Consider the following 55845-nt stretch of genomic DNA (forward strand, 5'->3'; position numbering starts at 1 on the left):
GGAAGGCGCAGGGGAATAGTAATATTCCTGACCAACCTACAAACACGAAGCGATCGCGCTTTAACCAGTCGTCTAGTACGTCAAACCACCCTCTTCTACTTGGGGCGCGTCCAACTGCGATGGTCATGAGAGTGAAACTCCAAATATCTTATAAGTACTGTTCTGCCTTTAGTCTGACTGTTAACAGCCGACCTCATGCAGAAAATTAACTGGGTTGTCAATCCAATTTACAATTTTTTACTGACTCTAATAATTCTAGGTAAAAATTGTTAATTTTTCCAGGGTATTCTCAGTAAAATTTAATCTTTTGGGGAAGAGTGAGTGGTGATTAGGGAGTCAGGAGTGGGGTTTGAGGAGATTTTTGACTTTCTAAACAACTCTCATTTAATACCGACGATAGGCAGTGCGCTGCCTACTATAGATGAAAAAAACATTTTTCCCCACTTACTACTCCCTACTACTCCCCAATCCCTCATTCTTGGACGCTAAAATGAGTCCACAGATATGTTTGATTAATCCTAAATGTTTACCATTGACATAAGCGTAAGAAACACTGCTTTCCCCATATCAGTTCAACGTAAGTCAACAGAAGATGCTGAGGCTGTCTATCAACTCATTTTGGCAGCAATGCGTTCTGGCAATCCTGATATTGTGGAACTCAAGTGTGAAGGTAAGACAGAGAAAAAAATCGCTGTTCGTGCTAGTGAAATTTCTGGGGTACAGATTATTCAGAAAGATGGTGTTAGCACTAGCAGTGGCAGACCACCTGGCTTTTTTGCCTTAGCAGGCGAGTAAGGTGTAGCAATGGCGGAAGTGGGCATTCAAGTCAAAGACTTAAATTTCAATTGGCCTAGTGGTGAGGCGGCTATCAAGTCTTGTTCTCTAGCGGTTCCCAAAGGTGAATTTTGGATGCTTTTGGGTACGAATGGCAGTGGCAAATCAACTCTACTCCGACTCTTGGCGGGGCTGTTACAGCCTCAATCTGGTGAAATTGGTGTTTTACCTCCTGTCGGTTTTGTGTTCCAAAATCCTGATCATCAATTAGTTATGCCAACGGTGGGTGCAGATGTGGCTTTTGGACTAGTGGAAGAAAAATTGCCGCCTGCTATGGTGAGAGCAAGGGTTGAAGAAGCTTTAGGGGCGGTGAATTTGCTGCAACTGCAATTACGCCCGATATATGCTTTGAGTGGGGGACAAAAACAGCGTGTGGCGATTGCTGGTGCGATCGCTCGTTGTTGTGAAGTCTTATTATTAGATGAACCCACAGCTTTACTTGACCCTGATAGCCAATTAGATTTAGTGGCTGGTGTCCACCGTCTCGTCAAAAGTCGCGGTATTACAGCCTTGTGGGTAACTCACCGTCTTGATGAGTTGAATTACTGTGACGGGGCTTTTTTACTCGATAAAGGTTCTTTAGTTGATTGGGGTGAACCTCAACGCCTCAAACAACGATTGATGAAAGTGAATGATGAATCACCTTAAATGCTCAACCTAATTCATCAATAATTTTTAACATCTCCAACGCGCCTCATTAAAGGCGCGTTTACATTTGCAGGCAATTAGTATAGCAAGCAAAAGGTAGACAAAATGCTTGCAAATAAAGGGTTTCTTACCTCTAAATTGATTTAAGTAATTCTCTTTTTTGGTAACTGACTTCTGAAATTGACAACTTTTTGGAGATAAATTTTGCAATCTCTTTGCATTATTTGGTCTTTTGTAACATAGTGTTACAGCGAATGCTTCAATTACTATAAAAGTTATGAATGGATTGTGTTAACTCTAGAAAATTGTGATTAAAAACCATGCCCCGTTCCTCAGTCCCAGCCGTTCTGTTGGTGGACGGTTACAACATAATTGGCGCTTGGCCTTGTCTGAAAAAAACCCGTGATAGTGCTGGTTTAGAAGCATCACGTTGGGAACTGGTCGAAGCCATGATCGGTTACAGTGCTTTTCATGGTTACGAAACTCAAATAGTTTTCGATGCTCAATATCATAACGCCTCTAGCAATAAAGAAGTGATTACAGAGTTAGTTTCTGTTCACTACACTGATTTTGGGCAAACAGCAGATACTTACATCGAAAAAATTTGTGCTTCCTTGCGATCGCAGATAACTGCATCTCGAATTTCGCGGATGATTGTGGCTACCTCAGACAGAGCGCAACAATTAGTAGTACAAGGATACGGGGCGGAATGGTTATCAGCACAACAACTGTGTAGTGCTGTTGAAACCACAGTTTGCCGAGTCCGTCAAAAATATCAAACTCGCAAAAAATCTAACAGTAGGTTTTTGGCTAGTGCCATTGATGATAAAGCGCGGCAGAAATTGGCTGCATTGCGTATGGGATTACAGTAACGCACCATCCATAAGTCTCTAATCTTCCTGAAGGAAGGGTTGTTGACGACAATATTGGACAAAATGAGACTTTAGAAAAATTTAGGAAAAGTACTTGCCATTTCTGAGTGATTACGCTACTATTAGAAATTGTGAGCGACAGCGTTCCTCAGTAGCTCAGCGGTAGAGCGATCGACTGTTAATCGATTGGTCACTGGTTCGAATCCAGTCTGGGGAGTTTTAAAAAATTATGAAGGGTAAAGTATGAAGTGTGAAGAGTTAGGTTTCAAACTTCAATCTTCATCTTACCAAGAGCTTTGGACACTTGACCCTAGTGTAGTTTTTCTTAATCATGGTTCTTATGGTGCTTGTCCAAAAGCGGTGTTGGCAGTGCAGCAGAGTTTGCGATCGCAGTTGGAACAAGACCCAGTAAATTTTTTTGGCAGAAAGTGGGAACCTTTATTAGACAATGCTCGCAGCCAGTTAGCAGCTTTTATTCATGCTGATATCCAAGATTTAGTATTTGTCCCGAATGCGACAACTGGCGTAAATTCAGTGTTGCGTTCTTTGCATTTTGCCCCCGATGACGAAATTCTGACAACCAACCACGAATACAACGCTTGTCGTAATGCTTTAAACTTTATTGCTAGTCGGACGGGAGCGCGGGTAGTTGTAGCGCAAATTCCTTTTCCTGTAGAGTCGCCACAACAAATAATTGCCGCCGTATTAGAGCAAGTTTCGCCTAAAACTCGTTTAGCATTACTAGACCATATAACTAGCCAGACAGGGTTAATCTTCCCTATAGCGCAGCTAGTCAAGGAATTACAGGCACGGGGTGTTGAGACATTAATTGATGGCGCTCATGCACCAGGAATGATTTCTTTAAACATGCAAGAAATTGGGGCAACTTACTATAGTGGGAACTGTCATAAATGGCTTTCTGCACCCAAAGGAGCCGCATTTTTGTATGTGCGGCGGGATAAACAAGCAGAAATTCATCCCCTGACAATTAGCCACGGTGCTAATTCTCCACGCACAGATAAAAGCCGCTTTCAGTTGGAATTTGACTGGATGGGTACAGATGATCCCACAGCTTATATGTGCGTACCCGAAGCGATCGCATTTATGGGTTCGTTGTTACCTGGTGGTTGGAGAGAATTAATGCAGCGCAACAATCAGCTAGTTATCCAAGCCAGACAGTTACTTTGCACAACCCTACAAGTACAACCACCTTGTCCGGTAGAGATGATTGGTGCAATGGCTGTTGTACCAATGCCTGTGTGTTTGGCAAATCAAAGTCATATTTGGCTACATGATGAATTGTTGGATCAATTTGGTATTCAAGTACAAGTGGTTCCTTGGAGTGAATCACCAGGAATACTCATCAGGATTTCTGCACAGATTTACAATACTTTAGAGCAGTATGAGTATTTGGCAACAGCTCTAAAGTATTGTCTGAAACAAAGTTAGTTTTGGATCTTGGCAAGCAAAATCAAATTAGTAAATTAAATTTACTAATTAACTTGATTATCTACCGAGGTACTGACTAGCCAAGCGAATCGCGTCAGCAATGTCAACATCGCCATCTTTATCTGCATCTAAAAAAGCATTTAACACAGAATTACTACCACTCGATTGGAGAAAATTCAGCACTACTGGCACTATTGAAGGTAGTAATTGTTGAATAGTCCCAGCATCTAAACCAGTACGTTGAGCAACCGCCTCAGCCACTTGCTGCTGCATCACCCCAGAAAACAACGAATCTACAGCTTGGGGATTAGGAGAAGTACCAGCATATTGGTTTACCAAAGCTTGGACTTCACCTTCGCCGTCGGTAGCTTGCTTTTCTTGTAAAGAAGAGCGGACATAATTGCCCACAATTCCCAAAACAGATTGGATTGTCGAGGCATCGGCACCAGTGCGATCGCTCAGTTGTTGTACAGTGTTGATAATTCCTCCGAGTTGACCCAAGCTGCCTTGTTGATTGGGATTAGTCACAGCACCGAGAATTTGGTCAAACAGTCCCATAAATTTTTTCTCCCAAATTAATATTTGTGCAGGTTAACTGAACTGTATCCGATTAACAACCTGTCTGAAGAATTACAGCCGTATGTGGCTGGTTTAACCGCAGGTAGAAGAACTTAACAAATGAAATCAGTAATATCAGGACAGTATAGCTAAAGGGTAGGTATAGATTTTATCTTACCTGCTGCAAATTTTGCTTTGTTGGTGATTGGGGCAAGCAGCAATTATGCGTTGGCAATTAGGTCGTCGGAGTACAAATGTTGAAGATAGACGGGGAATGCGCGTTTCAGCACCCGTCGTTGGCGGTGGAATTGGCGCACTGCTGCTATCGTTATTGGTGGCGCTATTGGGTGGTGATCCCAGAGTAATTTTAGAACAGAATAACCCACCTAGCGATCGCCAAGCCCCAGAATCACCCCAGACACCAGCCAAAGACCAAATGGCTGATTTTGTCTCCGTAGTGCTGGCTGATACAGAAGATACTTGGAGTGAAATATTTCAACAAAGTGGTGAAAGATATGTTGAGCCGAAGTTAGTTTTATATTCCGATGCAGTAGAATCTGCCTGTGGGTTTGCGCGTTCGGCAGTGGGGCCATTTTACTGCCCACAAGACCAAAAAGTATATATTGACTTGAGCTTTTACCGCGATTTAAAAAACCGCTACAATGCACCAGGAGACTTTGCCCAAGCTTATGTAATTGCCCATGAAGTTGGACATCATATCCAGAATTTGCTGGGAATTTCCGCGCAAGTGCGATCGCTACAACAACGAGCCGATGAGGTAGAAGCAAATCAATTATCTGTGCGTCAGGAACTCCAAGCAGATTGTTTTGCAGGAGTTTGGGCAAATCACGCCCAGCGATCGCGCCAAATTCTTGAAACTGGTGATGTAGAAGAAGCCTTAAATGCTGCTAGTAGTATTGGAGATGATCGCTTGCAGAAGCAAGCTAGGGGTTATGTAGTCCCAGAAACTTTTACTCATGGCAGTTCTACCCAACGGGTACGCTGGTTTCAGCAAGGTATTCAAACAGGCGATCCACAAGAATGTAATACTTTTAAAGCAGCTAATCCTTAGAAATTACAAAACTTGGCATCGATCACATTAATAGAAAACTACTAAAGTCAAGTGTTGAAATCTAGGTCAAAAACCGTACTTCAACCGAAATTTCTTTTCTCTATAAATCCCCTAGACTAGAATGAAAGTATAAGCATCACTATAAGCTGCTGAGTGTCAGTACTCAGTTAAAGATAAGCAACATGGGATTCTTTGATTCTGAGATAGTGCAGCAAGAAGCAAAAGAGCTTTTTGAAGATTACCAAGCCTTAATCAAACTTGGTAACAATTATGGCAAGTTTGACCGTGAAGGCAAAAAAATGTTTATTGAACAAATGGAAGCCATGATGGATCGCTATCGCATCTTTATGAAGCGATTCGAGCTATCAGAGGATTTCATGGCACAAATGACAGTAGAACAATTAAAAACTCAGCTTGGTCAGTTTGGCATCACTCCTCAACAGATGTTTGATCAAATGCACTTCACTTTAGAACGGATGAAAGCCGAACTGGAAAAACAACCCTAAAGATTTTGGATTTTGGATTAATTAAAAATCCAAAATCTCAAATCTCAAGCTAGTACAGTCGGCGTAAATAAACAGACCATCTGGAATTGCTAACAGGCTGGTGGTATGATGATTCTTTCTTTTTCCTTTTAACTTTTTACCTTTGCCTTGTTGTACTAGTTTCCCTTTGGACGAGGGAATTGGGAAGGCGGCTTAAAGTTTTCTACTGGTACACCTTTCAGTGCTTTAGTCATAAAATCTCTCCAGATGGGAGCTACCATAACACCACCGGTAGCACCATGAGCTAATTGTTTGTTATCGTCTCTACCTACCCAAACAGCAGTAGTTAACTGGGGTACAGTACCGACAAACCAGATATCTTTTTCGGAAGATGTGGTTCCTGTTTTGCCAGCCGCAGGGCGATCGATGGCTGCATTTTTTCCAGTACCTTCGGTAATTACTGAGCGCATAGTATCGATAATCGCCGCCGATGCCCAAGGGTCAAGTACTAACTGAGGCTTAGGTGTATTATCTAGCAATACATTACCACTACTATCAGTAATCCGGGCAATAATTGTTGGCGGAGATTGCCAACCGTAGTTAGCAAAAGTAGCATAAGCACTAGTCATTTCCAAAGGTGTCACACCAATAGCACCTAAAGGCAATGAAGTTACAGGTTCCATTGGACTCATAATTCCCAAAGTCCGACAAGTTTCGATCACTTTGGACATACCCACAGCTTTACCAATCTTGATTACAGGAATATTCCGCGATACAGATAAAGCCTTGCGAATAGACATCGCCCCACCAAAGCTACCATCATAGTTTCTGGGATAATACCAACCATTGCCATCACGGTAACTAACTGGTGAGTCATCTACTGTTGAGTCTGGTGAATATTTTCCAGTGGCAAAGGCCGTATAGTAAACAAATGGTTTAAAAGAAGAACCTGGTTGACGTTGTGCTTGAGTGGCGCGGTTAAACTCACTCACTTTGGGATCTACACCACCCACCAACGCTTTAATAAAATGGGTACGCGGATCAATGGCTACCAAAGCAATTTGGTTTTTATACAACCCTTGGCTTAAAAGAGTTTGATGCCATTTTTTAACAGTATCTTCTGCCATCATTTGGAATTTAGCATCAACTGTCGTTTGGACGCGCATCCCGCCTTTGAGTAATGCGTCACGCCCAAACTTTTTCGCTAATTCCTGGGATACAGTATTAGAAACATAGGGTAAGGCGCTACCTTGGAAAGACCTGATTCTACCAAGTTTAATTTCTTGCTTTAACGCATCATCATATTCTTGCTGGGTGATCCATTTCAAATCCAGCATCCGCCCTAGCACTTCTTTTTGCTTTTGTTTTGCCAGTTTCATACTAGCAAAGGGGCTAAATTCCTCTGGGGCTTGAATTAAACCCGCCATCATAGCCGACTCTCCCAAGGTGAGGGTTTCGGCGGACTTATCAAAGTAACTGCGGGCGGCTGTTTGAACACCGTAATTATTGTGACCCCAATACACTTGATTGAGGTACATTTCTAAAATTTGGTCTTTGGTAAGAATTTGTTCTAAACGAATTGCTAAGACAGCTTCAGCTAATTTCCGAGTAATGGCGCGTTTTTGCGACAAAAACAAGTTTTTCACCAACTGCATGGTGATGGTAGAACCACCTTCTTTAACACCACCTGCAACGGCGTTAACTACAATGGCACGCCCAATACCTGTAGGATTAATCCCGTGGTGATAGTAGAAATGTCCATCTTCACTGGCGAGTACAGCGCGTTTTAAATTAGGTGAAATTCTATCTAATGGTACAACTTCTCGGTTAGCTTCTCCGTGGACGCTGGCCAGGAGTTTCCCTTTAATGTCATAAATATAAGTTGTTTCTGAGGGCAAAAAGTTACGCAGTTGTCTGACATCGGGCAAATTGCGGAAACTAATCGCTAAACCTACCAGCCCTCCAGCTACAATAGAGCTTGTCAGCATGGTGATAGATAACAAAGTACCGCCAGTTATCTGACCAACGCCCTTTAAGAACTCAAAACCAGGTGAAGGCCGACGTTGTGGCTGCTTATTTTCAAGAGTCCTAGACGACACGGTGATATCACTTCCTCACTTGTATATTTAACTGTAATTCATCGAAATGCAGCAAGGTGGTTAATTTTTTGCAATTATATTAGTTTGGCAGATGAAAAAACGGACAAATTGCCAGTGAATGTAACCAACCTAACTTCTCAAATAAAAAGTGTAGTTAATAGCGAATCTCCTATTATGGCGCAAGATTTTTCTTGGCTGCATCGTGGAATAGTAGAAGTATTCCCCCAACCGACTGATATTAATAGCGAAATTGAAAGTTTAGAACAGCGTCTAGCAAATAGTAACAGACCTTTGAGGGTGAAATTGGGAATCGACCCTACGGGTGCTGATATTCACTTTGGTCATAGCATACCAGTTAGAAAACTGCGAGCGTTTCAAGATGCTGGTCATACGGCAGTCCTGATTATTGGTGATTTTACGGCTCGCATTGGTGATCCGACTGGGAAATCTGAGGTGCGTCGCCAGCTAACAGAGGCTGATGTGGCGCAAAATGCCCAGACTTACTTAGACCAAGTGCGTCCTATTTTGGATTTTGACACACCAGGACGGTTAGAGGTGCGTTATAACTCCGAATGGCTTTCCCAGCTTAATTTAGGAAAGATTTTGGAGTTGCTGTCTACGATGACGGTGGGACAGATGTTAGCCAAGGAAGGGTTTGCTGAACGTTATAAAAAAGAGAATCCAATTTTCTTGCATGAGTTCCTTTATCCGTTGATGCAAGGCTATGATTCTGTTGCTGTTGAGGCTGATGTAGAACTTGGGGGAACTGACCAAAAGTTTAACATTGCTGTGGGAAGAGATTTACAACGTCATTTTGGACAGAAGCCACAATTTGGTGTGCTGTTACCAATTTTAATTGGGACAGATGGTGTACAGAAAATGTCGAAGTCTCTGGGCAATTATGTTGGGTTGTCGGAACACCCAGGACAAAAATATCAGAAGTTACAAGGGGTTCCTGATAATTTGCTGGCACAGTATTTTGAACTACTGACAGATTTACCTTTAGATAAATTGCCCGAAAACCCGCGCGATCGCCAGATGCTTTTAGCTTGGGAAGTAGTTAAACAATACCACGGCGAACAAGCTGCAAATGAAGCGAAAGAAGCAGCAAAAAGTGGTGGTAAGGAAGGTGCTGTTCCGGAATTTTCCCTTGCTAATGTACCGCAGTTTCCGGCAAAGTTAGCTTTTATACTGGGTGCTTGTGGCTTGTGTAAAAGTACAGGCGAAGGACGGCGGAAAATTCAAGAAGGTGGTGTACGCTTGGATGGCGATCGCATTACCGATGTTGATACCACTTTTGCCGAACCTAGTGAATTACACGGACGAGTGTTGCAAGTGGGTAAGAACAAGTTTGTGCGTTTAGTTCCGTAGATTGAGGGGACAAGGGAGACAAGGTAGACAAGGGGGATGTGGGAGTGATGGGTAATGACAAAATCATAGTGGCTTTGGATGTGCCGGATTTGGAGGGTGCGATCGCTTTAATTGACAAGCTAGAATCAGTTAGTTTCTGGAAGGTTGGGTTAGAGTTGTTTACCAGCACTGGGCCGAAAATTTTAGAAATCTTAAAGTCTCGGCAAAAGCGCATCTTCCTAGATTTAAAGTTTCACGATATTCCGAATACTGTGGCTGGGGCTTGTCGCAGTGCGGCGCGTTATGGGGTAGATTTGTTGACAATTCATGCAACAGCAGGTAAGGATGCCCTGAAAGCCGCTACTGAAGCAGCCGAAACAGGTGCAGCCCAAGCAGGTGTGAAACCGCCCAAATTAATTGCTATTACCCTGTTGACGAGTATTTCGGCGCGACAATTGGCATTTGATTTAAAAATTCCCCTAGAGTTGCCCGAATTTGCCCTAGAAATGGCATTAATGGCGCAAGAATCAGGCTTAGATGGTGCAGTATGTTCACCCCAAGAAGTGGCACAATTGCGCCAAACCTGTGGGGATGAGTTTTTACTGGTTTGTCCGGGGGTGCGTCCAACTTGGGCTGATAAAGGAGATCAAAAGCGATCGCTCACACCTTCCCAAGCCATTCAAGCTGGTGCAAACTATTTAGTAATTGGTCGTCCTATCACTGCTGCGGCTGATCCTGAGTTAGCTTGGAAGCGAATTTCTGAGGAATTGAATTACTAGGGGCTAGTAAAAGTATTGGCTTGTCTAAACTAAAGTACTGTATCAACATAACTCTTGTGGGACGGGCTAGAAGCCCATCCCACAAGAGATTTTAATGCAACATTTGAGTCTGGTCGCGCTACTACAATTTAAGATTTACTTACACACAAATATGAAGAAGTCTTTTCCCTACACCCCTACACTCCTAATCCCCCTCATCGCTTCTACGTTTTGCCTAATTATTGCCAATACCGTTGATAACTCTGCATTCTCTCAAGCCACAGAGATGAACGCAAACTCTGTTTGCAGAGAAAAAAATATCGAAACATTAACTACTCAGCTTTTGCGTGATTTACCTAGTTATACTAATCGTGCTAGTCAACGCGCTCGTCGGCGAACTAGAAGTAATGATTTGTTCAGCTATATGCTGTTAGCAGGAAGACCAGAATTTCAACCTCTACCACTAAATCCTGTTAACGATGATCTCAATGAGCAGAAAAGTGCTAACTCAAAAGTTGAACAAGTGTTTTTTACGACCTTAGAACGGCAGTATATAGAAAATAAAGCTATTGAATTCCAAGAATTTCATTGGTTATTTTTGACTAAAAATCAAAGTGGCTGGTATTTGGTAACGATGTTGACACAAACTGGTGCTTCTAGGAATCAACAACCACCAACACCACCGCGTGATAGTAGTAATGGTACAGTTGCCCAAGGGATAAAAGCTTGGTTGCGAGATTGTCGGGCGGGAAGTCTGCGAGAGACAGGAAGAAACTAAGAGCCTATCAAAGATAGAATTAACGCAGTGATATGAAAATCTGGGTTTTGTCTGTGTAGTAGCGATTTCAGTCGCTTGGTGCAAGAGATGAATATACTCTTTGACTCTCACACCCAATCTCTACAAACAATGTCTGTGCGTAATCTGTTCCATTTTTCTATCGTAGGATAGATGCAAAAATTTTTTATTTAAAATTGTATTTTTATAAACAGCTTTGAGTATAACAATTACTTAAAGACTGGCAACGCATTTTTGAGCCAAAGCTTTGAGTTTTAAAGGTAAGTTGCCACAATAATTATTAGGTACGCGCTTAATATCAGGCTAGTTTTGCTACTTGAGTTAAGGTTCAGTGTTCTACCGACAATGAAAATCAGGGTACAGATACAAGTAGAGTGTGAGCAGTGAAGATGAATTATATATCTCCCCTATTAATTGCTCAGGTGACAGATATACATCTGTTTGCCGCAGAAAATCATCAACTGCTAGGAATGCCTACCATTGAGTCTTTTAAGGTAGTTTTGGCACGTTTAAAAGAGTTAAAATCGGAAATTGATTTACTATTGTTGACAGGAGATTTATCTGGGGATGGAAGTTCTGAGTCTTATGAACATCTGCAAAGTTTAGTTAATCAATTACAGATACCTACTTACTGGGTACCAGGAAATCATGACTGTGCGATCGCAATGAATGAAATTCTTAACTTGGGAATGATTTCGCGGCGCAAATCTTTTCAGCGTGGTAATTGGAATTTTATCTTATTAAACTCGGCTGTACCGGGCTGTGTACATGGTCATCTTTCTGCGAATACTCTGAGTTGGCTAGAGTCAGAATTAATCAAATTAGGTGATAAACCGACATTAATAGCGTTACATCATCCACCTTTTTTGATAAATTCTCTATGGTTAGATAGCAGTAGCCTCCAAAATCCCGAAGAATTTTTTGCAGTGATTGACCGTCACCCACAAGTTAAGTTAGTTTTATTCGGTCATATTCATCAACAATTCCAACACCAACGCCGCAACGTCGGGTATTTGGGAACTCCCTCAACTTGCATTCAATTTCGTTCTCATAGTCCCACTTTTGCTATTGACGAAAAATCACCAGGATTTCGGCTGCTAAAACTATACCCCAGTGGTGTCTGGGAAACTTCAATAGAAAGAGTTCCCTATTTTCACCCACTGGAGTTAGCCGCAACGGGATACTAAACAAGTTAAAAGTCAAAAGTTAAAAGTCAATATCTTGTCCCCCTAACTTCCCACTCAGCACTTAACTTCATCAGCAAAACTCGCCCACCGCACGAAGTAAAATGGCCCGGCGACGGAACCCCAGATATGTTCGTCTGTTTCTGGGTCGCGTCCTCTGTCTAGGCTGATGAATTTCTCGTCGTCAATTTCAAATTCGCTGTCTAGGTAAGTTCTTTGACCTTTGCGGAACACAATACAGCCTTTTCCTGGTTCTACATAACCTTTGAAGCTGTTACCTGTCCATTCGACTATCATGTTACAGCCTGGTAGTTTTTCTAAGTCATCGACTGTGAGGCTTTTGAGGCGTTCTAAGTCACGGGATGCACCGTAAAATTTTTCTTCTTGTTTAACAGTGTAGTTTTCTATTTGAATGCGATCGCCTACGTTCACTAACTTTAACACCCGCAAGCGATAAGGATCATTCAACAGATAGTCATAAGCTTGTTCTACAAAAAAACTGACCCCTGATAACAAGTCCAATGGTAAGGGACGCATACACACGCGAATATGTGCATAAAATGGTGGATTTTCAAAAGCTTGGGCTTGGTTGCTAAAATCAGCCGCCATCCACTTCGCTAAGGTTGCAATATCTGTAGAGCTTGTCATTTATAGATTATCTTTGGTTGCTTAAAAATCTCTTTGAGTATTTTAATGAAGTATGAAGTGTGAAGTCTAAAGTATGAATTTTTGTGAAGAGAAATTCATATCTTGCACCTGGAGAATTTTTAGAAAAATGTCGTCATTATTGAGCTAGTAACTAATTATCATCTAACTTTTAGTCAGGTAAAGTATTTATGCTCAGGCGCTTATGCACGATCGCAATTTTCACTATCTTATTAAATAACTCTGTCACCCTAGCAGCAACCAAAGATCCTAGTCAAGCAGATAAATTTCCTCCTAGTCCTTTAGAAGTTACCACCCCTGATCCTTTGGTGCGTCCTTCTGCTGATAAACAACCGTTAACGGCGGAGGAACAGCAAACTTTAGCCACTGCGTTAGATGAATTAAATCAACAAGCAGCAGCAACATTACAAGCGGGAGATAAGGTAACGGCGTTTGAAATTTGGAACCGGGAAATCCGCTTGCGACGCTATTTGGGTACGATACCAGAAATTGATGCTTTATCTAGAGTTGGTGCGATCGCTTGGAATCAAAATGACCGTCAAGAAATATTTTATATAACTCAACGCTTGCAAGCAATTCAAAAACAAGCTTTATCACCCAAAACCATTGCTCAACAAGGGGTAAATTTAGAATTATTGCAGGCTTTGGGTGTAGCTTATCAAAATGTGCGATCGCCAAAAAATGCTTTAGAAGTTTACAATCAAATTTTGACGGCTGTACGCCAGCAACAAGATAAAACCGCAGAGTTATCTACACTCCAAACCATCGCTGAATTACACCTAGCTTGGTTCGATTATCCCCAAGCCGCCACCACCTATCAAGAATTATTAAATTTAGCCATTGTTGGAGGCGATCGCATCAGCGAGGTAACATATCTCAAACAGTTAGCTTATGTTTACCAGCAAGGCAAACAACCACAACAGGCTATAGATACTTTAAATAAATTAGCGTTACTGTATACTGACCCGGAAAATATTCTCAAATTACCACAATTAAAATTAGCGATCGCTAGTAATTATGAATCTTTAGCCAAAGAAAATCCTAGCCTAATTCAAGAAGCTTTTAATAACTATCAACAAGCTTATACAACTGCCTGGGAATCACAACAATTTATTTTAGCTGCGGAAGCTTTACAAAAATTAATTGCCTTATATCGTTCCCAAGGACAAATTGACGCAGCATTACAAACCAGTCAAATTCTCATCGAAACCCAAGGCAAAGCCTATAACTCTTACGGCTTAATGCAAGCTTACGACCAAATTGGTCAAATTTATTTACAACAAAAAGATTATCCTCAAGCACTTTCAGCCTTTCAACAAGGCTTACAACTAGCACAGCAACTCAAGCACGAAGAATCTTACTTTACCCAACAAATAGAAAAAGTCTCCAAAGAATCTGGGCAATAGTCATTTTAAAACGATGGCGTTGGACAAGTTTCAATCCTCATCCAACGCCTACACTTTTCAATATTCTCTGTTACCTGTCACCTGTAACCTGTCACCTGTCACCTATTACCTGCTTAAACATCCTCTAATTCAAATTGAGCCACCGTTACAGCGTTAAAGGCAAAGGCCAATACCAAAGGCATAGGACATCTGAGTATAAAGGTGCCAACGACAGCTACAAGCGTACCAATTACAGCTGAAAATGACCAAATTCTTTCTTCAACGGTGAGTCCTTTTTCGGCTTTAATTCCTCTCAATACATGAGATGGAATGGGTTCTGGCATCACTCCACCAGGAGGAAATGCCCAATAATTGTTGCGTCGCTCTACAAATAACTCTGTCCAGCCATTTTCTTGGCACCAAGCTTCAATCCATTCCAGAGAATAATGTTTCATCATTTGTGTAACACTTTAAGAATTTTGGGTAGTTGCTGAATATAAACTGATGCGTTTCTAACTAACAAGTGGCAATAGAAATAAACCAACCGTTAGAGACGGTTAAAAACTATTTTGGAACCTCTTGAACTTTCCTTTCCTCCTGCCTTCTTGTAGTAGCCAAGCAACTATTTATGAAACTAAAGTTAATTCTCCTCTGGTGTAGCTGGTCAAGCATCCAAGACAGATAATTAATATGCTCAAGCAACGCTGACTCACTCACCTTAATAAGAAGACTAACAGGGGAGAATTGAAGTTAACAGCGAAAGTTAATAAACTTTACTTAGAAAATCCATAATAAAGAAATGTAACTAATTCTATTCTTAGATGAATAAGGTTGAAGAAGAATACAGTATTCTGAACAAAAAAGTGTGGTTTGCCGATCCACTACTAAATTTATCTACCATCTCATACTGATATTCTGACTCCTCTAAAAATCTGAATTTTATTTAATAACAATATTTATATCGCAAAATGTCATTGATAAAATCAAGAATTGTAAATTTAATAGTGAGTAACTACTGTGATGTATATTGAGCGTTAAAAAATCAGTCTTTGGTTATAAAGCGAGAATACTTGATATTTAATAAATGGTGTTGTGCAAATCCCCAAGTTGGGGATCTTGTTTCAGAGAAATATTTCAGCGATCGCCTAAGATTACAAAATGTTAAGCTAAAGTCATCGACTATACCTAAAAAAAATATGTTGTGCCAGTCAGGATTAGCTTTACTTTTAGGAATTTTATTATTTTGTCTAATTTACATAAAAAGTAATCAGTGGTTAATAGTAGGCATTCTTACTCTCTGCCTTCTACCTGCTCCCGCCTTAGCAGTAGACTGGACTCATCCCTTGTCATTTAGCAATGCACAGTTAGCGAGAAGAGACTTTTCGGGAGAAACATTGCAAGCGGCGGAATTTTCTAACGCGAATATGGAAATGGCTAACTTTACTGGTGCTGACTTGCGCGGAGCCGTCTTAAGTGCTTCAGTGATGACAAAAGCCAATCTTCACCAAGCCGATTTAACTAATGCGATGGTGGATCAGGTAAACTTAACAGGGGCAGATTTAAGCGATGCCGTTTTTAAAGAAGCATTGTTACTTCGCGCCCTGTTTACAGATGTGAATATTCAAGGTGCAGACTTCACCGATGCAGTTTTGGATAGAGCGCAAATCAAAGAACTGTGCAGTAAAGCCAGTGGGGTAAATTCCAAGACTGGTGTAGATACTCGTGAATCTTTAGGATGTCGATGAAGCGTGTTGGTGTAATTGGTGGTGGGCAATTAGCCTGGATGATGGGGGATGCAGCCCAAAAACTAGGAGTAGAATTAATTGTGCAGACTCCTAGTAAATTTGATCCGGCTGTAATTATTGCTCAAGATACAGTTTTTGCAGCAATTGATAATGCAAAAGCCACAGAAATTTTAGCCCAAAAAAGTGATGTCATCACCTTTGAAAATGAATTTGTTGACCTTGATGCTTTAGGTTTATTAGCAAATCAAGGTGTTTGCTTTCGTCCCAGGTTACAAGCTTTATCGCCGTTATTAGATAAATATCATCAGCGTTGTTATTTGCGAGATTTAGGTTTACCTGTACCGCAATTTTTTGCTGTGGATGATGTCGATAATTTAGCATCCAAGCTAGAGGATTTAAGTTTTCCAGTTGTCTTAAAATCTCGTCGTCATGGTTACGACGGACAAGGCACATTTATTATCCAAGATTTAGCAACTTTACAGCAAAAGTTAGCACAAGCAACGACACAATCACAGTTTTTAATTGAAGAATTTGTGCCATTTGAACGGGAACTAGCGGTAATTGCAGCCCGTTCGGTAAATGGTGACGTGGTTATCTATCCAGTGGTAGAAACGCAACAAGAACAACAAGTATGTCGGCGCGTGATAGCACCTGCGGATATTACACCTAATCAAGTAGAGCAGAGTCAAGCGATCGCTCATACCTTATTAAATAGCCTAGAAGTCGTTGGCGTTTTTGGCATAGAGTTATTTCTCACCCAAGAAGGTAAAGTCTTAGTCAACGAAATCGCCCCCCGCACCCACAATTCCGGACATTTCTCAATTGATGCTTGCAAAACTTCCCAATTTGAACAACACCTCAGAGCCGTGTGTGGTTTACCTTTGGGCAATCCTGATTTACACTGTCAAATGGCTATCATGGTGAATTTGCTGGGATATGAAAATTCTGAGAGTGACTACCAAAGCCAGCGCCAACAATTAGCCGCCATTCCCCAAGCTACTGTTCACTGGTACGGCAAAACAGAATCTCGTCCTGGGCGAAAATTGGGACATATTACAGTTTTGCTGGATGAATATAATCCAGCAGCCGCAAATCATCTAGCCCACACCCTAGAATCTATTTGGTATCCCAACGGTTGTTGATGAAGGGCTTAGAGATTGCTATTTTCTACTCCATTCTGACTATTCATCCACACCGCAGATAAAGCACTGGCATTTAAATTCTGAATCTCACCCTCAGCAGTGTTTTGAAACAACACAGCAAATGCACCAGCACCCAATCTACTTTGGGGAAATATGCGGTAACAAGGAAGATTAGTTAGGTGCGATTGATACGCTTGTAAATGGTTAATCTTAATTGGTTTAAACTGAGGAAAGCGGGATAAAAACCATTCACAAACCTGCTCATTTTCTTCTGGTGAATAAGTACATGTCATATAAGCAAGATATCCTTGCGGCGCGACTATTTGAGCAGAGTTCGCAATAATTCTTTTTTGGCGATTGGCACTTTTATTAATAGCTGTGGGGTGAAAACATCCGGGGGCTTTTTCACCTTTAGCTAGTAATGATTGTCCCGTACAAGGAGCATCAACAACTACTAAGTTACTAGATGCGGGGATACTTTCAGCAAAAATACTTGAATCTCGATTCACTACAATTGCAGGGTGAATCTGGCAACGTTTTAAGTTAGAAATTAACATACCTAAACGTTTACCAATGACTTCGTTACTAATCAATAATTCTGGTTGCAAAGCTTTCCACGCAAACACACTTTTACCGCCTGGTGCGGCACACATATCAAAAACTGTAGGGATTGACTGCGTAATTGCTAACAAAATTGAAGCTGAAAATACAGAAGAAAAATCTAAGCAATAGAAATATCCTTGATTATGTAGGGGATGTTGACCTGGTTTTTCTCCTAAAGCTAACCTGTCTATAAATTGGGGTTGCCAAGTTAAAGGTGTTTCTACTGCAAAGGGCGATGTTTCTGGTTTTGGCTGACACCAAAGAATAGACGGTGCAAAAGCTTGGGGATTAACTAAGGCTGCGATAAATTTTTCCTGTTCTTCTAAACTTTCAAATAAACGCCGTGCGAGTTTGAGTAATAAGTTGGAAGGCTTTTCCATTATTTATGTGAATGATTATACGTATTTTTAATCCTAGTAAAACTGTTACACAAGAACAACGCTATTTCATACCTTGGCTGCATACTGAAAATACAATAACGGCTATGCTGACCCATAAATCTTTGTTGGTCGAGAGTTAGGCAAAAATCGCTCTTTAGCTTAATTTATCGTAGACGCAAAGTGTCTGGCTTTCCGAAGAAGACTGTGCTTCGGGTAAGAATGCTAATACATCACAGAATCTGCGTAAATCCTGATACTATCTGCCCTCTGCTGTCTTTTTGGGGTCAATAGAACATCCAAAATCTAGAGTTTGACCGTGAAACTACCTCGTTGCTTTGGAGATGGTCATGATATTGGATAATTTTCAGAGGAAGTTACGCCGAGAATCGCAATTATGGCGAGATGAAGGATTAATTAGTGCTTCGCAATACCAACAACTAGCAGACCGTTATCAATTTAATAATCTAGAAGCTGCGGCACGCGATCGCTCGATGATGACTGCGGTCATGACTGGTAGTATTCTACTAACATTGGGGATTATTACTTTTGTGGCGGCTAACTGGCTGGGATGGTCGCGGGATGTCAAATTCATCATTATGATGAGTTTGTTTATGGCTACTACCATCACAGGTTTTTACACTTGGCGACAAGCTGCTATTGGTATCCCAGAAGGCAAAAAACCAAAACGTAGCCAGCGCCTCTTGGGTGAAGGGTTGCTGATTTTAGCAGCGATGGTTTTTGGTGCAACTATCGCCTTGATGGCAGATGTTTTCAATATTAACGGTTCAACGCCGGAACTATTTTTTGCCTGGGGTTTTGGCGTTTTGGTGATGGCTTACAGTCTGTCGCTGAATTCCCTGGGAATTTTGGGAATTGTCCTTATCCAAATTGGGTATTGGACTGGTATTGGAGACTTGCGTTATTCAGCAAATGATTGGAATTGGGCGACTCTGGTTATCAGACACATGCCTTTGCTGTCGTGGGTGTTGTTTGTCCCCTTAGCTTATTTTTGCCGTTCGCGGTGGATTTTTGCGATCGCTGCTTTTATTTTTGCCAGTTCTTTACAATTGAACCTCGACCCCTTACCACTGTCAAATCTTTCGGATGCTGCGCCTTGGGTCGCCTCTTTTGCGTTTACACTACCACCGGCATTATTCTGGAGCTATGATGACCTGCTATTCCCGACAATTAATTACAGGCTATTTCAATCTTTAGCCCGTGATTTAGCGTTAATCGCTTTTGGTCTAGCTTTTTATATCCTGTCGTTTCGTTGGCTGTGGCAAACTTCCGGCTACAATTTCTCTTCGTCAACGACTAACATGAATATATTCATGAATCGCCCAATCATTGACTTGGGAATTCTCAGTGGCTTGGCGGTACTGCAATGGTTGTTTTTAGTCCGCCAGCGCAACAACCCCATTCGTCGGGAAGCAGTCTTCAATTTACCTTTGATTGTGACTTTTCTAGGCTTCACAGCTATTGTACCTTTCTGGCATCAAGCGATTAACCCTGTCGATGATTTGGGGGTTTTTGCTTTTAATGTGTTGTTCACAGTTTTGGCTTGGGGACTAATTCGGGAAGGCTTGAAGTTTAACGACAGGCGATCGTTTTGGGGCGGTATGCTGTTGTTAACTCTGCAAGTGATTAGTCGTGTGTTGGAGTATGACACGGAACTGCTACTCAAGTCACTGGTGTTTGTCATGTGTGGTTCAGCGTTGATTAGTGCAGGAATGTGGTTTGAACGCCGTGTAGGTTCTAACTCTAAGTCTTCCGGTAATGCCAAATCTTCCTAACTTTCTTTCTGCGTGAACAAAAATTAACCGCAGATGAACGCAGATAGAACCCCTAACCCCTAGCATCTATATAGCGTAACCCACCAAAGTCTTGAAAATGTTGGGTTCCGTTCCTCCACCCAACCTACACCTTTCTTTTTCCTTTTTCCTTTTGCCTTTTTCCTTTTGACTTTTTACTTTTGTTTCTCTGCGTAAGTCCTAATATTCTTTCTCCCTAATAGTAGGACTACGCCAATGAAAAATGAATCTTCGGAATCTACTAAAAAGTCAGAATCTAGTAAGTCGGAATCTACTAAGAATAAATCATGGTCGCCCGAAGCGGAATTTTCTGAGAAGCTGACGTTTCGTGATTATTTGTTAGCTACAGACCAAAAAGCCAACAAGCCTTTACCTGTAGGAAGGTTGGTGCTTCCTTTGGCTATTCAAGCTGCAATTATTTTTGCAGTGCCTTTTTTATCGATGTACACTACCATCACAGGTAGAGAGGTAATTTTGCAAACTGTACCTGTGAATTCTCGAAATGTACTGCAAGGAAATTCTTTAGAACTAGACTACAATATCTCGCGGATTTCTACACTCAGAAGGCTATCAGGTTGGCAAGAATTACTACGGCGAAATCGCGGCAGAGATGGAGAATTACTAGAAGGAACCAACTTGTATGTGATTTTACAGGAACAGCCTTTCTTTAGTCAGGGTGTGCCTAGGGCTTGGCGACCAGTGCGGGTAACGACTAATCCACCTAGATCCTTACCTAGCAATCAAGCCGCCCTCAAGGGTGTGTATCAAGACGGTTATGTGCAGTATGGTGTGGAAAACTATAATGTGCAGGATGAAGAACGGCAACAGCTAAATCGGGATGTTGCCCAAGCTGTACGGCAAACTAGAGATGGACAATCACGTTCTATAGTTGTGAAAGTTAAAGTAGACCCACAGGGTAAAGCTGTACCTGTGAGTCTCTGGGTACGCGATCGCAACTATCAATTTTAGTCTTCGTGCTTGATATTCCATGCTACACCGAAAGCTGCCCCAGCCCCGGCGATTAGACCTGTACTCATTCCTTGAATCGTTTTTTCCACGGGGTCTTGGGTCAAGCATTCACTTGTAACTTGACTCGCACGTAAACAAAGATTACTCTCTGCCCAGCTGCTAGTACCACCTAAAATGACACCAGCAATACTACAGGAAGCTACAAGCAGCAGCAGACGTTTTGTTTTTCTATCCATAGATGGATGCTTGAAAGTTGGGAAAGTAAATAGTCCTCAACTACTTTACACATCTATGTTGTTATTGTCAGCTCCCTTTTTTAAAGTGCTGAGTGCTGAGTTATGAGTGCTGAGTGTTGCACTAGTCCAGTCGCTTAGGACATCAGTAAATGTTAACGACAGCAACAGACTTCTAATTCTGTAACCTCTCACCTGTCACCTACACCCAGGCGCGATCGTATTGTACAGGCCAGAGTTTCTCATGTCCTAGTTTTTTGGCTGCCAGATGTGGCCAGTAAGGATTGCGGAGTAATTCGCGTCCCAATAAAACTAAGTCTGCTACTTCAGTGCGAATAATTTGGTCGGCTTGTTCGGGAGAGGTAATTAAGCCGACTGCGCCTGTAGGAATTTTTGCTTCCTGGCGGATGCGTTCGGCGAATTGCGTTTGATAGCCAGGTTTGACGGGAATGTTGATGCCAGGGATAATTCCCCCAGAGGAACAGTCTATTAAATCTACGCCCAAAGATTTGAGTTTATCGCTTAAGGTGACGCTTTGTTCTATGTTCCATCCTTTATCTATCCAATCGGTGGCGGAGATTCGCACCAATAAAGGATAGGTTTCTGGTAAAGTTTGGCGCACAGCTGTGACTACTTCTAATAATAAGCGTGTACGATTTTCAAAGCTGCCACCATATTCATCTTGACGCTGATTTGCTAAGGGTGAGAGAAATTGATGGAGTAGGTAGCCGTGGGCTGCGTGAATTTCAATGACTTTGAAGCCAGCTTGTAGCGAACGTTGAGTGGCGGCGACGAAGGCTTGAATAATTTGTTGAATTCCCTCAATACTCAAGGCTTCGGGAACTGGACTATCTTTACTAAATGCGATCGCACTACTGGAAACTACAGGCCGCCAGCCTTCTTGCGATTCATCTAAGGCTTTACCGCCGCGACTGGGTTTGGCTGTGCTGGCTTTTCTCCCTGCATGGGCGAGTTGGATTCCTGCAACTGCACCAAAGTTATGAATTAATTCGACAATTTTGGCTAAACCTTCTATGTGTTCGTCTGACCATATACCCAAGTCTTGTGGACTAATTCGCCCACGAGGTTCGATTGCTGCGGCTTCTGTGAATACTAAACCTGCACCGCCAACGGCGCGAGAGGTTAAATGTACTAAGTGCCAATCATTGGCAAACCCATTTGTACTAGAGTATTGACACATGGGTGAAACGACAATACGGTTACGAAATGTGATTTCCCGAATCTTAAAGGCCTCAAACAAATGTGCCATTGGAATGATTTCCTTTACTTGCTAAGGTAGAAAAACTGCTGCTGTCAATTCCAGAAAATTCAGCCTCTAGATAATGCCCAAAGCACCAATGTGGCTATAATTCTTGTGTAAGTTTCACCAAAAATATTGTAAATTTATATAAATGAAATATTGAGAATATATCACAATAGACATTGAAAATTTACTCACACTTTTGATGTTAAACTGTCTACTCGATAAAACTCAACGCTCTAGATTTTAGGTGAGCGATCGCCTCCAATCACTCACCAATAAAATATCCTTCTTGCTCATGAGCATTCATTCAATAATATAGCTAAATTGTGGCTGAACTTAGCACCTAATTGCCTAAGAAAGTCTATATTATTAATGAATAGTCAATGAATTTACAAATGGTTCACTACCAAAAGCTACTGAGAGTTTCTACTACTGGTAAATCTTTTCAAAATATTACCACCAAAATCGAATCTATAGTTGCTGAGTCGGGTGTGGAAACTGGACTCTGCACTTTATTTTTACGTCACACTTCCGCTAGTTTAGTCATCCAAGAAAATGCTGATCCTGATGTGTTGGTAGATTTAGCTAACTTTATGGCCAAGCTTGTCCCAGAATCGGGAGGATACATTCACAATGCAGAAGGGCCTGATGATATGCCAGCACATATCCGTTCTGCATTGACTCACACTTCTGAACATATACCTATTAATCGTGGTCATTTAGTATTAGGGACTTGGCAGGGAATTTATGTTTGGGAACACCGTCATCGTAGTCATACACGCGAGTTAGTTGTACACATTTCTGGCTAATTAAAGTACTGCTGATGAGTGTTTATTCCTATTTTTAAACTGGGTTGAGAGTCGCAGCATATATAGCCATCTTATGTGATTGATAAACTACTCTTAACAGCAGAGAGTAGATGTGTTTTTCTCAAAAAACATCTTAAAATAGTCCGCTAAAATGCGGCTTTTTTTGTATTAATACAAATGTTAACGTTTGTTTATATTTGATTAATGATTATAGGTGTTTTGATACAGAAGATCATAAAATTAAATGTACCACTTGCTGAGGCTAGTTAAATCTGTATGAAGCAAGACTTACCTTTTACTTATAACTTTCAAATTATTGATGAATTTCTGTGGCAAAATTCGGTTAATCTTTTATCACTCAATCCCCAAAAACAGTTTATTACTAGCTTTACGGAATTAGAAAGTTTAATTGAGGAAGAAACTACAGATATTAGACTGATATCGAATTTGCAAAATACCTTGGAATGTATTTTAGAAGCTCAATTAGAAAACTTTCCCGGTAATATTTTTTGGGATTGCGATTTTATGGTAAGTAGTATTTTGCGACAAGCTTTAGCAGTGGCAGATGAGGCTATTGGTTTTTTAAAGATGTTTACTGAGAAAATGGTTGCTCTTAGCAAGCTATTTGGTATTCATCAAGAAATCCGCTTTTGTTATGTTCACGATTTTATGTATGGTTTTGAGTGGGCAAGATGGGTACAGAAAGACCCACAAAATCGCGCCCATATAGAACCTTTTAGTTTATTTTTTTTAGATTATTTGCTTGCCAAAGGTCAAGAATTAATTCATCGGATTAATCACGATCAACCGACATATTATCAGTTGTGTGCTACTGGTTTTCGGAATCCTTTTCCGTTTTCCCGTGAACCAGAGGATGAATATCGATTGTTAACTTATCTTGCTAGTGAAGGCTGCATTCCTGTTACAGTTTGGAATTGGCATAGTCAGCCTGTCTGGAATCAACCTTTTCAGGAAATACGCCAGCAGTTAGCATTACAGTTGAATATTCAACCGCAAAGGCGATGAAGGAGGCAGGAGGTAAAATATTTTCTGTTTTTTAAATCTAAAATTATGAAAATTGTTGATTTAATTAGTTGGTTTGAAGAATGGGCGAATCCGGCTTGGTGTGAAAGTTGGGATAATTGTGGTTGGCAAGTTGAGCCTGGGGTTTTGCAAGAGTCGGCGCGGGTGTTGGTGTGTTTAACTCCGACTTTGGCGGTGATGGAGGAAGCGATCGCACATCGTGCTAATCTGATTTTTGCCCATCATCCATTAATTTTTACCCCTCCCAAATCTTTTCGGCGTGGTGAGGCAATATCCGAAATGGTACGGTTAGCCTTCATTCACAATATTGGTATATACACTGCCCATACAAATTTCGACCAAGTACCAGACGGTACGGCTGATGTCTTGGCTCAAATTTTAGAACTTCAGCAAGTCTCGCCCATAGTACCGACTGTCTCTGGTTTTGGTTACGGACGGGTTGGTGAACTGGAAAAATCACTCACACTCCAAGAGTTACTTGCAATTATTCAACAGCGCCTTTCTCCCCCTGATTTAATTTTTTCCCCCACGGCTGATTTACAACAGCAAATTTCACGGGTGGCTGTTTTGGGCGGTTCCGGCGCGAGTTTCATTTCGGCGGTGGTAAAAACTGGCGCACAAGTTTATTTAACTTCTGACTGCAAATTTCATCAGTTTCAAGAAAGCCGCGATCGCAATTTAATTTTAGTTGATGCAGGACATTACGCCACAGAACGTCCAGCTTGCGATCGCTTGTCACAAAAATTTATATCTTTAAACCTTGACTGGGTGCAGTTAAGTCAACAAGATGAGGATTTTCGTGAGTTTTTCACTAATCGGGTTTAGGGGTATGTATCCAAAACCCTTATAAGCTAAACCACATCTAGTTTGCATAACAGAAATGCCAATAACTCTTGTGGGGTGGGCATCTTGCCCGCCCTAATTGTGCAATTTAAATGTGTAACAGCTTACCCTGACATCCAGTTTCTACAGATAATCCTTGTGCGTAAGTCCTCTTAAGTAGATTATTGGTATTTTTTCGGCTACGTAATAATAGTTAAATTATTCTCAAAGTCCAAAACAATGATTTTATCAGTTGGGGTTTTTACTGATAGCTTTATTATCGGAAATTACTGTGATCACAAAAAAGTGTGATTTAAATCACACTTTTTGTGTAACTAAAGTCACAAGCATCTACGGTGTGATATCAATCAATCCGAAGGCAAAATATTCCACACTAGATATATTAAGTTGCTGATGATGCCCTAATTACAATGATTCGCGCACTCGTAGAATCTGCTTTTCAAACTGGATATCTTAGTGTTGAATCGGAGGGTCTGCTCCATCAAGTCCTAGCGACTAAATGCTATCAGTCTGAGGACTTGTTAGTGTTGGCAGACCTATATGATGCGGTTCAGGCAGGTAAAATTAAGCGAGAAGGTTCTTCAGAGCGACTGATAGAATTTCTTACCCCGTACAAATCCAATTAAGACGAGGGGTTTGAGGAATAATGTAGGTAAGCAAAACCCTTACACCCCTCCACCCAGACACCCTAACACCCAGTTTCGTAGTATGGAATTTCCCAGACAACAACCTAAAAATTTAAAACTCATTAAGATGTTGTTGTTGAAAACCGTGAAGGTCAGCAAAATAATGAGTTAAGATCAAATACACAGGGGTAAAAGTACAGCAGATTCCCCAGACTTCCCAGTGATGCCCATGACTACAAGTAGGCAACTTAAACAACCGCAATCACCGCTTGTTTTGGAGTATTTATTATTACATAATGATAGAAAGACTCACCAGCAGCTATTAAACTGGTTAGCACAAATCCCGGATTGTGTGACTTCTCTGAAGTAGACATCCTCTCTTACAACCCTGAAGGAGATTGTGTTTAGCGGGTGCAGTAGCTACTGGTTTATGACCTAAAATTTACCTAAATGGTCATGAAAGGCACTACATTCTTAACCGTGAAACTCAATTTTTCTAGGGATGTAGACTCTTGGGGTAAAACCCAAATTTTTTCAGGTTTAACGTACGTTGTTTAAAAAGGCAGAAGCAGTACATGCTACACCGCAAGATTTATCAACTGTGTTGCGATGGGCGGGAGGTATGTGTTTTCTTGCGGGACCAGCAACGCTGGATAGAACGCGCCCGCATCATCGACATAGAGGGAGATTTGGTGACGCTACGCTATGAAACGGATGAGGAAGACGAAGTTTGTTCATGGGAAGAAATGGTTCGCCTCGAAAGTATTGGCGCTGTCACTCAAAAATTAGCTTCCGTACCTAGGGGTAATGTCGAACCTCTCTTAACTGAAGATTGTCCTGAAGCTGAACGCATCCGTAATCGTTTTACCGACTCCAACCCTGATTAACCAAAAGCACAGTCCTAAGTCCTGGGTGAATGAGATCAATTTCTCTTTGCTCAGGACTCGGTTGTTGATGGGCGTTCAAAAGCTGGACAGTAACCTTCCAGGGTGACTTTAAAGTTATATAAAGGTGAGACAGGGTTCCAACAACGCTGTCCTCTTTGATGTCGGCAAGTACCACAGCAATCAATATCTGATAAAGTATAGCGATCGCCACTTTGATTTAGTAATTCTCTTTGGGATAATCCACGTAAGACAATTTCTTCCCCTTGCCAACGCGCTTCAATTAAACCTGTATCGGCAAACTCTCGCCAACGCGGGTCTTCGGTAATCGCTTCTGGTAAAGAGATGGTGATGACTGTGGCTAATTCTGTCAGTTCACCTTCGTAGTTAGTCTCCGGTGCGGCTGGTTGAACAAATGTTTCCCCAATTGGTAGTTCTACTGAGGTGTTAGCTGCTGGTGAGTGGACGTGATAGCGGTTTTGTAATTCTTCTAAGCTAGTGAGATCAGCTAAGTAAGCAGCCGAACCATGAACGAATAAGACATGCTGGGGGCGCAAATTGTGAATTAGTTGAGTCGTACCAGGGCCATCACTATGTTGCGCCAGCAAATAACTTTCGACAGTGGTAGAAGTTAAGTTTTGTTTGTTAATTTTTACATCAATTTTCTCTGGTACCAGAATCAGCCAAGGGACTGTATTGGGTTGACAATATTCGCCTAAATCAGCATTGGAATCTGTCAGCACAATACAGGGGGACTTTCCCACAACAGCACGCTGTTCTGGTTGCAAGCGCCGGACTCTGGGACGTACCCGTTCATCCCAAAACAAGGGTTGATGACGGGCAAAGTTCTGCACAGAGGGGGGAAGATAAGGTAAGAGTTCTAAATAAGCATCGCAACCTTTCGCCACAGTACCATCTACCCAAATATCTAAATCCCGTCCGGTGAAGTGATGATGACTCCGCAGCAGCATTAATAGTTCTTGTCCTAAACCTAATGCGGGTGTGGGGAGAAGTACAGCATGAGAGTCGGCGATGGCGCGATTAATTCTTTCCGCTAGTTGGTTTTCTTGGTTGCGGCGGTGGGGATGACGTGATGTCCCATAAGTACCTTCGATGATTAATACATTCACATCTAATCCCCGCAGTTCTTCTAAGCGCAAACCTTCTACTAAGCGGGAATTGGAGAGGAAGAAGTCACCTGTGTAGAGTACTTTGTAAGCGCGATGTTCGGTGGTGTAGGTGAGTAAAATTGCTACAGCCCCTGGTAAGTGTCCGGCGGGAAATAACTCTACGACTAAACCTTCTTGCAATTCTACGGGCGATCGCAACGGCAGCGCATGACACAATTGGGGAGTATCTTTGAGGTTTTGTTCTGGCCAGTTTAATGGCAATAATTTTGTAGTGACTTCACTGGCATAAATAGGTAAAAGTGGGAAAGCTTTATGTAATGCCAACACACCTCTAGCATGATCTGGGTGAGCATGACTGATCAATACAACATCTGCGGGTAAGGGTGAACTTCCTCGCCGTGCTGACTTGGTTAACCCCTTTTGCAGTGACGCAATATCCTCCATTCCACAATCTAGTAGAATGCGATGCGGCCCCATTTTGACCAGTAAACATACACCCTCATCATTATGCTGGACACTGTAAGGAAAACAGTTTAATTCAACATTTGTTTCCTCAGTATCAAAGCGAGAGGATGTCGACAGATTATCCCTCATGCTTTCCCCCCTCCAACCTAATCACCTTTGACGTATCGCAAAAGCTTGAGTTTTGGAGATTTTGCTTTTGTGACATAGGGCTAAGTTTTGGACTGCGCCCATATACCGTGAAATTGAGGATTTTTGATTGGAGAGAACGCCTTTGACAAACCTAAATTGGTTCATAAAAGTTAGGCATGATTTACCTTGAAAAAGTGCTGAGTGCTGAGTAAAAAGACTACTCATCAGCCCCTAGTTTCTTTTTCGTTTATGACTGCTAGTTAATGTGCAGAGCCATTGCCATGATAGTTCTCTGAATCATAAAATCCATTTTTCGTGCCAAAAAATAGGCACGCAACAGTAAAAACTACTGTTAATCCAGCCAATATCAGCTTGACATCCATTGTCTACTACCCTCTACTAAAGACTTTCTTATCTTAATAGAACGACTCTACAGACAAGCAGAATCACTAGAAAATCTTTACTATGCTGGGCTTGATGGTGCAGTAAGTAGATTTACTCTTATGAGATAAATTCTAAAACGTTTCGGTACACCTGTCCATCTATTAACCTCAGCAGATTTTATTACTGCAAAGGTACTTTTGTACTAATTTAGCATATACTTTATTACTGGTATTTATGAATACTTTTATCCCTCGTTTTACTGATATAGATTTGTAGACTTATGATTTGTGTACTTTTAATTTATATACTTATTTTTGGTGTATAAAAATTTTATTTACTAAACATCTAGATGTTTAGACATTTTGCTATTCAGATGTTTAAATGTTTAAATTGCGTAAAATCTTGGCAGGTAAATAAAATGATCATCACTGTCGCCGCTTTTAAAGGAGGGGTAGGTAAATCAACAACAGCGTTGCATTTAGCTACATACTTGCAAAACAAAGCTGACACACTATTAGTAGATGGAGATTTAAACCGTAGTGCTTTAGATTGGTCTAACCGGGGTTGTTTACCGTTTAAAGTTGCAGATGAAGCGCAAGCAGTGGGTTTGGCTAAACTTTATGAACATATAGTAATAGATACTCCAGCCAAACCAGATGCAGATGAATTAAAAACCCTGGCGAAAGGTTGTGATTTATTAGTTATACCAACAACTCCAGATGTGATCGCACTAGCCGCAACCTTACAAATGGTAGAGTCATTGCAAAAACTCAAAACCAACTACCGAATTTTGCTCACCCTGATTCCACCATTACCTAATAAAGCAGGCGAAGAAGCAAGAACAACCTTGTTAAGTGCAGGTTTACCTATATTTCAATCAGGTATTCGGCGACTGGCTGTATTTCAACGTGCAGCTTTAGAAGGAGTTCCTGTAAATGCTGTTAAAGATCCTTACGCTCAAATTGCTTGGCGGTGTTACGCTGAAGCCGGAAAAGAAATATTGAAATAATTAAAATGAATAACAAGAAAAAGACTAGTCGGTTTGATGATTTAATTGATGCTGCCCGTAGTCGTCAACTCAGAGATAAATTGCCAACAGTTGACGATAAACCAACATCTCCTACTAAAAGTACAGACCCAGATTATACCCGTACAACTATTTATTTGCCTAAACAACTACACCGCCAACTCAAAGCCGCCGCAGTCTCTCAAGAACGGCAAATGAGTGATATTGTGACCGAATTAATTGAACAATGGCTGTTAACTCAATCTGGTTAACTGGCGAAAAATCAAGGGTTTGTGTAAGGGTGTATGTATCCACAACCCTTACTGCCCATACCGTTCGGCTAATGCTGACGGCGCAGCCATTTCGCAGAACATAGAGTATAATATCTGGCTTGATGATGAATTACTTATAAGTATATATTCTTAATTGAGCTAGATTCTTTATGGGAATGATCTTATTATTGATTTTAATCGTTTGGGCTGTTGTAGTTTTTGTAGGTTTATCCTCGGTTTTAATCTCATTTATTAGTTGTCGTAATGTGCCAGGATACCGAAATATTGCTATTATTAGCGCAGTTTTTATTCCTGCAATTCTTTTATATTTAACCTTCTTGGATATCTCAACCAATAAACCTACTCCTAGCCCAATTTATGAGATTCAACTACTGGCAATTATTGTTTGGTCTAAAACTTTTTTAATTTGCTTTTTGGGCGGTTTTGTAACTGCAGCACTTGCTGTATTTAAATCTAATGCTATACGTTGTTACTCAGCCATTAGTTGGGGTTTTTTGATTTCATCTCTTGCGGCTTCTGCATTTGTGTTTATCAAATTTTGATTTACACCATGTAAAGGCAAGTCAGCGCGTTGCGGAGGGAACTGTTTGGTTATTTTTTACCTTCTGGGATACTTGACAAGGAGATTGTATTTGGGAAGATATAATATATGCCAACAAAAGATATATTTCATCAAGTTGTAAAATTAGCCTTACAAAAAGATGGTTGGACAATCACCGACGATCCCTTATCGTTACAATTAGAAGATGATCAAGTATTTATAGACTTGGGTGCGGAACGCTTGATTGCTGCACAGCGAGATCAAGAAAAGATTGCTGTTGAAATTAAGAGTTTTCTAGCTCCATCCAATTTATCTGAATTTCATACAGCACTTGGTCAGTTTTTGAATTATCGTATTGTCCTGCGAGAAAAACAACCAGAACGTGAGCTTTATTTAGCAGTAAACTTAGAAACTTATAATGATTTTTTTAGTCGTAGACTTCCACAGTTAAGTATTATTGAATACCAATTAAAGTTAATTATTTTTGATCCAGTTCAGGAGGAAATAATAACATGGACAAAGTAGATAAATATCAACAAATTATTCAGGAAGTTCTTACTGAGTATAGTCAAATTAAGCCAGCTAATGGAGAGATTGAAGTAATTCCTATTTTTAACAGTGAAGCAAATATTTATCAAATTATTCATTTAGGATGGGATAATCGTCATCGAATTTATGGGTGTACAGTTCATATTGATATTAAAGATGACAAAGTTTGGATTCAAAATGATAATACTGAAGTGGGTATTGCTAATGAATTGGTAGATAGAGGTATACCAAAGCAAGATATTGTAATTGGATATCAAGCACCTTATCTCAGGCATTTTACAGATTATGCAGTTGGTTAATAGACTTCTTGTATGAATGTTATAAAACACAAATTTTAAGTCTCACGCAAAGGCGCAAAGGCGCAAAGATTTTATCCCGCTTTGATGCAACGCCCACAATATTTGATTTTCACTGTCTCAAAGCTTTTTCTATTCTGCGGTCAGGAATTAGCCAGATAATGGCAACCAGAACATATAATGCACAGCCGAACCAAGAGTTGACAAAGGATAGAAGAATTGCAACCGCATAAATCAACAAGGATAGTTTGCCTTTCCAATCTCTTCCAACGGCGGTTGCAAGTGTTGAATCTTTACCGTGATGAGAAATTAAGGCACGGGTGAGAATAAAATAAGCGATCGCAGCCATGAAAAGAACTACACCATAAAGGGCAACTGGCAAGTTTGTAAAGTTTTCTCCCATCCAAGCAGTAGCAAAGGGTATTAAAGATAACCAGAACAATAAATGTAAGTTAGCCCATAATGTCCGACCGTTAACTTGTCTAACGGCCTGTAGTAAGTGATGGTGGTTGTTCCAATAGATACCGACGTTGACGAAACTTAAGAGGTAGCTAAGAAATATTGGAATTAGTGGACGGAGTGCGCTTATTTCAGCCCCATGAGGCACTTTTAATTCCAGCACCATAATAGTGATGATGATTGCGATTACACCATCGCTAAATGCTTCTAATCGCCCTTTTCCCATCGGTTTATCAGGTGGTTTTGCTATGCTTCTGTAAATTACCTTGTTGGTAAGCTGGCAGCAAGTATTTGACTAAAAAGTTTAGAGTTGTGGAAGTTGAATTTTTTGTATTTCACGCAGAGACGCGGAGGCGTAGCACCTAGCCCCGACGAATGGAATTCGCGGCTATAAAAACGAAGTCCGCCTACGCGGACTAAAAAAATCAGGGTTGTTGAACCCGCGTAGGCGGGTTTTGTCTGTGTAGCTGCGACTTCAGTCGCTTGGTGCAAGATGTGAAACTACGCCCTTCTCCTATCGGAGATGCTGCACGAAAGGCTATGCTCAGGACAAGCTCAGTAACCGGAGATGCAGAGAGGAATGACCGCAAATTTACTCAAATTGCCCAAATAACCGATACAATCGTTTAAATAGATTCTAAATTATATTTAAGCGATCGCTATGGTAACTACATCTAATGTGCAGGTGACTGTTTCCCTGACGGAATTGGGTTTGGATGATGAAGAGTTGCAAGCCCAAGTACAGAATTTGCTTCCCCAGTTGCGCGAGGTGGATGGGGTAGAGGATGCAGATTTAGTTGCGGTTACGGATGTACCAGAAGGTTCTAAGGCTTTGGGTGGTTTTTTGTTGGGGTTTTTGAATGCAGAGGTGAACCCCAAAAACTTGAAAGCTTTGTTTGGGTTTCTGGGCGATCGCTTTGGCAACAAACCAATTAAAATTTTGGTGAAAGCGCCTGACGGTAGAGAAATCAACATCGAAGCCAGCAGCCGCGAAGAATTTGACTTTGCTTACCAAAAAGCCCAGGAATTTCTCAACAATACATCAAACAGCAACAATGCCTAAGGTAGCACTGTTAATTGGGATTAGTGAATATCAAGAACCAACGTTAGCACCGCTACCCAAGGCTGTGGAAGATGTGGAGGCGATGCGGCGAGTCTTAGAGAACCCGGAAATGGGTGGTTTTGATGATGTTAAAACATTGACTAATACTCCACGCCAAGAAATGGCTGAGGCTATTGAGGAATTGTACGCCAAGTGTCAGAAAGATGATTTGGTGCTTTTGTATTTTTCTGGGCATGGTGTAACCGTGGATAATGGTGAGTTTTACTTTTCCACTCGCATCACCCGTAAAGATTCAGGAAAATTGCGGACAGCTTCAGCTATAGCCGCGAAAGATGTACATGGCTGGATGAACAGCAGTAAATCTAAGCGCAGGGTAGTAATTTTAGATTGCTGCTTTAGTGGTGCTTTTGCCAAAGGTGTGACAGCTAAAGATATTGGTACGATTGACCTGCAACAGCAATTAGGCGGTGAAGGAACAGCAATTCTCACGGCTTCTACTTCTACACAATATGCTTTTGCATCTGATGAATTAGACTTGTCAATTTACACTCAATATTTAGTAGAAGGCATAGAAAAAGGTGCAGCCGATAAAGATGGCGATGGTTTAATTGCGGTGGATGAGTTGCATGACTACGCCAAAACCAAAGTCCAAGAAGCATCACCCGCGATGACACCGGAGTTTTATCCTTTTAAAAATGGTTATCGGATTTTTCTGGCGAAGTCGCCCAAGGATGATCCTAAGCTGAAGTATCGTAAGGAAGTAGAACAACGCATTTATCGCGGTAAGTTTTCTATTCCTGCTCGTCGGCTGTTAAACTCACTACGTCTCCAGTTACAGCTTGATGCTGATGTGGCTGATGCAATTGAAGCGGAAGTTAAAAAACCATATCTGGAATATCAGCGTAAGTTAGAAGAATATGAAGCAACGCTGGTTGAAACAGTTGAAAGTGAACCAACCCTAAGTGAAAGAACGCTCAATGATTTAAGAGATTATCAGCAACATTTGGGTTTGCGGGATGAAGATGTTGCATCGATAGAACAAAAGATAATTGGACAAGCAAAACCGCCTGTGGTTGTGGAAGAATTATCTGATTGGGATTTCTCCCTACCCCCATTTTGGGAGGAAGGGGAGCAAGATTCAAAGCCTCTCCCCGAAGCGGGGAGAGGTTTGGAGAGGGGTTTTACTTTACAAAGTTTTACTTTACAAAAAGTTACTCAAACTAATCAATTTGAGTTTGAAACGGTGAAAGTAGACGCTAAAGGACAAATCATCAACCGCAGCCAGGGACGCGCTGAATTTTTTGCTGAAGACTTGGGTAATGGCGTAATTCTAGAGATGGTGTCCATTCCTGGTGGTACATTCCTCATGGGTTCGCCAGAGAGTGAGGAAGGACGTTATGACTCTGAAAGTCCACAGCATAATGTCACTGTTCCACCCTTTTTTATGGGTAAATTTCCCGTCACTCAAGGACAATGGCAAGCCGTTGCGGCTCTTGATAAGGTAAATATTGATTTACATCTCAATCCGTCTAATTTTAAAGGCGCTAACCGCCCTGTAGAGTGCGTTTCTTGGGATGACGCAGTTGAGTTTTGCGCTCGATTATCTAACAAGACTGGTAAAATATATCGCTTACCCAGTGAGGCGGAATGGGAATATGCTTGTCGTGCGGGAACGACTACGCCGTTTTATTTTGGCGAGACAATTACGACTGAGTTGGCGAATTACGACGGTAATTACACTTACGGTTCTGCACCTAAAGGTGAATATCGGGAACAGACAACAGAAGTAGGGAAATTTCCGCCAAACGCTTTTGGCTTATACGATATGTGTGGTAATGTATGGGAATGGTGTCAAGATGAGTGGCACGAAAATTATAATAATGCGCCAACAGATGGCAGTGCTTGGCTGAGTAATAATAATAACTATGATCGTCTACTGCGTGGCGGTTCGTGGGGTATCTATTCCAGAATTTGCCGTTCGGCGAATCGTTTTGGGAGTGAGTATGACGACTGGGACGACCTTGCGGGCTTTCGGGTTGTGTTTGTGGGGGGCAGGGCTTTTTAGCACTTTACTCTCTTTCCTCTACCCTTCCCGCACGAAGCGCGACAAATTTTTCTAGAGTACGATCGCAATCTTCTGTAGTGCAATCGCAATCTCCTGTAGCGACTGTCTTAAAATATAGATTCTAAATCCCGATAACCACTAACTACCCGCACAATCACCACACTATCTTCAAAAACTTGATAAAAGATAATGTAACCATCCAGAGGTATTCCTCTCAGCCTTGGGTCAAATTTGGCGTAACTTCGCCCGATATTGGGGAACTGCACTATATTTTGGCATTTTCTATTAAATTCTCGAATAAATTTTTCGCCAGCATTGACATTGCGAACTAGAAAATAATCTAAAATTTCCTCTAAATCTTGGCTTGCTTCCTTGGCAATAAAGTATTCCATTATCCTTGAGTCTCACGGGCTATGCGTAATTTATCTTCTAGTCGCGCCATTACCACTTGACTATCTAAAATATCTCCATGTTCGATAGAAGCAAGTCCAGCAGCTAGTTTTTGCTGAGTTTCGTCTTCCCATTTCTGATAACCCTGTTCCCATTCTTCCAGTAGTTTCAAAGCTTTAACAATCACATCTTCAGCGTTTTCATATCTACCTGTAGCAATTCGGTTTTGGATAAATTGCTCATATTCTGCTTTGAGTTGAATGTTCATAGTTTTTAGCAGTTAATTCAGGTGTTATCTAGCCACATTCTACCCAAACTACCATTTTAGGAGGTGCGATCGCACATTATTTACCTCTTTTACCTAGCCACAACGAATAAAAGTCGGGTATCTAAGCCTTGACGCGATAATATACTAAATGTGCGATCGCATGAATTGTCAAACATGATTAACTTTGCATAACTTGAGCCGCAGTCAATTTTAAATCAGGAAATACTGGTGATGCGATCGCATTATCCCCTACATACACTTGCTCTTCATAAAAACCCTCTACCCATTCCAATACTGTGACTTTTTGAGCAATAGGATCAACAATCCAATACTCAGCAATACCCCGCGCCCCATATTCAGAACGCTTGTAGCGATAATCACGACTGCTTTGGTTAGGACTGACTACTTCAACTACCAATAATGGTGGTGGCATTTCTGGCATAATTGTAGAACGTTTCGCCCCCTCCATTGCCGTTGCCAATTCTTCAGAAAACACCATCAAGTCAGGAACACGCACCCGCGAACCTGTGGTGACAATTTCCGTTTTCATTGATAGCCGATAAGCCGGAATACCGAGTTGCACAAAGCAGACAAGCAGAAACATGGCAATTCGGCGATTAATTTCACTCTCGGCTGTCATCAGCAGCAAGTTTCCATCTTCAAACTCATATATTGCATCTGTGCCATCGTCATAGTTAAAGAACTCCTCAATTGTCATCTTTGCAGATGCAGCTTTATCTAATGCGATCGCCATATCATTTTACTTAAGTAGCTAATCTATTATGGCAATTTCCGTTTCAGAGCGATCGCCTGAATGATTGCAGATTTACAAAGTTGCTTAAAGACGTTGCATTGCAACGCCTTTAGGGGTGATTAAATCATGATTTGCCGGATTAAAATACTCATCACTTCACCTGAGTCACCGGTTGGTAGCAGTGGACTCCAATCTCCGACACTGGCGTAACCAATTACTTGCAAATGGTGAATTGTACTTATCACAGCTTTGGAAGAACCCCTCAAAATATGCTTGATTGGTTCTCGCTGGGGAACTGGCTGTTGAGTGGCTTCGTGGCTGGGTGACTGCCCTAACTTTGATAATTGTGCCATTATGGTATTTGTACTCCATTACGGGGTTTACATAAAGGCGATCGCCCTCCGGCCAAAGATGCGTGCGATCGCCTTTATTATTTTCATAATAAGGTATAAATTTATACTTGTCAACTATAAATAAAAAAATTATTGTTAATAATTGGCCAAATTGTAGAGATTACAGATAGTAGGAAATAATCAGGCGATCGCCTTTATAATTGTTCTCTGAACCAAGCACGAAAAGCTTTCATTGCTGCATTTCTACCTTCAGTTTTACTCCGTTGTAAATATTCTGGTATCACTTTATCAATCGGTAAATTAGGAAAAGCCAAGCTTTGATTAGTTGTTACATATTTACCATTAATCAAGATATTAATCTCTAATTTATTGCCTCTCCATCGCCACAATTCTGGGACTCCTAACACTTCATAATTATTAAACCGAGTCCGCGATGTAATATCAATTTCAACAGCTAAATCTGGCGGTGGATCAATTGTTAAATCAATTCTGTCCTTACCTCTAACAGCCGCTTCATTTTGAATGTAAAAGCAATCATCAGGTTCTACCCCAGCATCCATTTTTTCTTCGTCAAAAGTTGTAGAACCCAAACTCCAAAATTCAATGTCAAGTTCTTCTAATAAAGCTTTGACAAAATCCCCAATCATAACTTTAGCTACCTCATGTTCTGGTAACGGAGCCATAATTTCCAACACCCCTTGACTGTAAGATATGCGAGAACTGCGATTTTCGCCTAATTCTGCCAAAATATGTTTATAAGTTGACCAAGATATATTTTTAATCAACAACTGATGACCAGCAGGTACAATTAGTTGGTTGAGTTCTAGTAACATCACTTTCCTCGCTGTTTAAATTAACCTAACCAGTACCAAATCTAGGATATAACAATGACAGCCATTACATTCAACCTCAACGCCATTGTTAAACTGACTGACGAACAGTTTTATCAACTGTGTCGAGAAAACCCCGATGTCAAATTTGAGCGCAATAATAAAGGAGAATTAACTGTTATGCCACCCACAGGCGGAGAAACAGGAAAATATAATGTAGAAATCGCATCCGATTTTGTGATTTGGAATCGTCAAACAAAATTAGGTGTATGTTTTGATTCTTCCACCTGTTTTAAGCTTCCTAATGGCGCAAATCGTTCTCCTGATGTTGCTTGGATAAAACAAGACAGATGGGATGCACTAACACCAAAGGAAAAGGCAAAATTTCCCCCCATAGCACCAGATTTTGTTTTAGAGTTGATGTCACCTAGCGACGACTTGGCAGAAACCCAAGCCAAAATGCGAGAGTATATGGATAATCAAGTGAAACTTGGTTGGTTAATTAATCCTCCAGCCAAGCAAGTTGAAATTTATTGTCAAGGTAAACCAGTAGAAATTTTGGATGCGCCTACACAATTATCCGGGGAAGATATATTACCAGGATTTATTTTAGATTTAGCAATAATTTGGAATTAATTTATTATTTACGACCTTGGGGTTGGGTAATAGGAATTTCAATCACAAATTCTGCGCCTTGTTTTGGTGCTGAGTTGCAATATAACTTGCCACCATGTCTATCTACCACAATCTGATAACTAATTGATAATCCTAATCCTGTGCCTTTACCTACATCTTTAGTTGTAAAGAAAGGGTCAAAAAGTTTCGCGATTACAGATTGAGTAATTCCCAGACCATTATCTGATATACGGATAGCTACTCTGTTTCTATTCACTACTTCAGTCCGAATCCAAATTTGTCCTTGTTCGCCAACAAAAGCTTCATCTAAGGCATCAATGGCATTACTCAAAATGTTCATAAATACCTGATTGAGTTGACCAGGATAACACTCAACCAAAGGTAATTTACTATATTCTTTGGTGACTATAATTTCTGGGTGATTTGGTTTACACTTGAGACGGTTGTGGAGAATCATTAAAGTACTTTCTATACCTTCGTGAATATTTACTTGTTTAAACTCGGCTTCATCCAAACGAGAGAAATTACGCAGTGACAAGACAATTTCGCGGATGCGCTGAGTCCCGACTTGCATTGACTGAAGCAGTTTTACTAAGTCTGTTTTGAGAAATTCCAAATCAATATGTGAGATTTCTGCTTGAATTTCTGCTGGAGGTTCAGGAAAATGTTCTTGATAAAGTTTTACTAATCTTAGTAAGTCTTGGGTATATTCGCTGGCTGGAATGAGATTAGCGTGAATAAAGTTAACTGGATTATTAATTTCATGGGCTACACCTGCAACCATATTACCCAAAGAAGACATTTTTTCGCTTTGAATAAGTTGCGATTGAGTGCGTTGGAGCTCTAATAAAGTATTTTCTAAATTTTGGGCTTGTTGTTGTAATTGAATGACTGCTTGTTTGCGTTCCGTAACATCAGTTGCTACGCCTAATATTTGCTTGACTGTTCCATCAGCGTTTCGAGTAAATGGAGTTTCTCTTGTGTATAGCCACGACCATTCACCATTTTGTTTTTTTATCCGAAATTCAACTTCAAAAATCTCTCCATCATTGGCAGTTACTATTTTTTGATGATTTTGGATGACTATTTCTAAGTCATCAGGATGAATAATATCAGGAAGTACTTTATCTCCCATTTGTTGAATCATTTCAACAGAATAACCAAGCACAGTAGTAATTTCTCTATTGGCATATACATTGCGTTGTTCTTCCAAGTCGAAAATGTAGAGGACATTAGGTGAGGAATCTGCAATGCGTTGAATAAAATGTTGACTAGCTTGTAGTTCTGCTTCTGCTTGTTTGCGGGCTGTAATATTTAAAGTTGAGCCAACAATGCGATAAATTATCCCTTCACTATTCTTCAAAGGATTTAGAGTTGTGAACCACCAAGTTTCTTCCCCATCAAAAGTTAAGCATTCTTCATAATTAAGACTATGACCAGCATCCACACAGCCTTGATAACGCTGAGTTATAACTGCACCTTCAACTTCACCATGTAACTCTTTGGGAGTTTTACCAACTATTTTGTCATGATTAATGCCAACCATTTTTTCTGCTGCTGTATTGCAACCAGCAAATCGAAATTCTCCGTTCTCTAAAACATCGACGACAAAGATGAATTGGGGAAAACCATCGTAAATGGTGCGTAAAAATTGTTCTTGTTCTTGTAATTGAGCCTCTGCTTGTTTGCGATCGCGGCTATCCCGTGTAATAGTTGATAGATACAAAGGTTCACCAGTCTCAGGGTCTTTCATCAAAAAAAGATTATAATCAACTGGAATAATTTCTTTTGTTTGAAAGTGTTGAAACCGATATTCCCCTTGCCAAACACCATCTCGCATCACCGCCGGAATAATCTGCTGATAGAGATATTCTTTATCTTCTGGGGCAAAGCAGGTATCAAGGCTAAAATCTTCACTAAATCCTTGACTAGCTAATCCCAATAGCTTGCGTCCAGCTTCATTTAACAATATAGGTTTGCCGTTTAAATCTGCACAACCAATGAAATCGCTGCTATTTTCAATTAGAGAAACAAACAATTGACGTTCTTTCTCAGCTTGCTTACGTTCTGTAATGTCGGTGATAGTAACAACTAGTTGAACAATTTGCGAATCACTATCAAAAAGCGGCGTAACATTGAAGAACCACCAAATTTCTTGTTCATTTACGATAAAAGATTCTTCAAAAAATATCGTCTTGCGAGATTGTACACATTTTCTATAGCGTTGATGATAATAATCTGCCACCTCAGCAGGTAGCCCTTCTGTCATTGTTTTTCCGACTAAAGGTTGCAACGGTACCAAGCTAAAGTTGAGGATAGCCGGATTCCATTTCACAAAACGAAACTCCGTACCGTTATCTAAAACGTCTAAAACGCAGATACCATAATCTACGCCTTCCCAGATACTTTGTAAAAACTGGGCTTGTTCTTTGAATTGTTGTTCAGTTTGCTGTGCTTCGGTAATATCAGCCAAGTAACCATACCAAGTAATCGCCCCGTCTGCTTGCAATTCTGGCCGAGATGCACCACGAACCCATTTGTGTTGACCAGAGATATTGCCCACCCGCCATTTATAGTTAAACTTTTGCAGAGTTTGGGCAGAGTGCATAATTGCAGCTTGCAATTCAGGAAGATCATCAGGGTAGACATCAGCAAATCCCATGACTGCATCGTTTTGAACTTCTTCTGGTTCTAGCCCTAAAACTTCACGGCATCCCGAAGACACAAAGGGAAAAGACATACTACCATCAGTATCCAGCCGAAATTCATACAACATTCCTGGTACACTATCCGCCAGCTTTTGGAATCTAGCTTCACTCTGACGTAAAGCGGCGGTACGTTCATCAATTTTTGCTTCTAATTCTTCATTGAGTTGTTTGAGGGCGGCTTCTGTGTGTTTGCGTTCTGTAATATCCAAAAGGACACCACAGAAAATAATCTCATCTTTGTCTTGGTGTATGGGTGTTGATTCGCCTTGAAACCAGCGAATTTCTCCATTGGGTTTCACCAAACGCCCTTCGTAGTGCCAAGGGATAGAATTGTCTACGGCTGTTGTTGCTGAAGCGATAAAACCATCAAAATCTTCTGGATAGACACAGGCAAAAAAGCTATTAATATCCTCCATGACTGCGGCAGCTGTGACACCTGTAAGCTGCCAAATAAAATCACTCACATAATCTACGTTCCAAACACCATTGCGGTTGGTGAATTGAAAAATTGCCCCAAATAGGTTATCTGCAATATTTTTTAAACGCCTGTCGCTATTTGCTAGAGTGATTTCTGGATGTAAGTTGCTGCATGAATTGGTTTGCTGATACTGGACAACTAGCTGACGCAACTCCTTGAGTTCTTTTTGCAAGGAGTCGTAAGTATTTTTATCTACAGTTATCAGATTACCAGCCATAGTTTTGTTACTTGCCTGTTAGGGAACTGAATTGAACTTAATCTATATGTTTCCCAATCTCAGGCAAACAAGAACAATATCCCTGACTTCTTGAAGAAGTCGGGTATTTGAGTCTTTCTAAGATGAAATTTCATTCTATATTTCTTGATTTAGTAATTCACCCAATTGATGCTTAATCAACAAACCTTTGAGAGTAGCATTTTCGGCTTTTAGGGCTGTGTTTTCTGTTTCTAGTTCTTTAATTCTTTCTTGTAAGGCTTCTTTAGTTGTACCTTGGCGATGAATTACAACTTCTTTATAAATAGCTAAATTCGCATCTTCATTCATCCAGCGTTGATAAGTTTTTGTATGTTCCTGGACTGTATGTCCCATGTAATCAGCCATTGTTTTGATTGGCACTCTTAAACGATGACCACGAATTGCATAGGCATGACGCAAATCGTAAGGTTTAAATCCTACCTCAGCATTTCTAAATCTAACTTGCAGTTTTGCAGTTTTATTATTTAAAGTCCCTGTATGGCAAGGCAATTTAATATTTTTTAAATCAAATAATTCTACCCAATGGGGATGTAGGGGTGGAATACCACAACTGCGTTCACCAGTTTTTGTTCCGTCAGTCAAACTAGGATTTAAATTTACTAAATGAAAAGTGTTAGCTGTATCCCTAAAAGCATCTATATCAACAGCAAATAATTCATGGGGTCTTAAACCATAAGTCGCTAACATCCCATACGCCCATTGCCATTGCTCTGGTTCTGTTAAATTCTCTTTACTGGCATATACTGATAATGGGCTACCAATTTTGATAAATCCCTGAATAATCTCTTCATCGGTGGGGACTTTTCGCAGTGTAGGATGGGGTTTGGGGGTGGCGTAACTATAAATTGTGGCAAAGTTGGTAATTCCGCAAAATTCACAAAACTTTTTCAATTGCCAAACTAAAAAAAAGCGAGATGAGGTATTAGGTTTAGTCTTTTCTAAGGCAGCTTCTAATGCTTGGGCAGACATGGGAATGTCTGGGGGTAATTTTTTGAGGTGACGCAGATAATGAGTTTCCCAGGTGCGGATTCCTTGGCGATTTTTTTCGTGAGTCTTCCAAAATTGGCGCTCGTATTCTTGGATTAATTCACTGATGAGTTTGGTAGATTGTTCTGTGGCTGTTGGTTCAATTTTTTGGGCTTGTTTACCGAGTAGTTCAGGAGTCCATTGAAATTGTTTGGTGATTAATAATAAGTCTAGTTCCCGCGCTTTTAAAACTGCCATTTTCAGCCCGGTATCATTGGCTGCAAATCCACAAGAAATTGTATATTGTTTGTTAGGACTACCTTGTTTACCAATGTCACCTGGACGACAAGGAAATGTCCCTTGTAAGCCGATGGTTTTATGACTAGTTAATTTCAGTTTGACTTTAACTTTTTCTAAACTTAATGCCGAGTTAGCTTGCTGAATGGCATATTTAATTCTTAAATATTCCCGTTCAATTTTGGCAAATTCATCTGATGCAGGGTGTTTGGCTTTCCACTGCTTCCATTTAGATGGTTCCCATTGGTCAATTGTAATACTCTCCCATTCAGCTTTACGGGGGTCGTAGGTGCTGGTGGCGTTACTGGGCATGATGATCTAATTTGAAGATAAGTAATCAGAGTATAAGAAGTAAAGCAATACTATTGGCAAATTTATACGGAATTGCTACCAATGACACTGAAGTTAAAGAAGAAAGTATGGCAGTACAACTATGAGTCAAAGATATTTAATTCCATTAATTGTTGTGGCGATCGCAGCCAGTCTGGGCAGTTGTAGTTCTAATCCTACACCAACAGCCAGCAAAATTGATGACCAAGCCCCAACAACAGCCGCTCAACCTAGTCCAATTCCTAGCCAAAGCCCTAGTATGGCTCAATTACGAGACAAAAATACAAAAGTTGAGCCACTGGAAGCAACACCAAAAACTGAGACAAATAACACTGTTAAAGTTACCCCCAGCAATACAAAAATTGAGCCATTGGAAGCAGCGCCAAAAACCGAGACAAGCAAAACTGTCAAAGCTACCCTCTACACCAGCGATACTCAATGTCAAGAACTAATTCCCCAAAAGGTGGAAGTATCAGCCACCGAACCTGTATCCAGCGCCGTTGGTAAAATTGTCCAAGAAAGAGACACCGCCGACTTTAGTTTGTCTGGTTATCGGGTGAATGTGCGAAATGGGGTAGCGACTGTTGATTTGCGTTTATCTCCCCAGTCGAAGCGCCAAATAGCTTCCCTTTCTAGCTGCGAACAGTTTGCTTTATTTGGAAGTGTCCGCAAAACTTTGATGAGTAATTCTCAATGGAAAATTAAAGATGTGCGCTTTACAGAGAAGGGCGAAGAAATTGTGCTTTAGTTATAGCAGAAGGCAGTGGTTCGGCTACTTCGACTGCGCTCAGTACAAGTCCGCTCACCAACCAGGCAGGAAGAAAAGTCTTACTATTCCTGGCATTCAAGCTTTGAAATTGTCCTAACATCTCTGACTACCGCTATATTTTTGATTCTGCTTTACTTTTATGGGTGGAGGCGCACAAGATAAAGATTGTGTCTCCACCCAACACTTATTTTTGTAGTTGAGAAATTTTGCGGTTTTCGGCGTATTATTTTGTTGGGTTACTACATGAGAAGCGATCGCACTGCATTCTGACTCCTTCTTCATAAATTCCCATTACACATTGTTTGTGTTGACATTGTATACACAAACCCATATATTGATAATATGGAAAATCAAAATCGTAATATAACCATCAACATCCGCGCTCACCAAGCGCAACGAGATTTGATTGATTTAGCCGCAGAGGCTTTAGGTAAAAATCGCTCGGATTTTATGCTAGAAACTGCTTGTCGAGAAGCCCAAGCAATTTTACTAGACCGGAGATTATTTGTTTTAGATGATGAAAAATTCCAAGAGTTTATGGCAATTTTGGATGCACCACCATCAGTCAATGAAAACCTGCATCAATTACTAACAGAAAAAGCACCTTGGGATGAATGAATCTCATCAAATATTACAGCCTCCCCAAGCAATTAAACCAGAACATGAGTTAACAGATTTTAATTCAGGTAATGCAGAATTAGATGAATGGTTGCAGAAACGAGCATTAAACAACGAAGCTAGTGGTGCATCCCGAACTTATGTTGTGACAATTGAGCAAAAAGTGATTGCTTATTATTGTCTAGCTAATGGTAGTGTATTGAATACCACTGCACCAGGGAAAGTTAGACGTAATATGCCAAATACAATTCCTGTGATGGTAATAGGCAGACTTGCTGTAGACTCTAACTGGCAAGGAAAAGGAATTGGTCGAGCTTTGGTGCGTGATGGGGTACTTCGGACATTACAAGCTGCTAATATTGCGGGAATTAGAGCTATCCTTGTTCACGCAATGTCTGAGGAAGCCAAGCAATTTTACGAGAGATGTGGTTTTGTTGCTTCACCTGTTGCACCTATGACGTTGATGATTACGGTGAAGGATGGGAAAGCAGCTTTTGGAATTGATTGATTCCCCAGTACCTGTAGGTATTTATGATGGTAGTTTGGGTGGAGGCGCACAACAGGTATCAGAAGCCACACGATAAATCTAAATTGCGCCGTAACCCAACACCAATTGCAGGGTTAATTTTTATAGTTGAGAAATTTCGCGGTTTTCGGCGTATCATTTGTTGGGTTACGCTGTCGCTCCACCCAACCTACGGTAGAGGCGCAGATATAATTGGAAAAAGGTGAAGTAAATGCTGGAACTCCGCCCTATCCGAAATGAAGCTGATTATCGTGCAGTGCTTGATGAAATTGCACGGCTATTTGATGCCCAACAGAATACACCAGAATGCGATCGCTTGGAAGTTTTAACAACTTTGGTGGAAGTTTATGAACAGCAACATTATCCCATCATTCCACCAGACCCGATTGAGGCAATCTTATACTATCTCGAATCCCGTGGGTTATCTTGGCAGGATTTAGAGTCTATTATTGGAAATCGTGGGGAAGTTACTCTTGTTTTGCATCGCCAGCAACCACTAACACTAGATATGATTCGGCGTTTGCATTCCTGTTTGGGAATTCCGGCGGAGGTATTGATTCAGCCATACTCTCTCCACAAAAATTCAGCTTGATTTATTGGGTTACACTACGTTTCAATGACCCGATTCAAGAGGTAATTTTACAATGGATACCCTAGAGTCTTATCGGAATATCATTGAGTCATTGCTGACGGCTTATGCTGCTATTCCCATAGCAAATGGTCAGATTGATTGCTACACGGTTTTTGATACAAAACAAGACCATTACATGGTTATGAATGTAGGTTGGGATGGTCATCGGCGAGTTTATGGCTGTGTTTTACATTTGGATATTAAGCAGGGAAAAATTTCAATTGAGCAGAATATGACGGAAATGAGAGTGGCTCAAGAACTTGTAGAGAAAGGGGTTCCTAAAGATGATATTGTTTTAGGATTTCAAGCTCCTGAAATGCGGGAGTATACAGGATATGAAGTTTTTTGACAGTTATTCAGATGGTAGGTTGGGTGGAGGCGCACAACAGATATCAAAAGCAACACGATAAATTTAAATTGCGCCTTAACCCAACACAAATTGCAGCGTTAATTTTTGTAGTTGTGCCTTTTTCGGCGTATCATTTGTTGGGTTACGCTGTCGCTCCACCCAACCTACGGGAGATAGCTTTTGAATATCAACTACTACCACAAAAATTTTGTAACGTCAATCTAAAATCTACTATCCGTTACAAAAAACAACATTTAAAAGTAAGCAAAAAGTAAGAAATAGATTTTTGACTAAACGCCCAAAACATTACAGGACAAGAAAAATAGATGGTACGACCGCGCAAGGTTTTTGCTCAACATTGGCTCAAAAGTGAGAAGGCACTCAACGCAATTGTGCAGGCGGCAGAGTGTAGTACAAATGACCGCATTATGGAAATCGGGCCGGGTACAGGCATTTTGACACGGCGTTTATTACCTTTGGTAGAAGCTTTATTAGCAGTAGAAATAGATAGGGATTTATGTAAGTTATTAGTAAAAGAGTTGGGAAGTAAAGAAAATTTTTTACTCTTACAAGGTGATTTTTTGGAGTTAGATTTAGCAGCGAATTTAACAGCATTTCCTAAGTTCCAAAACGCGAATAAAGTAGTGGCGAATATTCCTTACAATATTACCGGCCCAATCATCGAAAAACTATTAGGAACAATTGCTAATCCTAACCCCCAACCATTCGATTCCATCGTCCTATTAATTCAAAAAGAAGTAGCAGAAAGATTGTATGCTAAAGCTGGGTCAAAAACTTTTGGAGCTTTATCAGTTAGAGTACAGTATCTAGCAGAATGTGAGTTAATTTGTACAGTTCCGGCTAGTGCATTTTACCCAGCGCCAAAAGTAGACTCAGCAGTTGTTAGGTTGCGTCCGCGTCAACTAGAAACTTTAGCTAACGACCCACGCAGATTAGAGAATCTGGTAAAGTTAGGTTTTGGGTCAAAGCGCAAAATGTTGCGGAACAACTTGCAATCTGTAATTGACCGCGATCGCCTGACCCAATTACTGGAACAATTAGAAATAAATCCCCAAGCCAGGGCTGAAGAAATCAGCACTCAGCAATGGGTAAGCCTGAGTAACTTACTCAGCACTTTTAACTCAGCACTCAGCACTCAAGATGCGTAGTTACACCCTCATCGCCCCTGCCAAAATTAATTTGTATCTGGAAATCATTGGCGATCGCGCTGATGGTTATCATGAGTTAGTCATGATATTGCAAAGCATCGACCTCGCCGACAAAATTTCTGTCCGCGCCATCAGTGAACAAATTATTCGCGTCCACTGTAACCATCCCCAAGTCCCCACCGATAAAACTAATCTCGTCTATCGCGCCGCCGAATTAATGACCAAACAATTTCCTGAAGCTGCGGCGAAACATGGCGGCGTGGAAATTACATTAGAAAAAAATATTCCCGTCGCGGCGGGGTTGGCGGGAGGTTCCACAAATGCGGCGGCGGTATTAGTCGGGATAGATTTATTGTGGAACTTGGGACTAACTCAAACAGAAATTGAAGAGTTGGGTGCGACTTTAGGTTCAGATATACCATTTTGTGTGGCGGGTGGAACAGCGATCGCCACAGGTAGAGGTGAACAACTCGCGCCACTGCCAAATTTAGATCATATATATATAGTATTGGCAAAATATCGTAGCCTAGAAGTATCTACCCCTTGGGCATACAAAACCTATCGTCAAGAATTTGGTCACACCTATCTCAAAGACACCGAAGATTTAGCCGCCCGCGCCGCCGCAGTTCATTCCGGTGAAATAGTCCAAGCAATAGTCCGTAAAGATGCAACAGAAATTGCTCAAAAACTGCACAATGATTTAGAGCGTGTAGTCTTACCTGCTTATTCCCAAGTCATGCAACTGCGGGAACTATTTGCAACTCAACCAGGAGTTCTCGGAACCATGATGTCTGGTTCCGGGCCGAGTGTGTTTGCAATTGTCGAGTCGGAACCACAAGCGCAAGCAGTCAAACAATCTATCAGACAAGCAATACCCAATGAAGATTTAGAATTGTTTGTGACTCGCACCATTACACATGGCATTCAGATAGCATCTTAATAAGTAAGAAGTAAAAAATTTTTCATTTTTATTTTTAACTTTTGACCTTTGACCTTTGACTGACTTATGAGTGACCAGAACATTACACCACAAGAAACCACAACACCAACGCAAGTCTCACCACTACGCTGTATTACAGGCGCAATCATTTCTAGTGGATTAGCCTATGCTTTATATTCGCTGATGATTGCGATCGCTACTAACTTCGCCAGCAAACCACTCCATTCTCAAAATGAACTCGTCATCAAGATTAGCTCTGCGGTACGCACCCTAGTTGTGGGGATAGTTGCTTTAGGTAGTGGCATATTTGGGATAGTAGCGATCGGTTTAATCGCTTTGGCTGTGCAACTATTAATACAACAGCTATCAGCCAAACCAAAGAGCAACTAAATTTATTATCCTCTTTGTCTCCCCTTCTACCTTGACATACTATCTCTGACTAATATGCAAGCACTTTTCTAACTGAGTACAAGTATTAAAAAGCTGCTGCTTTTTTCGCCAATGTTTAGGAGGTATGCCATGATGCTGGCGAAATTGGCGAGAAAAGTGACAAGCATTTTGATAACCTAAAGCCAAAGCAATTTGCTCAACAGTTTGGTTAGTATCCTTGAGTAAAGAACGCGCCGCCATCATCCGTCGCTTCAAAATCCAGCCATTGACAGTTTCTCCTGTTTGTTTGGCGACTCGGTTGGTTAAATAAGCGCGGGAATAACCCACCGCTTCCGCAACTTTCGCTAAAGTAATTCCTTGATGATAATTTGCTTCAATGTAGTCAAAAACTTGTTTGAGTTGGGGAACTGATGGGAAAATAGACTCTGAAGTTTCTGAAACAGTGACATTTGCAGGTATAGGTTGTGATTGAGTAGCATACCAATACCTGAGTAAAGCTTGTTTTTCTAACCGAATTTGAATCGCCTTGAGCAATTGCTCTACCGTTAAAGGTTTGGTAAGGTAATCATCCGCACCCAACTCCATTCCTTTACGTAAAGCATCTTTAGTATCGCTACCAGTCAGAAAAATAAACGGAATAATTGCTGTTAGTGGGTCTTGACGCAAACCATTTAAAACATCGTAACCATCTATATCTGGCATTAAGATATCGCAGATCACCAAATCAGGTAAATACTCTTGTGCCAACTGGATACCAACACGACCATTTTCTGCGCCGATAGTATCATAACTTTCAGCTTGTAAACTTTCTAAGAAGAGATTGCGAGTAACAGCATCATCTTCAATGACCAGAATTGTGTACGACGATGTGTGCATCATTGTTTCATCAGTTAGGATTTGTGGCAGGTTAAAAAACTCATTCAAAACTTTTATTTCATGGAGGGGAGGATAACTGTAAAAGTTGTACCTACACCAATTTCACTTTTCACATCAATGTGACCACCATGTAAGTCAACCAGAGTTTTCACAATTGATAGTCCTAGTCCAGTACCCGGTAGATGAGCAATATTGCTACCTCGATAAAATGGCTCAAATAGTCGCTGTTGGTCTGTTACAGGTATACCAATACCTCTATCTGCGACTTGGAAAATCACCTTCTCTGGTTCGCAGAAAAGTTGTAAATCTACCACCCCACCTGACGGAGAATATTTAATTGCATTGTCGAGTAAGTTTTTCAGGATTGGCGCTAGTAATTTTCTATCGACAAAAGTAGTGAAACAGGAACCTTGACTGTCAAAGTTAACTTTGTTTTGGCTATTGCAAGTACGGATTTGCGCTACCATCTCATGGCAAAACTGTACTAAATTCAGTGGTTTAGCCTCGATGTGTAATTTAGCCGTCTCTGCTTTTGTAAACAACAAAATGTCGTCTAACATTTTGCTCATTTGTTCGACTGCTGTTTGAATCCGTCCTAATAATGGTAGAGTTTTATCACTTGTCCATTCATGGATGTGCTTTGTGAGTAAGCTATTAGAAAAAGAAACTACATTCAGCGGTGTACGTAATTGATGAGACACCATAGACAAAAGTTGCGATCGCAGTTCGCTGAGTTTTTGTGATTTTTCTACAGCTTGGCTGAGTTCGGAAATGTCCCAAATACTCCAGACTCTCCCAATAATTTTTTCTTCTAGCCTTTGCGGTTTGGAATATTGCGCGAAGAATCGACCATCTTTTAACTCTAAAATATCGTAGCGATCGCCTGTAAAATCACACTTCATCTCCCACATCGAATCACGCAGTAACTGTGGCTGTTTCAGTTGATTTTCCAAAAAGGCTCGACATGGCAAACTATTCTTGGATATTGTCAGAGAGTTGGGAACTTGCCACATCTCAATGAATTGTTGATTCACACTGACAATATCTGCCTCTAAACTAATTGCAATCATGCCATAAGCTGTTGATTCCAAAATAGAACGCAGTAAAACAACCGATTTTTCTAAATCCGATTCTTTCTGCTTCAGTGTGAAAACTTCTTGTTGTAAATGTTTATTAATCTCTTTTAATTCCTCAATTAAAGTGTGCATATTTAGCTCTACTATTTCATCACTCTGACACCTAAAAATGTAGTTAAATTCCCAATCTTGACCGACAAATGTCAACTCTAATTGTGGCTTTAGCGCCACTCTAGAGATGGAACAAACTAACGTGTAACCGTCAGTCTGCATATTCCGCACTCCTGTTAACTAGTTGACAATCAAGCCACACAGATAGCCTGAATCAATTGCGATCGCAAAGTGAAAATTAAAAATTAATTGAAATTGCTGATTTATTTAAAAATATTCTACCAATAAAAAGATATCACTTTGCTTTTCTTGCTATGAAAGAAGTTTTATTACTAAAAAGTAAATTTTTTATATAGAAAATATAAAGGTAACACCAGTTTTGCTACTGCTACAATAGAAATCCATCAAATATAATTCCGGAATTTATCAATCACAATTTATCTATTTTAGCTTTCTAAATGGGTATAAAATCAAAACTAAAATAGTATAAATGTATATAGCAATTTAGAATTTAAACAATCCCATAACCACAACTGTGCTGTAAACTGACATACCGCATGTTTTAGGACTCAAAATTTTCATCAGTCCCCTATCTATTTTTGAGAATTACACTATCTACTTTACACACTTGCAATCTGCTATGGTTTGTCAAGAATGCGTAGGTTCAATTTTTTGTTTTTGTTCATATAATATTTAATTTTGGAAATTTTACTCCCTATGGAATCTAACTATAAAATAATCAGCAAAATCATCTGCCTCTAGATATAAATAAATCAATGAATAAGCTAAATTACCCACTTAAGAAGATGAATTAGGAGATATACATCCGTCCTTAGAAATAAAAAACATTAATTTTTTATGTGTTTTAAAACACAATTAAATTAACTCTTTAGACAAAAAAATCTAAAAAGAGCCAGACATTGATTATGCTTCAGATTATGTAATATCCCTGCATTATTGGTGTTTCTTCAAATAGCAGAGATTTGGCAAAAATTAATTAATACTTAGGGCTTATGCTTGATTCCAGAAAAAGTTTAGTACGCTGATTTCCAACTCCCTTACAGTACAAGTAAATTCGGAAATCAAACTAGATTTCTCTAGCAAGAGCGAAATAATAGATAGGTCTAGCAAAACAATCATCATATATCTGCGACCTAATATTCAGTAGTCTTAACAAAGAAGCAGTTTCTGCAACACGGTTTAGTAATAGGGGCGGGATTATGGATAAATCAATCTCGCAAATCACAATGCTGGTTGATGCCTATCCACCCCTATTTTCAAATTCTTTTGGTGCTGATTGATTTAGTGCTGTAGTCTCAAACTTGTTTTATTGCAGTAGCGAGATTGATGGGAAAATCCAGCGATCGCGCCATACTTGCTGCAACAGGTTCCCAGAAATGCCGATGATTTGTGATTCCTTCACCTACCACACCTTGGGCGATGTTCATATATGCTGCACTATCACTGAAGGCAAAATGTTTCACCTGGATTCTCACGAATCTCCAGGACGATAGTTTGATCAATCCCCCACTGGAATTAACCACAAGGGAGAAAGCTTTCACCATCTCGGCACTTTGCGATCTCACTCAAGTATTATGGCCACCGTTATGGGAGTGTTTATCCCACCCCCGCAAATGTTGGCAATTAGCCGCAATCGGCAATACAGCACAGAATTATTTGCAGAAGAAGAAAACAGCAAACAACCGTCAGCTCATCTTCAGTATGAATTTGCCACTACACATGGCAACACTCTTCATCTACCACACAGGTCAATGTCTTCTACCGAAACAATCAGGTGAGTATGCCAAATGAGTTGAGGTGGCATTCGACTACTTTCGCCAGGTTCTAAGTCAAAATTTTTCGGTGGGAGCAATTGATCGGAAAATTATGAACCACGGTTAACTACGATTAAAAAAGTTTTCATTGATATACACTTCATTTTTGGGGGCAAATATGTCGGTGTATATCGATAGCCTAGCCTATAATTGTCCGTCTTATTTATATCCGTGAAATAATAGGCGGATACCCTGAACAGAGTTTTGGTACTAAATATAATCCAACCTAGAAATCTGGGATTACAGCCAAAAAGAGGGTTTTATGTATCAACTAGATAACCTACAAAACGCTAAACCAATTAATACAGAACAAGTTGAACAAATTATTAAAGCCATAATTGCAGGTAAATACTCCTGGGCATGTGTTCTAATGCTGAGATTTTCTGGTTATAACCCTATAGATTACATTCCCTACCGTACCTATATTCGTCTCCTGAAAAATAACTACCTTCTCCACGGCACAAAGCCAAAACAAGCTGAAGATTCTGAGCGGAAATTAAACGTTTTTGACATCAAATCAAATTGGGTTAGCTCTTAAAATCGAACTATCTATTTAGCCTTATCTTCCTGAAAAACCCTGCATTAGCCAGATATTTCTGGCTGATGTTCATATTTTTTATTGCAATTTATAGCAGACTTTATTGCTATAAATGCCAAAAAACTCGTTGGAAAAATTTCTACTCAGCATAATTTATTATGCTGATGTGAATACTTCATGTTTTTAATTCATTTCACTTGCCAATTTTTGACAACTTATGATTTACCCGACGACTACCGTGAATCCTCATCTCCAACCTATGTTAAGAGAAATTGTGTTGCAGAAAAAGCAAGAAGTATCACAGATTCAACAACACATGTCCTTAGCTTCCTTGCAACGTCAGTTAACAGCTGCACCCACCGTCCGAGATTTCTTAACAGCCTTACAACAAAATCCTTATAGTCCTAGTTTAATTGCAGAAATTCAAAAAGCATCTCCTGGTTATGGGATGATTCGCGCAGACTTTGATGCTATTGCGATCGCCAAAGCCTACGAACGTGCTGGTGCGGCTTGTATTTCTGTCTTCACCGAACGGACATTTTTTCAAGGTAGTTTTGAAAGTTTGCGGATGATTCGCCACAAAGTATCAGTACCACTGCTTTGTAAAGAGTTTATTATTGATCCCTGCCAAATTTATTTAGCACGAGCCGCAGGTGCAGATGCAGTTCTACTGATAGCCGCAATTCTTACAGATAGACAACTGCAAGATTTTCAACGCATCATTCATTATTTGGGGATGAGTGCCTTAATAGAAGTACATACCTTAGCTGAACTTGATCGGGTATTGCAGCTAGATGATGTCCGCTTGATTGGCATTAACAACCAAAGTCTAGTAGACTTTACCGTCGATATCGGCACAACTCAAAGACTACTAGCCGCTAGGCGATCGCAAATTCACAACTTGGGTGCGATCGTCGTCAGTGAATCAGGACTTTACACCCACACTGATTTATCCTTGATGGCAGCAGCTGGTACCAACGCCGTTTTAATCGGCGAATCTTTAATCAAAGAAACAGATATAGAACAAGCTGTCAGGCGCTTACTTAACATCGATTCTTCAAAATTCCAATAGTTAGTCTTCTTTCCTATTCCCCACTCATTAACTTTCAAATCGTTGGGTTTTGGATTGCTTAACCCAACAATTTGAAATAAATATTTACATCAATTAACCAAATAATGACTATTGATACATAATTAGGATACTCTTAAGAAAAATTAACATTTAAATTCCGCCGATGCTAAGACTATTTACCGACTTCGACGGCCCCATTGTTGATGTTTCTGAACGGTACTATCGTGTTTATCAATATTGTTTGCAAAAAACCCAACTTCCAGGACAAGCAGTACGACAACTAAGTAAAGCTGAATTTTGGCAACAAAAACGAGCTAGAATTCCTGAAAAACAAATTGCCTTAAATTCTGGACTTGATGAAGCACAAGCACAAGAATTTTCGCAACTAAGGCGGAAAACAGTACATACAGAACCTTATTTTGACTATGACACCTTAGTACCAGGTGCTGTAGAAGCATTAGCAAAAATTCAAGCTGCCGGAGTTGACTTAGCAGTCATGACCATGCGGCGAGTTTGGGAATTAGACTTTGCCTTTCAAAAATTTGATTTAGGGAGGTTTTTTCCCGAAAATCGCCGTTATTGTCTGAGCAATGACTATGTTAAAACCCGTGACATTGATGATAAGCCATTGTTAATGGCCAGAGCCTTAAAAGAACTGTCTCTCGTTAGCGATACTTGGATGGTGGGAGATACAGAAGCCGATATCACTGCCGCTAAAACTCATAATATTAAAGTTATGGCTGTAGAATCTGGTATCCGCGATCGCGCTCAACTAGAACTATACCGCCCCGATTTGATTGTTCCGAATTTAAGTTCAGCCGTAGCTCTCATCCTAGAAAAGAGTACTCTCACCCTCAAATAATAAATATGGGTAGCAGAATCAATCATCTGCTACCCATAATCAATGCCAAATTTTGTATATTACCGCAGGAAGCTACTAATTAACCACAATAATATAAAAGTGAACACCGTAGAAAATTGTTCAGGATTCAGCCTCACCAAACTGAGTTGTGGTAAACCGCTGGCAATCAATCCGCCAATAATCAAGCCTAAAATTAGACCAATCAGCGTTAACAAAACAGCTCTACCGAACTTACCTTCTTTACGATTGAGAAAGTAAACACTAATACCTACCCCAACCACCAACGCCAACTGTAAAACTTGATCACCAGAGGCGGGATAGAAAATACCAATAGCACTCAAACCTAAATACCAAGCACCTGGTAACAGTACATCTGCCGTTGTTGGCTGATCTAATAGCCTCTGAAGCCATGCAGGCGACTGTTCACGAGGAGTTGAAACTTCTTTAGGAGGAAATTGGACTCGCAGTTCTGGGAAGCGGATTCGCTCAGGTACTTTAATTTTGCCTTCCTGACGCATCCGTAACCGATCCATTAAAATCGCATCATAAGACGCTTCAATGAGTTCCAGAGCCTTAGCATCGCCACTGTGTTGCTCCAATAGGCGATTGCGAGCATCCTGAATTTCATCAAAGCTAGCATCTTCGGACACCCCAAGTTTGTCGTAGGGATTTTGATCGCTCATGGGAGTTTACACTTCAGCCTTAGTCAGCAGCGGTATTTTGCTTTTTGGAAAACAACTTTAGGTTTTGCCTAGATTTAAACAAATGTTGCAAGCAACTTATATGCTCTACCAGGATAGTAGCACGGGTAAGTTGAATTGACCCAGGAAATTTAACTATAGCAACTTTAACATATTGCTAGAACTCCGTGTATCCCCTCATGTCGTTGGCCAGTGGTGGCTTTACTCTAGAATTTGAACTAAGACTT

Annotated in this window: 62 protein-coding genes, 1 tRNA gene and 1 pseudogene; 41 read left to right on the top strand and 23 right to left on the bottom strand. The window is 40.6% G+C overall.

Annotation, left to right across the window (positions count from 1 at the left end):
• A pseudogene (locus tag H6G75_RS23175) lies at positions 1 to 127 on the bottom strand (photosystem II D2 protein (photosystem q(a) protein)); the annotation flags it as partial.
• A 395-nt stretch (positions 128 to 522) separates the two neighbouring features.
• On the opposite strand from H6G75_RS23175, the gene H6G75_RS23180 reads away from it, so the two are divergent.
• From H6G75_RS23180 to H6G75_RS23200, 5 genes are all read left to right on the top strand, one after another.
• The gene (locus H6G75_RS23180) at positions 523 to 795 is read left to right on the top strand and encodes a hypothetical protein (RefSeq protein ID WP_190591678.1); all 273 of its coding nucleotides are present in this window, start codon (positions 523 to 525) and stop codon (positions 793 to 795) included.
• Positions 796 to 804: 9 nt separating this feature from the next.
• Positions 805 to 1482: an ABC transporter ATP-binding protein gene (locus tag H6G75_RS23185; RefSeq protein WP_190982315.1), complete on the top strand. Its 678-nt coding sequence runs from the start codon at positions 805 to 807 to the stop codon at positions 1480 to 1482.
• Between the two features lie 320 nt (positions 1483 to 1802).
• Complete coding sequence (locus tag H6G75_RS23190; RefSeq protein ID WP_190982316.1) at positions 1803 to 2354, top strand: NYN domain-containing protein; 552 nt, start codon at positions 1803 to 1805, stop codon at positions 2352 to 2354.
• Positions 2355 to 2499: 145 nt separating this feature from the next.
• A tRNA-Asn gene (locus H6G75_RS23195) sits at positions 2500 to 2571 on the top strand.
• A 26-nt stretch (positions 2572 to 2597) separates the two neighbouring features.
• Positions 2598 to 3803, top strand: coding sequence for an aminotransferase class V-fold PLP-dependent enzyme (locus H6G75_RS23200; RefSeq protein ID WP_190982317.1), 1206 nt, complete (start codon positions 2598 to 2600; stop codon positions 3801 to 3803).
• Positions 3804 to 3860: 57 nt separating this feature from the next.
• On the opposite strand, the gene H6G75_RS23205 is transcribed toward H6G75_RS23200, so the two are convergent.
• Positions 3861 to 4361 (bottom strand): DUF937 domain-containing protein, encoded by a 501-nt coding sequence (locus tag H6G75_RS23205; RefSeq protein ID WP_190982318.1) that lies wholly within the window; start codon positions 4359 to 4361, stop codon positions 3861 to 3863.
• 223 nt (positions 4362 to 4584) lie between these two features.
• On the opposite strand from H6G75_RS23205, the gene H6G75_RS23210 reads away from it, so the two are divergent.
• Positions 4585 to 5433: a neutral zinc metallopeptidase gene (locus tag H6G75_RS23210; RefSeq protein ID WP_190982319.1), complete on the top strand. Its 849-nt coding sequence runs from the start codon at positions 4585 to 4587 to the stop codon at positions 5431 to 5433.
• A gap of 182 nt (positions 5434 to 5615) precedes the next feature.
• On the top strand, positions 5616 to 5939 hold the full coding sequence (locus H6G75_RS23215) for a DUF1825 family protein (RefSeq protein WP_190982320.1): 324 nt from the start codon (positions 5616 to 5618) through the stop codon (positions 5937 to 5939).
• Between the two features lie 155 nt (positions 5940 to 6094).
• On the opposite strand, the gene H6G75_RS23220 is transcribed toward H6G75_RS23215, so the two are convergent.
• The gene (locus H6G75_RS23220; RefSeq protein ID WP_190982321.1) at positions 6095 to 8017 is read right to left on the bottom strand and encodes a transglycosylase domain-containing protein; all 1923 of its coding nucleotides are present in this window, start codon (positions 8015 to 8017) and stop codon (positions 6095 to 6097) included.
• A gap of 174 nt (positions 8018 to 8191) precedes the next feature.
• Between H6G75_RS23220 and tyrS the strand changes: the two genes are divergently transcribed.
• From tyrS to cpdA, 4 genes are all read left to right on the top strand, one after another.
• Complete coding sequence (tyrS, locus tag H6G75_RS23225; RefSeq protein WP_190982378.1) at positions 8192 to 9388, top strand: tyrosine--tRNA ligase; 1197 nt, start codon at positions 8192 to 8194, stop codon at positions 9386 to 9388.
• 47 nt (positions 9389 to 9435) lie between these two features.
• Positions 9436 to 10146: an orotidine-5'-phosphate decarboxylase gene (gene pyrF / locus H6G75_RS23230; protein WP_190982322.1), complete on the top strand. Its 711-nt coding sequence runs from the start codon at positions 9436 to 9438 to the stop codon at positions 10144 to 10146.
• Positions 10147 to 10297: 151 nt separating this feature from the next.
• The gene (locus H6G75_RS23235; RefSeq protein ID WP_190982323.1) at positions 10298 to 10903 is read left to right on the top strand and encodes a hypothetical protein; all 606 of its coding nucleotides are present in this window, start codon (positions 10298 to 10300) and stop codon (positions 10901 to 10903) included.
• Positions 10904 to 11310: 407 nt separating this feature from the next.
• Positions 11311 to 12108, top strand: a complete 798-nt coding sequence (gene cpdA, locus H6G75_RS23240) for a 3',5'-cyclic-AMP phosphodiesterase (RefSeq protein ID WP_190982324.1) — start codon at positions 11311 to 11313, stop codon at positions 12106 to 12108.
• 54 nt (positions 12109 to 12162) lie between these two features.
• Here cpdA and H6G75_RS23245 read toward each other — a convergent pair whose 3' ends face one another.
• On the bottom strand, positions 12163 to 12753 hold the full coding sequence (locus H6G75_RS23245) for a chromophore lyase CpcT/CpeT (protein ID WP_190982325.1): 591 nt from the start codon (positions 12751 to 12753) through the stop codon (positions 12163 to 12165).
• A gap of 188 nt (positions 12754 to 12941) precedes the next feature.
• Here H6G75_RS23245 and H6G75_RS23250 point away from each other — a divergent pair, with 188 nt between their 5' ends.
• The gene (locus H6G75_RS23250; protein WP_190982326.1) at positions 12942 to 14177 is read left to right on the top strand and encodes a lipopolysaccharide assembly protein LapB; all 1236 of its coding nucleotides are present in this window, start codon (positions 12942 to 12944) and stop codon (positions 14175 to 14177) included.
• A gap of 113 nt (positions 14178 to 14290) precedes the next feature.
• On the opposite strand, the gene H6G75_RS23255 is transcribed toward H6G75_RS23250, so the two are convergent.
• Positions 14291 to 14611: a hypothetical protein gene (locus H6G75_RS23255; RefSeq protein ID WP_190982379.1), complete on the bottom strand. Its 321-nt coding sequence runs from the start codon at positions 14609 to 14611 to the stop codon at positions 14291 to 14293.
• Between the two features lie 741 nt (positions 14612 to 15352).
• On the opposite strand from H6G75_RS23255, the gene H6G75_RS23260 reads away from it, so the two are divergent.
• Together H6G75_RS23260 and H6G75_RS23265 are read left to right on the top strand one after the other, a co-directional pair.
• Positions 15353 to 15901 carry a pentapeptide repeat-containing protein gene (locus H6G75_RS23260; protein WP_190982327.1) on the top strand — a complete coding sequence of 183 codons (549 nt, stop codon included), beginning with the start codon at positions 15353 to 15355 and terminating at the stop codon, positions 15899 to 15901.
• On the top strand, positions 15898 to 17043 hold the full coding sequence (locus H6G75_RS23265) for a 5-(carboxyamino)imidazole ribonucleotide synthase (protein WP_190982328.1): 1146 nt from the start codon (positions 15898 to 15900) through the stop codon (positions 17041 to 17043). The genes H6G75_RS23260 and H6G75_RS23265 overlap by 4 nt, the downstream gene beginning before the upstream one ends.
• 8 nt (positions 17044 to 17051) lie before the next feature.
• Here H6G75_RS23265 and H6G75_RS23270 read toward each other — a convergent pair whose 3' ends face one another.
• On the bottom strand, positions 17052 to 18026 hold the full coding sequence (locus H6G75_RS23270; protein WP_190982329.1) for an RsmB/NOP family class I SAM-dependent RNA methyltransferase: 975 nt from the start codon (positions 18024 to 18026) through the stop codon (positions 17052 to 17054).
• Positions 18027 to 18373: 347 nt separating this feature from the next.
• On the opposite strand from H6G75_RS23270, the gene H6G75_RS23275 reads away from it, so the two are divergent.
• Together H6G75_RS23275 and H6G75_RS23280 are read left to right on the top strand one after the other, a co-directional pair.
• Positions 18374 to 19819, top strand: a complete 1446-nt coding sequence (locus tag H6G75_RS23275) for a DUF2157 domain-containing protein (protein WP_190982330.1) — start codon at positions 18374 to 18376, stop codon at positions 19817 to 19819.
• A 234-nt stretch (positions 19820 to 20053) separates the two neighbouring features.
• Positions 20054 to 20806: a GDYXXLXY domain-containing protein gene (locus H6G75_RS23280; protein ID WP_190982331.1), complete on the top strand. Its 753-nt coding sequence runs from the start codon at positions 20054 to 20056 to the stop codon at positions 20804 to 20806.
• On the opposite strand, the gene H6G75_RS23285 is transcribed toward H6G75_RS23280, so the two are convergent.
• Both H6G75_RS23285 and namA read right to left on the bottom strand, forming a co-directional pair.
• Entirely contained in the window at positions 20803 to 21042 is a 240-nt protein-coding gene (locus H6G75_RS23285; protein WP_190982332.1) for a hypothetical protein, read from the bottom strand. The genes H6G75_RS23280 and H6G75_RS23285 overlap by 4 nt on opposite strands.
• Before the next feature lie 199 nt (positions 21043 to 21241).
• Positions 21242 to 22309, bottom strand: a complete 1068-nt coding sequence (gene namA, locus H6G75_RS23290) for an NADPH dehydrogenase NamA (RefSeq protein ID WP_190982333.1) — start codon at positions 22307 to 22309, stop codon at positions 21242 to 21244.
• 389 nt (positions 22310 to 22698) lie between these two features.
• On the opposite strand from namA, the gene H6G75_RS23295 reads away from it, so the two are divergent.
• From H6G75_RS23295 to H6G75_RS23310, 5 genes are all read left to right on the top strand, one after another.
• Positions 22699 to 23112, top strand: a complete 414-nt coding sequence (locus H6G75_RS23295) for a secondary thiamine-phosphate synthase enzyme YjbQ (protein WP_190982380.1) — start codon at positions 22699 to 22701, stop codon at positions 23110 to 23112.
• Positions 23113 to 23388: 276 nt separating this feature from the next.
• Positions 23389 to 24138, top strand: coding sequence for a hypothetical protein (locus H6G75_RS23300; protein WP_190982334.1), 750 nt, complete (start codon positions 23389 to 23391; stop codon positions 24136 to 24138).
• A gap of 45 nt (positions 24139 to 24183) precedes the next feature.
• Positions 24184 to 24981 (top strand): Nif3-like dinuclear metal center hexameric protein, encoded by a 798-nt coding sequence (locus H6G75_RS23305; RefSeq protein ID WP_190982335.1) that lies wholly within the window; start codon positions 24184 to 24186, stop codon positions 24979 to 24981.
• 428 nt (positions 24982 to 25409) lie between these two features.
• The gene (locus tag H6G75_RS33130; RefSeq protein ID WP_242051320.1) at positions 25410 to 25625 is read left to right on the top strand and encodes a hypothetical protein; all 216 of its coding nucleotides are present in this window, start codon (positions 25410 to 25412) and stop codon (positions 25623 to 25625) included.
• A gap of 575 nt (positions 25626 to 26200) precedes the next feature.
• Positions 26201 to 26512: a DUF6679 family protein gene (locus H6G75_RS23310; protein WP_190590263.1), complete on the top strand. Its 312-nt coding sequence runs from the start codon at positions 26201 to 26203 to the stop codon at positions 26510 to 26512.
• A 50-nt stretch (positions 26513 to 26562) separates the two neighbouring features.
• On the opposite strand, the gene H6G75_RS23315 is transcribed toward H6G75_RS23310, so the two are convergent.
• A complete protein-coding gene (locus H6G75_RS23315) occupies positions 26563 to 28233 on the bottom strand; it encodes an MBL fold metallo-hydrolase (protein WP_190982336.1) in 1671 nt (556 codons plus the stop codon).
• 802 nt (positions 28234 to 29035) lie between these two features.
• Between H6G75_RS23315 and H6G75_RS23320 the strand changes: the two genes are divergently transcribed.
• From H6G75_RS23320 to H6G75_RS23340, 5 genes are all read left to right on the top strand, one after another.
• Positions 29036 to 29626: a ParA family protein gene (locus H6G75_RS23320; protein WP_190982337.1), complete on the top strand. Its 591-nt coding sequence runs from the start codon at positions 29036 to 29038 to the stop codon at positions 29624 to 29626.
• Between the two features lie 5 nt (positions 29627 to 29631).
• On the top strand, positions 29632 to 29895 hold the full coding sequence (locus H6G75_RS23325) for a CopG family transcriptional regulator (RefSeq protein ID WP_190669035.1): 264 nt from the start codon (positions 29632 to 29634) through the stop codon (positions 29893 to 29895).
• Between the two features lie 170 nt (positions 29896 to 30065).
• Positions 30066 to 30458, top strand: a complete 393-nt coding sequence (locus H6G75_RS23330; protein ID WP_190982338.1) for a hypothetical protein — start codon at positions 30066 to 30068, stop codon at positions 30456 to 30458.
• Positions 30459 to 30565: 107 nt separating this feature from the next.
• Positions 30566 to 30982 carry a XisH family protein gene (locus H6G75_RS23335; protein ID WP_190982339.1) on the top strand — a complete coding sequence of 139 codons (417 nt, stop codon included), beginning with the start codon at positions 30566 to 30568 and terminating at the stop codon, positions 30980 to 30982.
• On the top strand, positions 30970 to 31305 hold the full coding sequence (locus H6G75_RS23340; RefSeq protein WP_190982340.1) for a XisI protein: 336 nt from the start codon (positions 30970 to 30972) through the stop codon (positions 31303 to 31305). The genes H6G75_RS23335 and H6G75_RS23340 overlap by 13 nt, the downstream gene beginning before the upstream one ends.
• Before the next feature lie 109 nt (positions 31306 to 31414).
• Here H6G75_RS23340 and H6G75_RS23345 read toward each other — a convergent pair whose 3' ends face one another.
• Positions 31415 to 31987 carry a TMEM175 family protein gene (locus H6G75_RS23345; RefSeq protein ID WP_190982341.1) on the bottom strand — a complete coding sequence of 191 codons (573 nt, stop codon included), beginning with the start codon at positions 31985 to 31987 and terminating at the stop codon, positions 31415 to 31417.
• Between the two features lie 435 nt (positions 31988 to 32422).
• Between H6G75_RS23345 and H6G75_RS23350 the strand changes: the two genes are divergently transcribed.
• Positions 32423 to 32824 (top strand): sugar ABC transporter permease, encoded by a 402-nt coding sequence (locus H6G75_RS23350; RefSeq protein WP_190982342.1) that lies wholly within the window; start codon positions 32423 to 32425, stop codon positions 32822 to 32824.
• Positions 32817 to 34889, top strand: coding sequence for a caspase, EACC1-associated type (locus H6G75_RS23355; protein WP_190982343.1), 2073 nt, complete (start codon positions 32817 to 32819; stop codon positions 34887 to 34889). Before H6G75_RS23350 ends, H6G75_RS23355 begins: the two co-directional genes overlap by 8 nt.
• A 107-nt stretch (positions 34890 to 34996) precedes the next feature.
• Here the strand turns inward: H6G75_RS23355 and H6G75_RS23360 are convergent, their stop codons facing one another.
• The 5 genes from H6G75_RS23360 to H6G75_RS23380 form a co-directional block, all read right to left on the bottom strand.
• Positions 34997 to 35281 carry a type II toxin-antitoxin system RelE/ParE family toxin gene (locus H6G75_RS23360; RefSeq protein ID WP_190669028.1) on the bottom strand — a complete coding sequence of 95 codons (285 nt, stop codon included), beginning with the start codon at positions 35279 to 35281 and terminating at the stop codon, positions 34997 to 34999.
• Positions 35281 to 35547 (bottom strand): type II toxin-antitoxin system ParD family antitoxin, encoded by a 267-nt coding sequence (locus H6G75_RS23365; RefSeq protein WP_190982344.1) that lies wholly within the window; start codon positions 35545 to 35547, stop codon positions 35281 to 35283. The genes H6G75_RS23360 and H6G75_RS23365 overlap by 1 nt, the downstream gene beginning before the upstream one ends.
• Before the next feature lie 178 nt (positions 35548 to 35725).
• Positions 35726 to 36301 carry a Uma2 family endonuclease gene (locus tag H6G75_RS23370; RefSeq protein ID WP_190982345.1) on the bottom strand — a complete coding sequence of 192 codons (576 nt, stop codon included), beginning with the start codon at positions 36299 to 36301 and terminating at the stop codon, positions 35726 to 35728.
• Positions 36302 to 36420: 119 nt separating this feature from the next.
• Positions 36421 to 36654 (bottom strand): hypothetical protein, encoded by a 234-nt coding sequence (locus H6G75_RS23375; RefSeq protein ID WP_190982346.1) that lies wholly within the window; start codon positions 36652 to 36654, stop codon positions 36421 to 36423.
• A 194-nt stretch (positions 36655 to 36848) separates the two neighbouring features.
• Entirely contained in the window at positions 36849 to 37487 is a 639-nt protein-coding gene (locus tag H6G75_RS23380) for a Uma2 family endonuclease (RefSeq protein ID WP_190982347.1), read from the bottom strand.
• A gap of 54 nt (positions 37488 to 37541) precedes the next feature.
• Between H6G75_RS23380 and H6G75_RS23385 the strand changes: the two genes are divergently transcribed.
• A complete protein-coding gene (locus H6G75_RS23385) occupies positions 37542 to 38120 on the top strand; it encodes a Uma2 family endonuclease (protein ID WP_190982348.1) in 579 nt (192 codons plus the stop codon).
• A 4-nt stretch (positions 38121 to 38124) separates the two neighbouring features.
• On the opposite strand, the gene H6G75_RS23390 is transcribed toward H6G75_RS23385, so the two are convergent.
• A complete protein-coding gene (locus H6G75_RS23390) occupies positions 38125 to 41523 on the bottom strand; it encodes a PAS domain S-box protein (protein WP_242051616.1) in 3399 nt (1132 codons plus the stop codon).
• Between the two features lie 135 nt (positions 41524 to 41658).
• Positions 41659 to 43137 (bottom strand): integrase, encoded by a 1479-nt coding sequence (locus H6G75_RS23395; RefSeq protein ID WP_190982349.1) that lies wholly within the window; start codon positions 43135 to 43137, stop codon positions 41659 to 41661.
• Positions 43138 to 43258: 121 nt separating this feature from the next.
• Between H6G75_RS23395 and H6G75_RS23400 the strand changes: the two genes are divergently transcribed.
• Positions 43259 to 43903 (top strand): sporulation/spore germination protein, encoded by a 645-nt coding sequence (locus tag H6G75_RS23400; protein ID WP_190982350.1) that lies wholly within the window; start codon positions 43259 to 43261, stop codon positions 43901 to 43903.
• A 114-nt stretch (positions 43904 to 44017) separates the two neighbouring features.
• On the opposite strand, the gene H6G75_RS23405 is transcribed toward H6G75_RS23400, so the two are convergent.
• A complete protein-coding gene (locus H6G75_RS23405) occupies positions 44018 to 44206 on the bottom strand; it encodes a hypothetical protein (RefSeq protein WP_190982351.1) in 189 nt (62 codons plus the stop codon).
• 60 nt (positions 44207 to 44266) lie between these two features.
• Here H6G75_RS23405 and H6G75_RS23410 point away from each other — a divergent pair, with 60 nt between their 5' ends.
• The 4 genes from H6G75_RS23410 to H6G75_RS23425 all read left to right on the top strand — a co-directional run bounded on the left by H6G75_RS23410 (position 44267) and on the right by H6G75_RS23425 (position 46048).
• Positions 44267 to 44542 carry a DUF1778 domain-containing protein gene (locus H6G75_RS23410; RefSeq protein WP_190982352.1) on the top strand — a complete coding sequence of 92 codons (276 nt, stop codon included), beginning with the start codon at positions 44267 to 44269 and terminating at the stop codon, positions 44540 to 44542.
• Positions 44535 to 45050 (top strand): GNAT family N-acetyltransferase, encoded by a 516-nt coding sequence (locus H6G75_RS23415; protein WP_190982353.1) that lies wholly within the window; start codon positions 44535 to 44537, stop codon positions 45048 to 45050. Before H6G75_RS23410 ends, H6G75_RS23415 begins: the two co-directional genes overlap by 8 nt.
• Positions 45051 to 45279: 229 nt before the next feature.
• Positions 45280 to 45660, top strand: coding sequence for a type II toxin-antitoxin system HigA family antitoxin (locus H6G75_RS23420; protein ID WP_190982354.1), 381 nt, complete (start codon positions 45280 to 45282; stop codon positions 45658 to 45660).
• Positions 45661 to 45712: 52 nt separating this feature from the next.
• Positions 45713 to 46048 carry a XisI protein gene (locus H6G75_RS23425; RefSeq protein ID WP_190982355.1) on the top strand — a complete coding sequence of 112 codons (336 nt, stop codon included), beginning with the start codon at positions 45713 to 45715 and terminating at the stop codon, positions 46046 to 46048.
• A 75-nt stretch (positions 46049 to 46123) separates the two neighbouring features.
• Here H6G75_RS23425 and H6G75_RS33595 read toward each other — a convergent pair whose 3' ends face one another.
• Complete coding sequence (locus tag H6G75_RS33595) at positions 46124 to 46249, bottom strand: hypothetical protein (protein ID WP_277884104.1); 126 nt, start codon at positions 46247 to 46249, stop codon at positions 46124 to 46126.
• Positions 46250 to 46374: 125 nt separating this feature from the next.
• On the opposite strand from H6G75_RS33595, the gene rsmA reads away from it, so the two are divergent.
• The 3 genes from rsmA (at position 46375) to H6G75_RS23440 (ending at position 48547) form a co-directional block, all read left to right on the top strand.
• Positions 46375 to 47217: a 16S rRNA (adenine(1518)-N(6)/adenine(1519)-N(6))-dimethyltransferase RsmA gene (gene rsmA, locus H6G75_RS23430; RefSeq protein WP_190982356.1), complete on the top strand. Its 843-nt coding sequence runs from the start codon at positions 46375 to 46377 to the stop codon at positions 47215 to 47217.
• Positions 47210 to 48157 carry a 4-(cytidine 5'-diphospho)-2-C-methyl-D-erythritol kinase gene (gene ispE, locus H6G75_RS23435; RefSeq protein WP_190982357.1) on the top strand — a complete coding sequence of 316 codons (948 nt, stop codon included), beginning with the start codon at positions 47210 to 47212 and terminating at the stop codon, positions 48155 to 48157. Before rsmA ends, ispE begins: the two co-directional genes overlap by 8 nt.
• Before the next feature lie 66 nt (positions 48158 to 48223).
• Positions 48224 to 48547: a DUF3082 domain-containing protein gene (locus tag H6G75_RS23440; RefSeq protein ID WP_190982358.1), complete on the top strand. Its 324-nt coding sequence runs from the start codon at positions 48224 to 48226 to the stop codon at positions 48545 to 48547.
• Positions 48548 to 48586: 39 nt separating this feature from the next.
• On the opposite strand, the gene H6G75_RS23445 is transcribed toward H6G75_RS23440, so the two are convergent.
• From H6G75_RS23445 to H6G75_RS23455, 3 genes are all read right to left on the bottom strand, one after another.
• Complete coding sequence (locus H6G75_RS23445) at positions 48587 to 49426, bottom strand: DNA-binding response regulator (RefSeq protein ID WP_190982359.1); 840 nt, start codon at positions 49424 to 49426, stop codon at positions 48587 to 48589.
• A 50-nt stretch (positions 49427 to 49476) separates the two neighbouring features.
• The gene (locus H6G75_RS23450; RefSeq protein WP_190982360.1) at positions 49477 to 50772 is read right to left on the bottom strand and encodes a PAS domain-containing sensor histidine kinase; all 1296 of its coding nucleotides are present in this window, start codon (positions 50770 to 50772) and stop codon (positions 49477 to 49479) included.
• A 1154-nt stretch (positions 50773 to 51926) separates the two neighbouring features.
• Positions 51927 to 52094: a hypothetical protein gene (locus H6G75_RS23455; RefSeq protein WP_190982361.1), complete on the bottom strand. Its 168-nt coding sequence runs from the start codon at positions 52092 to 52094 to the stop codon at positions 51927 to 51929.
• Positions 52095 to 52205: 111 nt separating this feature from the next.
• Here H6G75_RS23455 and H6G75_RS23460 point away from each other — a divergent pair, with 111 nt between their 5' ends.
• The 4 genes from H6G75_RS23460 (at position 52206) to H6G75_RS23475 (ending at position 54917) form a co-directional block, all read left to right on the top strand.
• The gene (locus H6G75_RS23460) at positions 52206 to 52409 is read left to right on the top strand and encodes a hypothetical protein (protein ID WP_190982362.1); all 204 of its coding nucleotides are present in this window, start codon (positions 52206 to 52208) and stop codon (positions 52407 to 52409) included.
• 298 nt (positions 52410 to 52707) lie between these two features.
• Complete coding sequence (locus H6G75_RS23465; RefSeq protein ID WP_190982363.1) at positions 52708 to 52983, top strand: HetP family heterocyst commitment protein; 276 nt, start codon at positions 52708 to 52710, stop codon at positions 52981 to 52983.
• A 217-nt stretch (positions 52984 to 53200) separates the two neighbouring features.
• Positions 53201 to 54055 carry an indole-3-glycerol phosphate synthase TrpC gene (gene trpC, locus H6G75_RS23470; protein WP_190982364.1) on the top strand — a complete coding sequence of 285 codons (855 nt, stop codon included), beginning with the start codon at positions 53201 to 53203 and terminating at the stop codon, positions 54053 to 54055.
• 163 nt (positions 54056 to 54218) lie between these two features.
• Positions 54219 to 54917, top strand: a complete 699-nt coding sequence (locus tag H6G75_RS23475; protein ID WP_190982365.1) for an HAD family hydrolase — start codon at positions 54219 to 54221, stop codon at positions 54915 to 54917.
• A 59-nt stretch (positions 54918 to 54976) separates the two neighbouring features.
• Here the strand turns inward: H6G75_RS23475 and H6G75_RS23480 are convergent, their stop codons facing one another.
• The gene (locus H6G75_RS23480; protein WP_190982366.1) at positions 54977 to 55600 is read right to left on the bottom strand and encodes a CPP1-like family protein; all 624 of its coding nucleotides are present in this window, start codon (positions 55598 to 55600) and stop codon (positions 54977 to 54979) included.
• Between the last annotated feature and the right edge of the window lie 245 nt (positions 55601 to 55845).

Origin of the sequence: Nostoc sp. FACHB-280, from assembly GCF_014697615.1 — a bacterium.
Classification (GTDB): domain Bacteria; phylum Cyanobacteriota; class Cyanobacteriia; order Cyanobacteriales; family Nostocaceae; genus Nostoc_B.

Coding starts and splice junctions, on each gene's coding strand:
- H6G75_RS23180 (WP_190591678.1), top strand. CDS start 523: ATGTTTACCATTGACATAAGCGTAAGAAACACTGCTTTCCCCATATCA.
- H6G75_RS23185 (WP_190982315.1), top strand. CDS start 805: ATGGCGGAAGTGGGCATTCAAGTCAAAGACTTAAATTTCAATTGGCCT.
- H6G75_RS23190 (WP_190982316.1), top strand. CDS start 1,803: ATGCCCCGTTCCTCAGTCCCAGCCGTTCTGTTGGTGGACGGTTACAAC.
- H6G75_RS23200 (WP_190982317.1), top strand. CDS start 2,598: ATGAAGTGTGAAGAGTTAGGTTTCAAACTTCAATCTTCATCTTACCAA.
- H6G75_RS23205 (WP_190982318.1), bottom strand. CDS start 4,361: ATGGGACTGTTTGACCAAATTCTCGGTGCTGTGACTAATCCCAATCAA.
- H6G75_RS23210 (WP_190982319.1), top strand. CDS start 4,585: ATGCGTTGGCAATTAGGTCGTCGGAGTACAAATGTTGAAGATAGACGG.
- H6G75_RS23215 (WP_190982320.1), top strand. CDS start 5,616: ATGGGATTCTTTGATTCTGAGATAGTGCAGCAAGAAGCAAAAGAGCTT.
- tyrS (WP_190982378.1), top strand. CDS start 8,192: ATGGCGCAAGATTTTTCTTGGCTGCATCGTGGAATAGTAGAAGTATTC.
- pyrF (WP_190982322.1), top strand. CDS start 9,436: ATGGGTAATGACAAAATCATAGTGGCTTTGGATGTGCCGGATTTGGAG.
- H6G75_RS23235 (WP_190982323.1), top strand. CDS start 10,298: ATGAAGAAGTCTTTTCCCTACACCCCTACACTCCTAATCCCCCTCATC.
- cpdA (WP_190982324.1), top strand. CDS start 11,311: ATGAATTATATATCTCCCCTATTAATTGCTCAGGTGACAGATATACAT.
- H6G75_RS23245 (WP_190982325.1), bottom strand. CDS start 12,753: ATGACAAGCTCTACAGATATTGCAACCTTAGCGAAGTGGATGGCGGCT.
- H6G75_RS23250 (WP_190982326.1), top strand. CDS start 12,942: ATGCTCAGGCGCTTATGCACGATCGCAATTTTCACTATCTTATTAAAT.
- H6G75_RS23255 (WP_190982379.1), bottom strand. CDS start 14,611: ATGAAACATTATTCTCTGGAATGGATTGAAGCTTGGTGCCAAGAAAAT.
- H6G75_RS23260 (WP_190982327.1), top strand. CDS start 15,353: ATGTTGTGCCAGTCAGGATTAGCTTTACTTTTAGGAATTTTATTATTT.
- H6G75_RS23265 (WP_190982328.1), top strand. CDS start 15,898: ATGAAGCGTGTTGGTGTAATTGGTGGTGGGCAATTAGCCTGGATGATG.
- H6G75_RS23270 (WP_190982329.1), bottom strand. CDS start 18,026: ATGGAAAAGCCTTCCAACTTATTACTCAAACTCGCACGGCGTTTATTT.
- H6G75_RS23275 (WP_190982330.1), top strand. CDS start 18,374: ATGATATTGGATAATTTTCAGAGGAAGTTACGCCGAGAATCGCAATTA.
- H6G75_RS23280 (WP_190982331.1), top strand. CDS start 20,054: ATGAAAAATGAATCTTCGGAATCTACTAAAAAGTCAGAATCTAGTAAG.
- H6G75_RS23285 (WP_190982332.1), bottom strand. CDS start 21,042: ATGGATAGAAAAACAAAACGTCTGCTGCTGCTTGTAGCTTCCTGTAGT.
- namA (WP_190982333.1), bottom strand. CDS start 22,309: ATGGCACATTTGTTTGAGGCCTTTAAGATTCGGGAAATCACATTTCGT.
- H6G75_RS23295 (WP_190982380.1), top strand. CDS start 22,699: ATGGTTCACTACCAAAAGCTACTGAGAGTTTCTACTACTGGTAAATCT.
- H6G75_RS23300 (WP_190982334.1), top strand. CDS start 23,389: ATGAAGCAAGACTTACCTTTTACTTATAACTTTCAAATTATTGATGAA.
- H6G75_RS23305 (WP_190982335.1), top strand. CDS start 24,184: ATGAAAATTGTTGATTTAATTAGTTGGTTTGAAGAATGGGCGAATCCG.
- H6G75_RS33130 (WP_242051320.1), top strand. CDS start 25,410: ATGATTCGCGCACTCGTAGAATCTGCTTTTCAAACTGGATATCTTAGT.
- H6G75_RS23310 (WP_190590263.1), top strand. CDS start 26,201: ATGCTACACCGCAAGATTTATCAACTGTGTTGCGATGGGCGGGAGGTA.
- H6G75_RS23315 (WP_190982336.1), bottom strand. CDS start 28,233: ATGAGGGATAATCTGTCGACATCCTCTCGCTTTGATACTGAGGAAACA.
- H6G75_RS23320 (WP_190982337.1), top strand. CDS start 29,036: ATGATCATCACTGTCGCCGCTTTTAAAGGAGGGGTAGGTAAATCAACA.
- H6G75_RS23325 (WP_190669035.1), top strand. CDS start 29,632: ATGAATAACAAGAAAAAGACTAGTCGGTTTGATGATTTAATTGATGCT.
- H6G75_RS23330 (WP_190982338.1), top strand. CDS start 30,066: ATGGGAATGATCTTATTATTGATTTTAATCGTTTGGGCTGTTGTAGTT.
- H6G75_RS23335 (WP_190982339.1), top strand. CDS start 30,566: ATGCCAACAAAAGATATATTTCATCAAGTTGTAAAATTAGCCTTACAA.
- H6G75_RS23340 (WP_190982340.1), top strand. CDS start 30,970: ATGGACAAAGTAGATAAATATCAACAAATTATTCAGGAAGTTCTTACT.
- H6G75_RS23345 (WP_190982341.1), bottom strand. CDS start 31,987: ATGGGAAAAGGGCGATTAGAAGCATTTAGCGATGGTGTAATCGCAATC.
- H6G75_RS23350 (WP_190982342.1), top strand. CDS start 32,423: ATGGTAACTACATCTAATGTGCAGGTGACTGTTTCCCTGACGGAATTG.
- H6G75_RS23355 (WP_190982343.1), top strand. CDS start 32,817: ATGCCTAAGGTAGCACTGTTAATTGGGATTAGTGAATATCAAGAACCA.
- H6G75_RS23360 (WP_190669028.1), bottom strand. CDS start 35,281: ATGGAATACTTTATTGCCAAGGAAGCAAGCCAAGATTTAGAGGAAATT.
- H6G75_RS23365 (WP_190982344.1), bottom strand. CDS start 35,547: ATGAACATTCAACTCAAAGCAGAATATGAGCAATTTATCCAAAACCGA.
- H6G75_RS23370 (WP_190982345.1), bottom strand. CDS start 36,301: ATGGCGATCGCATTAGATAAAGCTGCATCTGCAAAGATGACAATTGAG.
- H6G75_RS23375 (WP_190982346.1), bottom strand. CDS start 36,654: ATGGCACAATTATCAAAGTTAGGGCAGTCACCCAGCCACGAAGCCACT.
- H6G75_RS23380 (WP_190982347.1), bottom strand. CDS start 37,487: ATGTTACTAGAACTCAACCAACTAATTGTACCTGCTGGTCATCAGTTG.
- H6G75_RS23385 (WP_190982348.1), top strand. CDS start 37,542: ATGACAGCCATTACATTCAACCTCAACGCCATTGTTAAACTGACTGAC.
- H6G75_RS23390 (WP_242051616.1), bottom strand. CDS start 41,523: ATGGCTGGTAATCTGATAACTGTAGATAAAAATACTTACGACTCCTTG.
- H6G75_RS23395 (WP_190982349.1), bottom strand. CDS start 43,137: ATGCCCAGTAACGCCACCAGCACCTACGACCCCCGTAAAGCTGAATGG.
- H6G75_RS23400 (WP_190982350.1), top strand. CDS start 43,259: ATGAGTCAAAGATATTTAATTCCATTAATTGTTGTGGCGATCGCAGCC.
- H6G75_RS23405 (WP_190982351.1), bottom strand. CDS start 44,206: ATGAAGAAGGAGTCAGAATGCAGTGCGATCGCTTCTCATGTAGTAACC.
- H6G75_RS23410 (WP_190982352.1), top strand. CDS start 44,267: ATGGAAAATCAAAATCGTAATATAACCATCAACATCCGCGCTCACCAA.
- H6G75_RS23415 (WP_190982353.1), top strand. CDS start 44,535: ATGAATGAATCTCATCAAATATTACAGCCTCCCCAAGCAATTAAACCA.
- H6G75_RS23420 (WP_190982354.1), top strand. CDS start 45,280: ATGCTGGAACTCCGCCCTATCCGAAATGAAGCTGATTATCGTGCAGTG.
- H6G75_RS23425 (WP_190982355.1), top strand. CDS start 45,713: ATGGATACCCTAGAGTCTTATCGGAATATCATTGAGTCATTGCTGACG.
- rsmA (WP_190982356.1), top strand. CDS start 46,375: ATGGTACGACCGCGCAAGGTTTTTGCTCAACATTGGCTCAAAAGTGAG.
- ispE (WP_190982357.1), top strand. CDS start 47,210: ATGCGTAGTTACACCCTCATCGCCCCTGCCAAAATTAATTTGTATCTG.
- H6G75_RS23440 (WP_190982358.1), top strand. CDS start 48,224: ATGAGTGACCAGAACATTACACCACAAGAAACCACAACACCAACGCAA.
- H6G75_RS23445 (WP_190982359.1), bottom strand. CDS start 49,426: ATGATGCACACATCGTCGTACACAATTCTGGTCATTGAAGATGATGCT.
- H6G75_RS23450 (WP_190982360.1), bottom strand. CDS start 50,772: ATGCAGACTGACGGTTACACGTTAGTTTGTTCCATCTCTAGAGTGGCG.
- H6G75_RS23460 (WP_190982362.1), top strand. CDS start 52,206: ATGGCCACCGTTATGGGAGTGTTTATCCCACCCCCGCAAATGTTGGCA.
- H6G75_RS23465 (WP_190982363.1), top strand. CDS start 52,708: ATGTATCAACTAGATAACCTACAAAACGCTAAACCAATTAATACAGAA.
- trpC (WP_190982364.1), top strand. CDS start 53,201: ATGATTTACCCGACGACTACCGTGAATCCTCATCTCCAACCTATGTTA.
- H6G75_RS23475 (WP_190982365.1), top strand. CDS start 54,219: ATGCTAAGACTATTTACCGACTTCGACGGCCCCATTGTTGATGTTTCT.
- H6G75_RS23480 (WP_190982366.1), bottom strand. CDS start 55,600: ATGAGCGATCAAAATCCCTACGACAAACTTGGGGTGTCCGAAGATGCT.